A 56,526-nucleotide genomic window follows, 5' to 3' on the forward strand; every position below is an offset into this window, starting at 1 on the left:
GCTCCGCGTCGCCAAAGCTCAGTTGCATCGAAATCGTCCGCTTGGATCGTCGGTCAATTGTCGCAGATCAGGCTGCTTTGTTCAGAGCGTCCCTAATGCGCATCGTCGTGCACGGGGGTGGTCATGCGCGTTCTCCCATCAGTGGACGTGCGGCAAGGCTGCGCCCTGCGGCAAGCACTGCGAAAGCGATGCCGACGTCGCCGGCCAGGGTACCGAGCGCGCGCGGGTAGTCCGCCGACACGCGGGCCAGGAAGCCGCCGAGCGTGACCTGCGGATAACGGCCGGAAAGGGAATAGAAGCCTCCCTCGGACAGCAGGTAGGCCACGCTGCCGCTGAGCAACAACACACCGAGCAGACGCGGCAGATCCAGCCAAGCATCGCGTTGCAGCGGCGTGGCAGACAGCCGACCACCCAGCCACAGCACGGCATGGGCCAGCGCCAACGTCCAATACGCCGGCGACAGGCACCAGTCGCTGATGCTGCCGGAGGCCAGGCCAATCAGGTCCAGCGCCGATACCAACCCCAACAGCAAGGGCAGCATCCACACCGGGCGCAGCAATGCACCAGCGAGAAAGAACACCGCCATCGAGGCATCCGGCAATTGCAGCCAAGCGCCGACATGATGGAAGCGGCTTGCCGTCATCGCCAGCATCAGGGCGATGATCAGGTGGCGCTGGGCGGGGCGGGAGAGCGGGATCATCGGTAGTGTTCAAAGGATGGCAAACAACGTGCAGCAGGCGCAAACAGGATCACCGCGTCTGTGCGCGTAATGCGAAGCAACCCTGGCGTGCAATGCGCGGTGTCGCTTCCAGACACCTATGCGCTTCTCTGCGGCCGGTCGATACCGGCCGCGTGCCTGCGTTGAGGACCTGCGTCGTTTTCGCCGCGTCTCACTGCGCCGGTTGGTAGCGGAAGGTCAGCAGGTAATTACGCCCTGGCTGGGCGTAAAAGCGGGCGGTTTCGTACTGGCGGTCGAACACGTTGTTGGCGGTGAACTGCACCTTCCAGTCTGCGTTCACCGCATAGCTCACGCGCAGATCCAGCAAGCCGTAGCCAGCCAGTTGCTCGGTGTTGGCCAGGTCGTCGTAGCGCTTGCCCGACCCGAACAGGCTCGCGCCCACGCCGAACGCGCCGACGCTGCGGTCAGCATCGATCCGACCGCTCTGCCGTGCGCGGCGCGGCAACCAGTTGCCATGATTGACCTCGCCATCGGCCTGCGGCTGCAGCCAGGTCAAGGCGCTGCGCAGGATCCAGCCGGCCAGCTCGGTGTCGTAGCCCGCCTCCACACCACGAATGCGCGCCTTGTCGATATTGTTCGGCTGACCGAACGGATGGGTGGCATCCACCAGCGACGCGTCGTAGGCAATCAGATCGTCGATGCGGGTCTGGAAGGCGCGCAGCGTCCACACACCCCAGTCGTAGTTGCCGCGCAGACCCAGCTCGGCACTTTTGGAGGTTTCCGGCCCCAGCAGCGGATTGCCGAAATCGGGGTAGTACAACTCGTTGAAGGTGGGCGCCTTGAACGCAGTGCCGTAGCTGGCGGTCAGGCGCAGATGCTCGGCCACATCCCAGCCCCACAGCAGGCTGCCGGTGGTCTTGCCACCGAACTGGCTGTTGTCGTTGCGCCGCAGGCTGGCCTGCAGCGATTGGCTACCGAAGCTCTGCTGCCACTGCGCAAAGGCGGCGCGGTCGATCCGGCTGTCGGCATCGTAGCTGTCGCTGCTGGCGATGGCATCGCGCTGCCAGTCCAAGCCGACCGTAAGCAGGCCCGGCGCGGTGGTGATGTCGGCCTGCAACGCGCCCTGCTTGCGGCGGGTGTCGTAGGTGGACAGGTACGCGCCGTCATAATAGCTATCGCTCAGATCGGCGCTGCTACCCAGGCTGGCGGTGACTTTGAGCGCATCGCTGGGTGCATAGCGCACACGCCCGCCGACGGCCTGCTGCACGCCTTTGCCCAGGTTGCCGCCGAAGGCCGAGCCGTCGTATTCGTTACGGCTTTGCGCGCGCAGCGCGTGTACGTCGGCATCCCACTGGCGATTGAAGCGCCAGCCGCCCTGCACGCTCAACGAATCGTTACGATAACCGTCGCGATCCGGATCGTAGGCGCTGGAGCTGGTATCCAGGTACGCGTTGATGCCATCGGTTTCATCGTGCACGGCGTTGACCGAGTACCAGCCGCCGGCCTCGCTCAGATCGCCCTGGCTGCGCCCGGCAAGCCCGGCGCCATAACGGCGCGCATTGTCGCTGCCGGCCGCCACGCTGAGCGTGGGCACGAAGCTGCCTTGCGGGCGGCGGGTAAAGATCTGGATCACCCCACCCAGCGCTTCGGAGCCATACAAGCTGGAAAATGGCCCGCGCACGATTTCGATGCGCTCGATCTGCTCGATCGGCAGGTCCTGCAGCGCCGCGCCACCAGACGTGGCCGAGCCGATGCGCACGCCGTCGACCAGCACCACCACATGATCCGATTCGGTACCGCGCAGGAACAGCGAGGTCGCCTTGCCCGGGCCACCGTTGTTGGCCAGCGACACACCGGCTTCGCCACGCAACAGGTCCTGCAAGGAATTGACCTGGCGGCGTTCGATCTGCGCGCGGTCGATCACGGTGACCGGCGCCAGCGTCTGGTCCTGGGTCTGCGCGGTCCGCGAGGCGGTCACCACCATCTGATCCAGATCCATCGGGGCCTCGGCCTGGGCCAGGTTCAGCACGCACAACGACAGCCCCGCGGCCAGCACGGCGCGACGCGGCAAAACGGAAGAAACGGACATCGACTGCTGCTCCTGGAACCGCGCCTACCCGCGCGGGGACAATGGGGTCGGCAGGCAGCAACGGGCCAGGCGTCCGGCGCGCGAGCACCAGATGCACAGGGCCACGCCCACCGCGTGCCGGGTCAATCCCTTCAGGCCGGTCTCCGGGCTTGCGAGCGGAAGCCTGGTCGCTTCCCGAATCCGCGCCTTCCCATGCACAGCACAGTGGCAGTACCTGCGGACCCTTGTCTCGCCCACCGTTGCGGGGGCAGCTCCGGAATTGCGTCTCGCCAAGGCGATGCGCGCACCGGATTCCGGTTTAAACCACCGGCCAGCCGGCAGTCACCTCAGGGGCGCGCATGGTAGCAGGATTGGCGGCGGCGTCTCGGAGGTTCGCAGCAACCGGCCAGGCGCAGCGCGTCGCCACGCGTCTGAATCAAACCCCGCTGCATTGGCATGTTCAACATTTCCAGGTCATGGAAGCGACGTGCCGAGGCGGCAGCGTGGCCGGGATTGGCGGAGAGCGGCACAGGGATGTGTCGCGGCGGCGAGTCAGACAGGATGTCTGACCGAGCCGAAGAGCCAGTCCCGGCCGCGCTGCCGCCCCTGCCGAAGCCGCTACCGACAGACATCGGGCTTCGCCGCACCCTCACCCCTCTCCCGCAGGGAGAGGGGCTCACCGTTCTTGCTTATGAAGCTGGCTGAAAACCTCACGCCCCCTGCAGCGCCTGCTCCAGATCCGCCAGCAAATCATCGATATGCTCGATCCCGATCGACAACCGCACGGTGTCCTCGCTGACGCCGGCATGTTCCAGCTCGGCCGGCCCCAGCTGCCGATGCGTAGTGGACGCCGGATGCGTCGCCAGCGATTTGGCATCGCCGATATTCACCAGCCGGGTGAACAGCTGCAGCGCATCCAGAAACCGTGCACCGGCCGCGCGCCCGCCGGGCAACCCGAAGGTCAGCACGCCCGAGCCATGACCGCCCAGGTACTTCTGCGCCAATGCGTGCTCCGGATGATCCGGCAGCGCCGCGTAGTTGACCCAGGCAACACGCGCATGCTGCTGCAGGTAACGGGCGATCGCCAGCGTATTGGCGTTGATGCGCTCCATGCGCAGCGGCAAGGTTTCGATGCCTTGCAGGATCAGGAACGCATTGAACGGCGACAGCGCCGCACCGGTATTGCGCAGCGGCACCACCCGCGCACGACCGATGTAGGCGGCCTCGCCCAGGGCCTCGGTATAGACCACGCCGTGGTAGCTCACATCCGGTTCGTTGAGGCGCGGGAAGCGCGCCTTGTGCGCGGCCCACGGAAACCGCCCGCTGTCCACGATCGCACCGCCGATGCTGTTGCCGTGGCCACCCAGGTACTTGGTCAACGAATGCACCACGATATCGGCACCGAAGTCGATCGGCCGCAGTAGCGACGGCGTGGCCACGGTGTTGTCCACGATCAGCGGCACGCCGTGCGCATGCGCCACCTCCGCAACGGCCTGGATGTCGGTGATATTGCCGCGCGGGTTGCCGATCGACTCGACGAACACCGCCTTGGTGCGGTCATCGATCAGCCGCGCGAACGCCTGCGGATCGCGGTAGTCGGCAAAGCGCGTACTGATGCCGAACTGCGGCAGCGTATGCGCGAACAGATTATAGGTGCCGCCGTAGAGCGCACTGGACGACACGATGTTGTCGCCTACCTCGGCGATGGTCTGGATCGCATAGGTCACCGCCGCCTGCCCCGATGCCAGCGCCAGCGCCCCGATGCCGCCTTCCAGCGCCGCCACGCGCTGCTCCAGCACATCGTTGGTGGGGTTCATGATGCGGCTGTAGATATTGCCCTGCACCTTCAGGTCGAACAGATCCGCCCCATGCCGGGTATCGTCGAAGGCATAGGCCACGGTCTGGTAGATCGGCACCGCCACCGCGCGCGTGGTGGGATCGGGACGGTAGCCCCCATGCACGGCGACGGTTTCGGGTTTCCACTGTGGATCGGTCATGGCACGGCTCGCTCTGGCTGGACCGCCCGACGATACGCGGCTGCGGCACTGCCCCTCATAACGACGCGCCATGATGACATCGCCAACAGTCAGGTCCTGCATGGCGGACCCACTCGCAAGCGATGGCTGCTGAGGATACTGCCAGCGCAATGCGCCGATCAGCGCGCAGGCTTGTGGTAAACGTCCTGCAGCATCTTTTTGTACTGATCCATGGGCGGCAACCCCATGTGGCGGCGGCGCTCGTCCAGCCCTGCTTCGTCTTCGGTAGGCTGCAATGACATGCGGCCATCCGCATCGCTCTTGAATTGGGTGCCGTAACGCTGTGGCTTGCCTTGCGCAAGCAAGACGCGATCGGTGAGCAGCGCAACATCGTCAGGCGCCACCTCCTGCTTGGCCAGCGCCGCTTCCATCAACGCCAGGACCTGTGCCTGAAACGCCGGATCGGCGTCGGCATGCTGCACCAGGATCCATGCTGCATTGGCGCCATCTTCGCCCACCAGGCGCCGGCCCGGCCAACCCTGGGTCGCGACGACTTGCTTGAGCCATGCGGTGTTGTCGGCATCCACCGGCGCAACGGATGCCCAGTCGGCGGGCTTGCCCCCAGCGGCGATCGCCGCTTTACGCACTTGCTGATCCTTCTCTACCCGCGCGAGCAGCTCCTGGCGCAGTTGCAGATTCAGTGTTGCCTGCTGCTGCGCATTGACGCGCTCAGCTTTCGCCAGCAGCGCAGGCCACCGGTCCATCTTTCGCAGCCGATTCAGGCCGGGCCGGTCCTTGCTGCGCAGATCATCGACAGCGATCCGCCCACGCGGAATCTGGACATCGAGATACTGCAGGGCCTGGTCTGTCTTGCCCGCTGCGGCCAGGCATTCCGCACGCAGAAGTTCACCATTTTTTGGAAGTTCGCTGGACGCGTGCTGCAGTGCGTCCATCACCTCGGCACAACGCGCATAGTCCCCGGCGTCATAGGCATCGAGCGCGGCAAAGATATCCGGCGCGTCGCCTGCGTGAAGGCGACCGGCCATTCCCATGGCAACACCGATGCAGAGCGGAACAGACACAAGGCGCATCTGAAGTTCCTTGCCAGGTGAATCACTCGTTGGGGGCCAAACGCGGCAGCGTGGACGCACTGCGAACCCACCGCATGACACGGATGGGGCACCCCGCATCCTGCGGGAGGCCCCATCCTACGATCACCCCTTGCCGAACTCCAGATGCCCACCCTGCGCACGTACGCGCACGGTTTCGCCGCTGGCGTACTGACCCGACAGGATCTGCTGGGCCAGCGGGTTCTCTACCTGCGACTGGATGGCGCGCTTGAGCGGGCGCGCACCATACACCGGGTCGAAGCCGACATTGCCCAGGAGCTCAAGCGCCGCATCGTCCAGATCCAGCTTGAGGCCACGTTCTGACAGGCGCTTTTCCAGGCCCTGCAACTGGATGCGCGCGATCGACTTGATCTGCGCCTTGTCCAGCGGATGGAACACCACGATGTCGTCCAGCCGATTGATGAACTCCGGGCGGAAATGTGCCTGCACCACGCCCATCACCGCGGCCTTCATTTGCGTATAGGCCTCGGCGCTACCGTCGCCGGACAACTCCTGGATCTGGTGCGAGCCCAGGTTGGACGTCATCACGATGACGGTATTGCGGAAATCCACGGTGCGGCCCTGGCCGTCGGTGAGCCGTCCGTCGTCGAGCACCTGCAGCAGGATGTTGAACACATCGGCGTGCGCCTTTTCCACCTCGTCCAGCAGGATCAGCGAATACGGGCGGCGGCGCACCGCCTCGGTGAGGTAGCCGCCCTCTTCGTAGCCCACATAGCCCGGAGGCGCACCGATCAGGCGCGAGACCGAATGCTTCTCCATGAACTCGCTCATGTCGATGCGGATCATCGCTTCGGTGCTGTCGAACAGGAAGTCCGCCAGCGCCTTGCACAACTCGGTCTTGCCCACGCCGGTGGGACCTAAGAACAGGAACGAGCCGCTCGGGCGATTGGGGTCGGACAGGCCGGCGCGCGAACGACGCACCGCATCGGACACCACCTTGATCGCTTCTTCCTGGCCCACCACGCGGCGATGCAGCTCGTCTTCCATACGCAACAGCTTGTCGCGCTCGCCTTCGAGCATCTTGTTGACCGGAATACCGGTCCAGCGCGACACCACCTCGGCGATTTCCTCGGCGGTCACGCGGTCCTGCACCAGCTTGAAGTCGTGGTGCTCCACTTCATTGGCCAGCAGCATCTGCTTTTCCAGTTGTGGCAAGACGCCGTACTGGATCTCGCTCATCTTGGCGTAGTCCTGGCGCCGCTGCGCCGCTTCCAGCTCCAGCTTGGCGTGCTCGATCTGCTCCTTGATCTTGGTGGTGCCCTGCAACGCGGCCTTCTCCGACGTCCAGAGCTCGTTGAGGTCGTAGAACTCGCGCTCCAGTTTGTCGATATCGGTTTCCAGGTCGCCCAGTCGCTGGCGCGAGGCCTCGTCCTTTTCCTTCTTGAGCATCTCGCGCTGGATCTTGAGCTGGATCAGGCGGCGCTCCAGGCGGTCGAGTTCCTCCGGCTTGGAGTCGATCTCCATGCGGATACGCGATGCCGCTTCGTCCATCAGGTCGATGGCCTTGTCTGGCAGCTGGCGATCGGTGATGTAGCGATTGGAGAGGGTGGCGGCCGCGACGATCGCCGGGTCGGTGATCTCCACGCCGTGATGCACCGCGTAGCGTTCTTTCAGCCCACGCAGGATGGCGATGGTATCTTCCACCGTCGGCTCGCCTACGAACACCTTCTGGAAGCGGCGCTCCAGCGCGGCATCCTTTTCGATGTACTTGCGGTATTCGTCCAGCGTGGTGGCACCGATGCAATGCAGCTCGCCACGCGCCAGCGCCGGCTTGAGCATGTTGCCGGCGTCCATCGCGCCATCGGCCTTGCCCGCGCCCACCATGGTGTGCAGCTCATCGATGAACAAGATGATCTGGCCTTCGTTCTTGGACAGGTCGCTCAGCACAGCTTTGAGGCGTTCTTCGAATTCGCCGCGGAACTTGGCGCCGGCAATCAGCGCGCCCATGTCCAGCGACAGCACGCGCTTGCCGCGCAGCCCTTCGGGCACTTCGCCGTTGATGATGCGCTGGGCCAGGCCTTCGACAATGGCGGTCTTGCCCACGCCGGGTTCGCCGATCAGCACCGGGTTGTTCTTGGTGCGGCGCTGCAGGACCTGGATGGTGCGGCGGATTTCTTCATCGCGGCCGATCACCGGATCGAGCTTGCCGCTTTCGGCGCGCGCGGTCAGGTCAATGGTGTATTTTTCCAGCGCCTGGCGTTGTTCCTCGGCGTTTTCCGATTGCACGGTTTCGCCGCCGCGCAGCTTGTCGATCGCCGCGGCGATCTTCTTCTTGTCGCCACCGGCCGCACGCAACGCCACGCCCAGCGGGCTGGCATCGTCGGCGGCGGCCAGCACGAACCACTCGCTGGGAATGAAGGCATCGCCGTGCTGCTGGGCGAGCTTGTCGGCCTGGTTGAGCAGGCGGTTGAGATCGTTGCCGATCGACAGGTTGCCTTCCTGCCCGGACACCTTGGGCAGCGTATCCAACGCCTCGCCCAAGCGCTCGCGCAGCAGCGGCACGTTGACGCCGGCCTGCGACAGCAAGGGGCGCGTGCTGCCGCCGCTCTGGTCCAGCAACGCAGCCAGCACGTGCACCGGTTCGATGATGTTGTGGTCGCGTCCCACGGCCAGCGATTGTGCGTCGGCCAGTGCCTGCTGGAACCGCGAGGTGAGTTTGTCCATCCGCATGGGGAGTCCTCTGAACGAGTGGCCGGCAAGTCCGGCGATACCGAGCAGATGCGGTTGCCCGGCGGCGTTTCAAGGTGTGCTGCGACACGAAGGCGGTGGCACCAGACCTGCGGGGGGGAGGTGCTTCGCTTGGCGCCACGCGAGGCGTGCCAGCGGCCAGGTGGGCCAGACAATCCGCCGCAGCGGCAACTGCGCCCGCGCCGGGACGGTAGGCGTGGCGACGCTCTGCCCGGCATCGGCCTGCGTGGTGAACACCGATGCCGCTGCCCGCCCCACAGCGCCACCACGCTACCACGCAGTCACTGCCAGGAGCGCTACGCACGCCGCACCGAAGGGAGATAATGCGCGGATGGATACGCCCAAGCCCTGGTTCCTCTATCTGCTGCTGTGCCACAACGGCAGCTATTACGCCGGAATCACCAATGACCTGGAGCGGCGCTTCCAGGCGCACTTGCGTGGTACCGGTGCGCGTTATACGCGCGCCAACCCGCCGTTGCAGCTGTTGGCCAGCCACCGGTACCCGGATCGTGCCAGTGCCTCGCGCGCCGAGTGCACACTCAAGCGCCAGCCGCGCGCGCGCAAGTTGGAATGGCTGTTGACGCAGCCGCACGACATTGCCGGATCACAGGCTTGCAACACCTCGATCACGCCCGCCTAGCCACGCCTTTCCTACGCTGCAGCACCATCCCGACGCGGAGCAGCACATGCACTATCAGCTCTATTACTGGACCGGTCTGCAGGGCCGCGGCGAATTCGTGCGTCTGGCCCTGGAAGATGCCGGTGCCGCCTATACCGACGTGGCGCGCGTCGAGGGCGACGATGTCATAACCGCCTTTCTGCAAGGCAAGCAGCCGGGCGCGCAGCCGTTGGCCCCACCCTTCCTGCGGGCAGGCGATGTGGTGGTGGCGCAGGTGGCGGCGATCCTGCATTTTCTGGGTCCGTCGCTGCAGCTGGTCCCCGATGACGATGCGCTGCGCCTGCAGGCACTGCAATTGCAACTGACCATTACTGACCTGGTGGCCGAGGTACACGACACCCATCATCCGATCGCCGCCGGCCTGTACTACGAGGACCAAAAAGCCGAAGCCACCAGGCGCGCCGAGGATCTGCGTGACCACCGCCTGCCCAAGTTCCTCGGCTATTTCGAGCAGGTGGTGCAGCGGGCCGGCGGTACATCTGTACTAGCTGTGCACTCGTACGTGGACCTATCGCTGTTTCAGTTGGTCAGCGGTCTGGACTACATGTTCCCGAAACGAATGGCGACTCTGTCGAAGGACATTCCGGGATTGCGCGCCGTGCAGCGGCGTGTGGCAGCACGCCCCCGGATCGCCGCTTACCTCGCCTCCGAACGGCGCCTGGCGTTCAATACCAAGGGCATCTTCCGCCAGTATCCGGAGCTTGACGCTGGGTAAACCTGGCATTGCACACAGCAGCGTCCCGCCGCTGCGGCGCCGGCCGGAATGGCAGCCACTACCACGCACGGCTACTCGCACCCGCGGCTGCGTGACCGCAGGCGCATGGCTCCAAACCACGGCCGGACACCGACTCAGCGCGTCTGCAACAAGGCGGCACGAATGCGTTGTAGTTGCGCCTTCACTGCCGACGCCTGCTGCGGCCCTAGCCGCACGATGGCCTTCTGCCCTACCGACAATCCTTCCAGCGCCGGGTCCACGAAGCGATAGCGGCCACGCTCGTCGCGCACCACGGCAACCGGCTGCGTCGGATCCGGCGTGCGCAGCAGGTGGTCGATGACATCAATCACCCGGTCGTTGAAGTAACGGTCCGGCGCGCCCAGGTTGGCATAGGCTTGCTGAAACAAGGGATAGAAGCGCACATAGCTGTGCACCAATGCCTGCGCATCCACGCCGGTGAACGCTGCGACGTACGGTGTGTAGCGGCTGGCATTGGCGTGATCGATGACGGTGTGATCGGCCGCAGGGGTCACCTGCAGTTCGCCCGAGACCGGCTGCAGTACCGAGGCGCGGCGGCTGATACTGGGCTGGGTGAGGTTGTCGATCATCACCACCACACGTTCGATCAGGTGCGGCCGCAACACGATCGACAGTGCTGCGTCGTCGGGTATCAGATCCAGCAGCGCCTGCCATGCGGCGACGTCGCTCTGCGCCAAGGCAGGAATTGCAGCGTCGGCGGCATCGGCCGATGGCGCCTGCACCGGATGCCGCGGCGCGGCGGGGGTGGAAGGCGATGGAGTGACCGCGGCGGCGGCCGCGTTGGCGGTTTGGCTGATGGGCGCAGGCAGTGCACCGGGCGTCTGGCGTGGCCCGCTGAATAGCCACCAGGCAGCGCCGGCAATCAATGGCACGGCCAACAGCCACGGCCAGCGCGAGGGCTTGGGTTGCATCATGAAATTCCTTGCATCGACGACATCTGTGGGTATGACCCTCAGATGTTGCGGTGGTTCCATCGATCTGCCGCCGCAGCGCATGCATCGATCGCGTGCATGGTCACGCGAAGCGCAGACCGCTTTGCAAAGCCTCGCCAATTCCGCGAAACGCGCCCCATCCGAACGCGCCAGCCACGCGCCCCCAGGCAAGCACGGCAGTGCATCTGTCACCGCGCAGCGTCGGCAACGAACAGTAGCCGGCCACGCACAATGCAGGAGTCATTGCATCGGCTCCTTGCGTGCCGGCAGCAGCGACAACAGCAACAAGGTCACTGCCAGCGCCACGTAGGCGCCGACGAACTGCCAGCTGATGACGCGCGCCAGGCCTTGCAGCGACCACGGCAGATAGATGCCGCCACGCGGGTCCACCGAGTGGATCAACCCGAACAGGGTCAGCCCGGCCGCCACCAGCAGAAATACCGCAGCGCGCCGCAGCCGGCCGTCGATCATCGCCGCCACCGTGGCGATCCACAGCATTGCAGTGATGATGAAGCCGTTGCCCAGCGCAAAGATCACCGCCAGCTCCGGCAGGCCGTGGCCATCCACCTGCGTGGTCAGCGCCACCAACTGATCCTGCGCCATCCAGCCCGGCGCCTTGATGGTCAGCAGGTACGCCACCGATGGCAGGAACCCCAGCACCATGGCACCGGCGTGCTGCCGGGGCGTGGCCTGGAACGCCTGGGTAGTGATGTCGATGGACACATACACGATGATCGGCGCCAGCACCGCCAGTGGCAGCCACTGCACCAACCCGCTGATGATGCCCAGCATGCCGCCGATGCCGACGAACAGGCCGGTCAGCAGCGTGTAGCCCGAGCGCGCGCCCATGTGCTTGTAGGCGGGCTGGCCGATGTACGGCGTGGTCTGCGCCACACCGCCGCAGACGCCGGCCACCAATGTGGCGAAGGCTTCCACCAGCAAGATGTCGCGGGTGCGGTAATCGTCGCCGGCCGCGCGCGCGCTTTCGCTGACATTGATGCCGCCCACCACCATCAACAGGCCGAACGGCAGCAGCAACGGCAGATACGCCACCGTGGCCGGCAACCCCTCGATGAACCCAAGATTCGGCAGTGGCAGCACGATCTGCGGGGCCGTCCAGGCGGGCACGGTGAAGCCCGGTGCGCCCAGCCCGGCCAGGCCAAGCCCGTAATACAGCACTGTGCCGATCACGAAGGCCACCAGCACGCCCGGCAATTTGGTCGGCAAGCGGCCCTTGGCCAGCAGCACATACAGCAGCAGGCCCAAGGTGACGAAACCGGCCACCGGCGAGCGCAGCGTTTCCAGCAGTGGCAGCAGCCCCATCAGCACCAGCGCAATGCCGGCGATGGAGCCGAGCAGTGCGGCGCGGGGCAGCGCCCGGGTCACCGCCTCGCCCACGAACGACAGCACCAGCTTGAGCAGGCCCATCACCACCAGTGCGGCCATGCCGAGTTTCCAGGTGGCGATCGCCGCCGCCTGCGGGTCCAGCCCCTGCGCCTTGAAACCGGCAAACGCCGGGCCCAGCACCAGCAGCGCCATGCCGATGCTGGTGGGCGCATCCAGGCCCAATGGCATCGCGGTGACGTCCTGGCGCCCGGTGCGGGCGGCCAGCCGCCGCGCCATCAAGGTGTAGAGCAGGTTACCCACCAGCACTCCGAACGCGGTGCCGGGGAACATGCGCCCGAACACCACCTCGGCGGGGAACCCATAGATACCCACCAGCGCCATCGCAATGAAGCCGAGGATGGAGAGATTGTCGACCACCAGGCCGAAAAAGCCATTGAGATCGCCGGCGACGAACCAGCGCGGCGCGGCCGCAGGATGCGAAGAAGAAGCGGACATGGAAGGTTGCAAGACGTTGGGACAGACGATGGTAGCCGCTGCTTGGCACACGCGACAGCAAGGGGGGAGGCTACAGCAATCCCTGCCGCTCTGCCTCAGCGTGTACAAAGGGTGAGTATCGCTGCAGGAAGTTTGCAGTGATGTCGCGCTGGCAATATTCCTGAAAATGCCGTGCGCGCATTTCTCGATTAATCGAATTATCTAGACCAACACGTTCAATTGTCTTGACCACACGCGTCATATCTGCCGCATCGATGTCCGAACTCGGATACACCTGCCCAGTCACAAGTTCCAATCTGAACCATCCTGCTGGCAGCACAAACGGGTCAAGAACGTCTTCAAAATCGCACTTGCGCGCGTTGACAATAGCGCTTGCCAGGCGGAAGTTCATCCACTCGTAGGCCTGCCCAGGCAACTTCGACTTGGCCACAAAATGATCTGCAGTCACACCTCCCACGGCGCGCTCGATACGGACCGCCAAATAAGCGCAGGTCTGGTTGTACTCGCGGTAAAGGTCATCAAGGCACTCACGCCAGAAAGGACTGAGCGTCTGTCCCGCAGGCAATGGCACATTTGGATCAATGCGTTTGCGCCGCATTGACCTTATGCCTCGAGTCCGCACCTTGCGCTCGAAGTCACGCGGTTCAAGACGCGCGTCGACAGGAATCATGGCAACCATCCCTTTTTCTCGCCCACGAACCGCCAGCGCGCCCAGAAAGGATCAGTATCTCCAAGCACCTTCAGCAAATCATTGTGTATTGCTCTCGCGTCCGCCTTGCCAAATCGCTCGCTCCTCATTGCCAGCGCCGCTCGCTCAATCGCATCCTCGGCCTCAATCGAACGCGACGAGCGGAGGTCGAAGGCCTCGCTGGTCAACCAGTTACCAGCCTCACCACGCAAGACGAATGGACGTTGCTGGAGTACAACAGCCTGATGGTTGCCAGTCGCTTTAAAGTCCAAGTCAAACCATGCATCCTCGTTTGCATCGAAGACAGGCTCCACCGATGCCATGACGAGAGGAGAATGCGTGGCCGCAATCACCTGTACACCAGCATTGCTGGCGAGAGACCCCATCACTTCCAGCAGTGCGGCGACAATACGCCTTTGCCACTTGGGATGCAGATGGCACTCGATCTCATCAACCAGGAAGGTCACCTGACGCGTGGGCTCCCCCCCGATCAGCGCAGTAGCCTGCAAGTGCTCCTCCCAGGTCCAAACCAACAGATAGGCGAGGGCTAAGATGCGGCGAAGTCCTGCGGATGCGTGCAACACCGGCACGTCCTGTCCATAAGGCATTCGTATCGTCGGAATGTCACGTGCGTCGTCCAGGCTGATACGTGTCAGATGACCCGGTTCGATAAGGTCCGATGTTGTTGGCGACAAAGAAGAGAGCACCGCCTGAAGGCGATTGAAGGCATCTCCTCGCTCCTTTTGCCAGCTTGCCCAATCGGCAATCAGGCCGTTACACAACACCCGTCCATCAGAGTCCCTCAAACCATCCCAGATTTCCTGTGTGGAGAATACGTAGGCAGGAGGGCGGTCCTGCACATCCACATTCCCCTTCTTACGCCAATAGTTGCGCGCCGGATCCCATGCAGCAAAGCTGCCGTCAGCTTGGGCGTAAAGAACCAATCCAGGATTGACCGGGCGCCCAGCAGCTCCCGTCCAGGCCTGAGCCTTGCGGTCGAACCTGCTTTCGTAGGTGACGGACTTTGACTTACCGGTCACCGAAAAGATGATCGACGCTGACTTGTCAGTGTGAGGCTTGGCGGGTAATCCCATAGACAGACGGCGATTCAACTCCCCCGGCCATTTGCGCGTGAGCGACCACCATGCAATGTCCAGTAGGAAGCTCTTTCCCAGGCCGTTGTCACCGGTCAATAGATTCAAGCGACGGCCAAATGTCAGCTCCATCGAAGGAGCTGGGCCGACATTGCGCAGTGAGAGCTGTTCGATCATGGGGCGAGTTTACCGTTTCCGCCGAGTTTGCTCGCCCACCTCAGAGCCGAAGCCGAGGCGGTGGATCGAACTGCGGACCGCCGATTCAGAACGACACCTCCACCGCCTGCCGCGCCCACAACACCGACTGGTGCCCGGTGGCCTGCTTCCAGGCCAGCCGGATCGCCTCGATGTCGTTGCGCCGCTGCGGGGTGTCTTCATGCAGGATCACCAGCACCTTGGTGCCCAGCCTGTTCGGCTCCTTGGCGCCGCGAAACAGCCACTGGCCGTAGGCATCGAACACGGTCAACCCGTCCGGGAAGCGCGGGGTCACTTCCTTGTCCAGAAACGCGCGCCACTGTGCCTCGCCGATGGTGCGGGTCTGCGGGCGGTCGGCCGGGCCAGTTTCCTCGCCCACGCCGAAATACAACTCGCTACGCACCCAACCGTGCGCCGCAGCCGGCCGCGCCGCATCGCCCTGCAGGCTGGCGGTAGTCGAGGCGGGTGCGCCGACGGGCGTGGTCGCGCAGGCGTTCAGGGCCAGCATGGCGGCAAGCAGGCAGGACGGCAGCAACTTCATCGACTTCTCCACAACGGGTTAGGGGGCAGGCTCATGCGCTCCGGGCATCAGCTGATACTGGAATGCGCGCACTGTGCCATCTCGCACAGGCCTGAACAACGCGATAATATCTCTCCATCCGGATGAATGTGGACCATCCCATCCCTTCGCGCGCCGCCAGGCCGGATGCCACCACGCGGCGTATTGCAGTTGCAGGAGTAAAGAGCATGACCCGTCCCACCCTTTCGGTGATCGGCCTGGCCGTGGCCACGGTGTTGAGCGCCAACGCGCAGGCCCAGCAGGCCGATGCCGGTGCCACCACCCTGGACACCGTGATCGTCACCGGCACCCGCGCCAGTGACCGCACCGTGCTGGAATCGACCGTGCCGGTGGACGTGCTCACCGCCGAAGACATTCGCAAGGCCGGCGTGGTCAATGGCGAGCTGGGCAGCGCGCTGCAGGCGCTGCTGCCCTCGTTCAACTTCCCGCGCCAGTCCAACTCCGGCGGCGCCGACCATATCCGCGCCGCACAGCTGCGTGGGCTCTCGCCCGATCAGGTGCTGGTGCTGGTCAACGGCAAGCGCCGCCACACCTCGGCGCTGGTCAATACCGACAGCAAGATCGGCAAGGGCACCACGCCGGTGGACTTCAATTCCATCCCCATCAACGCGATCAAGCGCATCGAAGTGCTGCGCGACGGTGCCGGCGCGCAGTACGGCTCGGATGCGATTGCCGGCGTCATCAACGTGATTCTGGACGACAACCCTGGACGCGGCGAGCTGGAAGCCAGCTTCGGCGCCTACAACACCGACGTCAAGCCGATCGACCGCCGCGTGACCGACGGCCAGACCAGCTACGCCAGCGCCAAGGTCGGCTCGCTGCTGGGCGATGACGGCGGCTTCTTCAAGGTAGGCCTGGAACTGAAGAACCGCGAGGCGACCAACCGCGCCGGCTTCGACCAGATCCCGCCGTTCGAGGAACAGACCCCGGCCAATCTGGCCCTGGCCGGCCGGCGCAACTACGTGCTCGGCGATGGCGCCACCAAGGGGCTGAACGCCTGGCTCAACACCCAGGTACCCTTCAGCGCCACCGGCGAGTTCTATGGCTTTGCCACCTACAACCAGCGCGACACCGAAGGCGCCAACTACTTCCGCTACCCGGACAGCAGCGCCAACTGGCGCGAGCTCTACCCCAACGGCTATCGGCCGATTTCCGAAGGCGAGAACCGCGACCTGCAGATCGTGGCCGGCGCGCGCGGGCAATGGGGTCAGTGGGATTACGACGCCAGCGTCAACCATGGCCGCAACGACTTCACCTACCGGCTGCGCAATTCGCTCAACGCCTCGCTGGGGCCCACCAGCACCACGCGCTTCAAGACCGGCGATTTCGCCTTCGCGCAGACCGTGGGTAACCTTGATCTGACCCGCGTGTTCAATGCCGCCGGCGCCACCCACACCTTCGGCACCGGTGCTGAATTCCGCCGCGAGCAATACCGCACCCACGCCGGCGACCCGGCCAGCTATGCGGCCGGCCCGTTCACCGATCGCCCCACCGGCTCGCAGGCCGGCGGCGGGCTCACCCCGCAGGACGAAGCCGATCTGTCGCGCAACGTCGCCAGCGCCTATGCCAACGTGTCCAGCCAGTTCGGCGACAAATTCTCCACCGACCTGGCCGGCCGCTACGAGCATTACCAGGACTTCGGCAGCCAATGGACCGGCAAGCTGGCCGCACGCTACGCCTTCGCCCCGGCGTTCGCATTGCGTGGCGCCATCTCCAACAACGTGCGCGCGCCCTCGCTCAGCCAGATCGGTTACGAAGCCACCTCCACCGGCTATGACGCCGCCGGCCGGCTGACCCAGGGCCGCCTGCTGTCGGTCAACAACCCGATCGCGCGTGCGCTCGGCGCCACCGATCTGAAGCCGGAAAAGTCGGTCAACTACAGCCTGGGCTTCACCAGCCAGCTGGGCGATCACTTCGACCTGTCGCTGGATTTCTTCCAGATCGATATCGACGACCGCATTGCGTTGTCCGAAGACATCACCGGCGATGCGTTGACCGCTTTCGTGCAGCAGAACTTCGGCGTACCCGGTGTGCAGAGCGCCAGCTACTTCCTCAACGCCGCCGATACCCGCACCCGCGGCGCCGAGCTGGTGGCCAACTGGCGCCAGTACGCTTTCGGCGGCGACCTGCTGCTGACCGGCACCTACAGCTATGCCAAGACCGAGCTGGAAAACATCATCGCCACCCCGGCGCAGGTGCTGGCGCTCAACCCGGACTACGTGCTGTTCGGCGTGGAAGAAAGCAATACGCTCACCGATGCCGCACCGCGCACGCGCGCGGCGCTGGCCGCCAACTGGAGCAACCAGCACTGGAATCTGCAGACCCGCGTCAACCGCTATGGCAACGCCACCCGCGTGTTCGACTTTGGCGGCGGCTTCGTTCCCCGCCAGACCTATGGCGCCGAATGGCAGCTGGACCTGGAAGCCGAATACCACCTGGGCACGCAGTGGACGCTGGCCATTGGCGGGCAGAACATCCTGGACAACTATCCGGACCGTTCCATCGACGATATCGCCTACTTCGGCAACCTGCCCTACGACGTGCTCTCGCCGGTGGGCAGCAATGGCGCGTACTGGTATGGACGGGTGCGCTACAGCTTTTGAGCTGCAGCGCAGGACTGCATAGCGTGACGTCGGCCCTGCCGCTGGCAGGGCCGATGCATCGTCAGGCGCTGGCGAACTTCGCGTAATAGGACTCGATCAATGCCCGCGCCGCCTTGCCGATCTTCGCGTAATCGGCTTCGTTGAGGTTCGCCAGGGACACGCGGCCCGCAGGTCGTTTCCCGCCAAAACCACGTCCCGGTAGCAGCACGATACCGGAGTCGCGTGCCAGCTCGAACAGCAGTTCCTGCGGCTCAACCGCCTGCATCAGCCAATCGGCGAATGGCCGGCCGTAGACCTTTTCGCTGAGTTCGGCCAGATCGAGCAGGGTGTAGTAGCCCACGTCGTTGGGGTTTGGCTAGGGCGCGGCGCCGATCTCCCGGTACAGGGCATGCTCCCGGGCACGGATCAAGCGCTTCATCGCCCCTTTGTAGGCGTTTGGCGTATCCATCAGCGCAAACAGGGAGAACAGGACCATTTGCGCCTGCTGCGGTGTCGACAAACCCGCAGTGTGGTTCAGCGCCACGGTGCGGCTGTCGGCCACCAGACGGTCGATGAATTTCAGCTGGCGCGGTGTCGTGGTGATCGAGCTGTAACGCGCATCCAGCTCGGCCAGCGTGTCTTCGGGCAACGCGGCGATGGCGCGGTCCAGCACGTTGTCCCGATGCGTTGCAATGGCGCCCAGACGCCAACCGGTCGCACCGAAATACTTCGAATAGGAATACACCAGGATCGTGTTGTGGGGGGCCACTGCGAACAGCGAAGTGAAGTCGTCGGCGAAGGTGCCGTACACATCGTCGGTCAACAGAATCAGGTCCGGGCGCTCCTGAACGATCCTTGCGATCAGTTGCAGCGTCTCATCGCCAATGCGCACCGACGGCGGATTGCTGGGGTTGACCAAGAAGAAGGCCTTGACCTTGGGGTCGCGAAGTTTTTCGATTTCCGATGCCGGATACTGCCAGCCGAGCGCGGGGTCGGCCTCGATCAGCACCTTTTTCAATTGGTAATCGTTGAGTTCCGGAATCTCGATATATGGGGTAAAGATCGGCATACCGATCGCGATGCTGTCACCCGGTGCCAACAGCCGGTTTTCGCGCATCGTGTTGAAGATGTAGGTCATCGCGGCGGTGCCACCCTCGGTGGCGAAGATGTCGATCTCGCCCACGAATGGATACGTACCCACCATTTCCTGGCGCAGATACTGCGCGATGATGGGTTCGGCGCACTCGAGCATGCGATCCGGCATCGGGTAGTTGCAACCCAGGATCGCATCGCACATCTGGTAAAGGAAGGTTGCGCCGTCATGACCGAGTTGATCGCGCACGTACGACACCGCGCCCACGAGGAAGGCGATGCCCGCCACGCCAGCATTCTCGCGCGCGAAGATCTCAAAGCGGTCCTCGATGCCGGCCAGGCGTGGCAGGCCGCCCAGTCCTTCAGGCATGTAGGCGAACGAGCGCTGCGATTCGCGCATTGCGAACAGGCCCAGTTGCCAGAAACCGTGGCGTGGAACGGTGGCGAGGAAGTTGGGATTGCCGCGCCCGGCGTTGAGCATCAGGCGGTTCTTGTCGCGACTGGCCAATGCAATCAGTTCGTCCTTGAGTTCGAACGGGCTTAGCTTCGCGAATTCTGAAATCTTGGGATCCATGACTCCATCCTCCTTCTAGGATGTCAAACCAAACCGACGATCAAAGGCCCGAGCAACGTCAGGAACACGTTGGCGAGCGCATAAGTGATTGCGAATGGGACGGTTGGCACCGAGCTTGCGGTCTTGTCGAGCACGGCGCCGATCGCGGGATTGGCGCTGCGCGAGCCGCTGAGCGCGCCGGCGAACAGGGCGACATTGCGATAGCCCAGTACATAACGCCCGAAGAGCATCGACAGCAGCAGGGGCAACAAGGTGACGACGATGCCGAGCACGAAGATCTTGATGCCATGCTGCTGGATCGCGCCAAGCGCCTGCTTGCCGGAGTTCAGGCCAATCACCACGACGAACGCGGCCAGGCCGAAGTCCTGCAGCAACTGGCCTGCAGCGGGCGGCAGCGCACCGACGATCGGGCGCTTGGCGCGCAACCAGCCAAACAGCAGACCCGACAGCAGAACGCCACCACCGGCGCCCAGGGTGAGCGGAATGCCGCCGACGTCGGCGACCAGCAGGCCGACCAGCAAACCGACCACGATGCCCGCGCCCATATAGACGAAGTCGGTCTTGTCGTCGCCCGCCAGTGGATAGCCAGCCTCGCGCACGGCGCGCGCAGTATCCGAATCGGCACCATAGATCGTCACCACGTCGCCGTGCATCATCTGCGTCTGTGGCAGCACCGGCAACGGGCGCCCCATGCGCATCACCGACGCGACATACACGCCGTGGCGCATTACCGGATCGACCGCAGCCTTGATCTGCGCAATGGTCATGCGATTCATTCCCTGACGCGTGAACACTGCTTGGCGCGACCGCATCACCAATGGCGTCCCTGCGAACGCGGGCAGTTCCGGGCCAATCCGTTCCGCCGCGTCCACCACCTTCTCGCGGCGGCCGATTGCCACGACCACGTCGCCCGATTCCAGGCGCGGATTCTCGGCCGGATCGAGCAGGTCGCCGCCGCGAATCACCCGTTCGATGGTCAACGCGTCGTCGGCACCGTCCTCGATCTCCCGCACCCGCAGGCCGGCGGCGGCGTCAACCCGGTAGGCACGTCCGACCAAGGCCGGCAGCGCACTCTCCATCCCGGCACCGGTGACCGGCGCATCACCGCGCAGGCACTCCTCTTGCTGCTGCGCGGATTGGCGCAGGTCCTGTTTCATGAAGCGTGGCAGGATGTTGGCGCACACGATGATCGCGCCCAACGAACCGAACACGTAGGTCACCGCGTAGCCGATCGCCACGTTGGCCTGCAACGCCGCGATCTGATCGGACGGCAGCGGCAGGCGCGCGATCGCATCGCCGGCGATGCCGATGATCGCCGATTGCGTCAGCGCGCCACCGGCCAGGCCGGCGGCGAGGCCCTTGTCGAGTTGGAACCATTTCGCAAGTGCCAGCACCGTCGCCAGCGACACCACGGCGAGGAACCCGGCCAGCACGACTTCCTTGATGCTGGATCTGTTGAGCGAGCTGAAGAACTGCGGACCACTGTTGTAGCCAACCGCATAGATGAACAGCGCGAACATGATCGCCTTGACACCATCGTCGATCGAGATGCCGATCTGGCTCACGCATACCGCCACCAGTAGCGAGCCGGCGATACCGCCCAATTGGAACCGCCCGAACGTGATCCTGCCGATCGCGTAACCGATGGCAAGCGTCAGGAAGATTGCCGCCTCGGGCGAGCGGGTGAACACCTCATGGAGCCACATCATCGAAAACCTCCTTGGCACGGCAGAGTGAAACCCCAGCATCCCTGTCCCCAGACGGCAACAGGAACCAGGGCGCTGGACGCATCCTGGATAGGGCGCCGCCACACCGGCGGCGGTGCGATGCGTTCAGGGCATCGCGGGGACGCGTGCGTCCAAACGGGAATGGAAAAAGCGCTCATCGGACGAAGTCGTACTTGATGCTGCCCTGTATGCGGAACGCGTCGGCGTCGCGTCCGTCCTGCACCGTCTGCGTGCCATACAGCGCCTCGATGCCCCACGAAAAGGTCGGACTGGCCTGCAGGATCAGATTCGCCGCGCCGTACGTGCTGGCACGGAACGCATCGCGCGGGAGCTGCGGATGTGCCTCAAGAAGCAACCGCCCAAACACCAGATTGGATCGCCAGCCACCAGGCCAATGATAGGTGTAGCCGAGGTGGCCGGCCGATAGACCAAGCGGATGCACGCTGCCGTCGTCCGCAACCACCGCATCCAGGCGTCGGCCACCGATGTCGTTGATGTAGCGGGATACACCCTCGCCGTACACCAGGCTGGCAGTCAGCACATGCAGCCCGAAGTGTCGTTGGCCCGAAAGATGGAAACCGGTGGCGGTGGCAGCGTACTCACCCTGCGGCATGCGATAGGCGAGCCGGCGCGCGAGCAATGCGCCCTGCAGATGGCCCCAGCCGCCCTCCCTCCGCAACCCCGCAACGAGATCCGGCAGCGGCTGCTCTGCCGCGCCGCCGGCCGGCACGGCAAGATCGGACTCAGGATCCTCGATGGACAGCGAAGCCGTCACGGCGTCGCCCACCTTCCAGAACTGCCGCACCGCAGCGACCCGCCTGAGCGACTCGCTACCGGGTCCCGCGTCGTCGAGCGTTTCGGGGAACGCATCGGAGTCGGTGAACGCGCTGTAGCCATAACCGGCATAGGTGTTACCGACCTGCGCATGCGCCTGGCGCAAGCGAAACCCGATGACGCCTGCGCCACCATAGAAATCGTTCTCCAGATAGAACCGCAACGGCCCGAGGCTGGATGGCCGCCGCACCTCGAAACTGAAACGCGTGGCGCTGGCATCGAGGTTGCTGTTGCGTCCAGCGCCGGCATCGATCGGGAGGCTGGACGTCGCCCACCTGTCCGGATTACCGGCCGGATCGAAATCGTGCATCGCGTTGAGCTTGGCAAACCCGCCAAGCCTGATGCGGGTGTCGGTGCCAGGGATCGGAACGAAGCCGCGCAGCGCGGGATCGTTGGGAGGGGCAGCGGTGTTGGGGCGAGCGACGCCGGTCAGCTCGTCACCGAACGTCTCGCGCGGCGGAAGGACAGACGCGGCGACCGGCGCGGGTGCATCCGCAGACCGGGCGCCGACCAAGTGCGACGCACTGGCTTCGCCATCGGCATGGGTAGGTGCTTGCCTGGCATCCACCAACAGACGCAGTTGTGCGACCTCCTGTCGCAAATCCTCGACCTGCCGGCGCAGCAGCGCGACCTCCGGATTCGACGACGTCTGCGCCGCCACCGAACTGGTGGAGAGCGAGAACGCAATGAGCCACGCGTATCGACGCATCTGCCGCCCTCCCGTTGGTTGCCGGTTCGATACACGTATTTTGCTAACCTTAAGAAAGGTAACTTATTCAGGAGGCCCCTGCCGGAGCGAAAGCGGGCAGCGTGTCCCAGATCCGCTCCGACCTGCAGAATCATGCAGATACCGACAACCGCATCGGCATCCGGACGCGACCAGACCGGCTTCGCGCGCCTCCATGGTGCATTTCGCACCGCACTTCGCCTGCTCACCCGCCACTGCATAACCCGAATCTCACACCTGTTTGCGCACACTGCCGTGATGGCAGACGTGCATCCCCCCCTTTCGTCGCCGCCAATGCTGGACGATGCCTGCGCATTGTTCCTGGACGTGGACGGCACCCTGATCGACTTTGCCGACCGCCCCGAGGCGGTGCAGCTATTGCCTGAAGTGCGTGCGGCCATCGGCCGCCTCAGCGTGCGTTTCGAAGGCGCCATCGCCCTGGTCAGCGGGCGACCGCTGGCACAGCTCGACGCCTTGTTCGCTCCCCTGGTGCTCCCGGCCGCCGGCCTGCACGGCCATGAGCTGCGCGGCGACGCTGCGGCACGCGCAGCGATGCCGCAGGACACTTCCGCGTGGCTGCACGGCCTGCATCAACGCGCCGCCGCGCTCACTCACCGGCATCCCGGTGTGCTGGTCGAAGACAAGGGCGTCAGCGTGGCACTGCATTGGCGCGCGCAGCCGTTGGCCGGCCCCGACGTGCTCGCCTTCGCGCAGGACGAAATCGCCCGGCTCTCCGGTTACCGCCTGCAGCCAGGCGATCATGTCGTGGAGTTCGTGCCCGAAGGCAGCAACAAGGGCCTGGCAGTGGAACAGCTGATGCAACAAGGCGCCTTCGCCAGGCGCACGCCGGTGTTCGTGGGCGACGACCTCACCGACGAATTCGGTTTCGACGCCGCCAACCGGCTGGGCGGTTGGAGCGTGCTGGTCGGCGATCGTGCCCAGACCAGCGCGCGCTATCGCCTGCCAGGCACCGCCGCCGTGCATGCGTGGTTACAACAGAACGCGCGCGGCGCCTGAGCGCCGCCCTCCCCCCTTTCGTCATTGCATAGGATTGTTCGTACTTTCATGACCAAGCCAAACCTGGATCTGGGCGTCATCGGCAACTGCAGTTTCGGCGCATTGGTGGATCGGCAGGCACGCGTGGTGTGGAGCTGCCTGCCCGCCTTCGATGGCGACCCGGCCTTTTGTTCGCTGCTATCGCCCAAGACCGAAGGCGGCGATTTCGCCGTGGAGCTGGAAGATTTCGCCAGCAGCGAGCAGCACTATCTGCCCAATACCGCCGTCCTGCGCACCGTCTTGCGCGACAGCAAGGGCGGCGAAATCGAGGTGATCGACTTCGCACCGCGCTGGCGCAACAACGGCCGTTTCTATCGGCCGGTGAGCATCATCCGGCAGATCCGTCCGCTGGCCGGCAACCCACGCATCATCGTGCGCGCACGCCCGCTGGCCGACTGGGGCGGCCGCACGCCCGAGACCACCTGGGGCAGCAACCATATCCGCTGGGTGTTGCCGGAATTCACTCTGCGCCTGACCACCGACGTGCCAGTGCGGTTCGTGCGCGACGGCCTGCCGTTCGTGCTCAGCCACCCGGTCAGCCTGGTGCTGGGCGTGGACGAATCGCTGACCCGTTCGCTCACCGGCTATGTGCAGGAAGCCCAGGAGCGCACCGAAGAATACTGGCGCGAATGGGTGCGCTATCTGTCGATCCCGCTGGACTGGCAGGAAGCGGTGATCCGCAGCGCGATCACGCTGAAACTGTGCCAGTACGAAGACAGTGGCGCCATCATCGCCGCGATGACCACCTCGATTCCGGAAGCGCCCAACACCCCGCGCAACTGGGATTACCGCTACTGCTGGCTACGCGATGCCGCCTTCGTGGTGCGCGCACTCAATCGCCTGGGCGCCACCCGCACGATGGAGCAGTTCATCGGCTACATCTTCAATATCGCCACCACCGACGGCACCATGCAGCCGCTGTACGGCATCGGTTTCGAATCGCAGTTGGAAGAGCACGAAGTCGACACCATGGCCGGCTACTGCGGCATGGGCCCGGTGCGGCGCGGCAACCTGGCCTGGATCCAGCAGCAGCACGATGTCTACGGCAGCGTGGTGCTGGCTTCCACCCAGCTGTTCTTCGACCTGCGCCTGAAGGACCAGGGCGATGCAGACACCTTCCGCCGCCTGGAGCCGCTGGGCGAACGCGCCTACGCGCTACACAATGTGCCCGACGCCGGGCTGTGGGAATTCCGCGGCCGCGCCGAGGTGCACACTTACACCGCCGCGATGTGCTGGGCGGCCTGCGATCGCCTGTCCAAGATCGCCGACCGGCTGGTGTTGCCCGAGCGCAGCAGCTACTGGCGCGAGCGTGCCGACAGCATCCGCGAGCGCGTGTTGAACGAGGCCTGGAGCGAAGAGCACGGCCACTTCACCGACACGCTCGGCGGCCACCGCCTGGACGCCTCGCTGTTGCTGCTGGCCGACATCGGCATCGTGGCCAACGACGACAGCCGCTTCATACGCACGGTCGAAGCGGTGGGCCGCGTGCTCAAGCATGGCGATGCGCTGTACCGCTACATCGCGCCGGACGACTTCGGTGAGCCGGAAACCAGCTTCACCATCTGCACGTTCTGGTACATCGATGCGCTCGCCGCCATCGGTCGCAAGGACGAGGCGCGTGACCTATTCGAGCGCATCCTCTCGCGCCGCAATCACCTGGGCTTGCTGTCCGAAGACCTGGCCTTCGAAGACGGCGAGGCCTGGGGCAATTTCCCGCAGACCTATTCGCACGTCGGTCTGATTATCGCCGCGATGCGCTTGTCGCGAAGCTGGCAGGAGGCGTCATGAGTCGTTTGGTAGTGGTGTCCAATCGCGTCGCGGTGCCAGGCGAAAACCGCGCCGGCGGCCTGGCGGTGGGGTTGCTGGCCGCACTCAAGGAGCGAGGCGGCATGTGGTTCGGCTGGAGCGGCAAGACCGCGCGCGGCGACAGCGGCGGCCTGCACGAGCAGACCGAAGGCGACATCACCTTCGTCACCATGGACCTCAACAAGCGCGATATCGATTCATACTACAACGGCTTCGCCAATCGCACGCTGTGGCCGTTGCTGCACTTCCGCCTGGACCTGGTGGACTACGACCGCGCCAAGCGCGAAGGCTATCTGCGCGTCAACCGGCTGTTCGCCGAAAAGCTGGCGCCGCTGCTGAAAGACAGCGATACGGTGTGGATCCACGATTACCACATGATTCCACTCGGCGCGATGCTGCGCGAGCTGGGCGTGGGCTGCAAGATGGGGTTCTTCCTGCATGTGCCGATGCCCTCGGCCGATCTGGTGCAGGCCATGCCCGATCACGCGCGCCTGTTCAGCACCTTCTATGCCTACGACCTGGTCGGCTTCCAGACCCAGCGCGATGCCGAACGCTTCAAGGCGTACGTCCGCCTGTTTGGTGGCGGTCGCGTGCTGGACGGCGACCTGGTCGAAGGCCCGGGCGGGCGTCGCTTCACTGCCGCGTCATTCCCCATCGGCATCGACACCGACCTGATCGCCAACCAGGCCAAGGCGGCGGTCGGCAAGCAATCGGTGCGCGATCTGCGCGAAAGCCTGCGCGGGCGCCAGCTCGCCATCGGCGTGGATCGACTGGATTACTCCAAAGGCTTGCCGGAACGCTTCCAAGGCTTCGAGCGTTATTTGGAGCGCTATCCCGATCAATCCGGCAGCCTCACCTATCTGCAGATCGCCCCGGTCTCGCGTGGTGACGTCACCGAATACCGGCAGTTGCGCGGGCAGCTGGAGCAGATCGCCGGCCACATCAATGGCGGGCATGCAGAGCCGGATTGGACTCCGCTACGCTACGTCAACCAGAACTTCAGCCACGCCACCCTGACCGGTTTTTATCGGGCAGCGTCGGTGGGCCTGGTCACGCCGCTGCGCGATGGCATGAATCTGGTCGCCAAGGAATTCGTCGCCGCGCAGGACCCCAAGGATCCGGGTGTGCTGGTGCTGTCGTTGCTGGCCGGCGCCGCCGACGAAATGAAGGAAGCGCTACTGGTCAATCCGCACGATCTGGATGGTGTGGCCGATGCGATTGCAAGCGCGGCCAGCATGCCACTGGCAACCCGCATCGAGCGCTGGCACGCGATGATGGACCACCTGCGCAAGAACACCATCAATCACTGGCGCCAGCGGTATCTGCAGGCGCTGACCGACATCTGATCGCTGCTCCCACGGTAGGTCGTCGCTGATGGCCGCCGACGATGAGCTGGGTCCGGTCTGCCTGCCTATCGGCATTGCGTCCGGCGATGTCTTCGGCCTGGACCGCCGCCGCCCAGCCGGTGGTGCATACGCTGGACGTAGCGCCGGTGTTCGGCGGCAAGAGCAAGCCCCCCGCCACATGACGCAGGAGGGTCTGGCGCATGGCGTCCGCAAGGAGCCGTGGATGTCGCCGCTCAATGCCCCTTGCGTCGCGCCGCCGTAGAACTGCCCAGCCCCTCTCCGACTCACCGGGCATCGCCATGGCCGGCGCCCGGGCTGTGCCGTGGCAGATAACGATGTGGGTTGCCCTGCGCCCCACGCACACGGCGGTTGGAAATCACCTGAAATTTACATTCGCGCGTCGCCAGCCAAGGGCGGACGGTTGCGCCCGGCAGACCGCATGCCCGATTGAAACCGCTTCCAGATCAATCACTTCGAGTTTCTTGGGCCACTGCTTGTCGTGTTCCGACAAACGGAGGATTCACGCCATCATGATTCGGCCTCAGCCGCCGATATCCCATTGCAGCCCTGTCTCCTGTCGCACGTCGATCTCCCTTCCAGAACACCTAGCCGGACTCAGCCTATGTCGCCTTCATACGATGCCGCCCACGTTTCCCGCCCACCCGCGGGCGTCAAGGTGGCGCGTGCCGCCTGGACTGCATGGCTGCCCGCCGCCGCACAGATCGGGTTGCTGGCCCTGCTGGCGTTGTACGCCGCCACGCTGGTGCCTGGCGGAATCGCCGGCACCTTCGCCAGGTTGTTTCCCGCGCTACTGGTACTGGGCACGGCCAGCGTCGGCCTGTGCTGGTGGACGCATCGCCGTCGCAGCGTGCAGCTGCGGCAGGCCATGACGGCCGTCACTGCGATCGGCGAAGGCCGCTTCCAGCGCCTGGACCTGCGCCCTGCGGCCGGCGAACTCGGCCCACTGCTGCATGCGCTGCAGACGACCCAGGACCAGTTGGCCATCCGCATCGACGTGATGGAGCAAGGCCTGCGGCATGGCCAGTTCGTCATCAAGGCGCTGGACGACCTGGACACCATGATCCGCATCGCCGACGACGACGGCCAGGTACTGTTCGCCAACCGCAAATTGCTGGCGATGCTCAAGCTGATCGAGCCGGATGTGCAGAGCTTCCGCCCCAGCTTCCATGCCGAAGGCTTCGTCGGCGGCAGCATCGGCGACATCTATCCGGACAGCCAGGCCGCAATCGACCGCATGCGCGCATTGAATGCGTCCAAGGCGGTGCGCGCGCCGTTCTTCGGCCGCCAGATCGACTTCGTCTACAGCCCCATCATCGCCGCCGACGGCACCAAGCTGGGCACCATCGCGCAGTGGGTGGATGTCACCGCCCAGGTCAACACCGAGCAGGTGTTGATCCAGGTCATCGACGCCGCCTCGACCGGCGATTTCAGCCGGCGCATGCAGCTCGACGGCATGGACGGCGTGCTGCTGTCGCTGGCGCAGGGCATCAACCGCATCTACGACTCGGTGGAAACGCATCTGGCCGCATTGGCACGCGTGATCGGCGCGCTGGCCGAAGGCGACCTCACCCAGCGCGTGGACGGCGATGCGCACGGCATCTTCGCGCGGCTGCGCGACGACACCAACCAGACCGTGGCCCGCCTGACCGAAATCATCGGCGGCATCCAGGCCGCTTCGGACACCATTCGCCAGGCTGCGGTGGAAATCGCCGCGGGCAATACCGACCTGTCCGAGCGCACCGAACAGCAGGCCGCCAACCTGGAGGAAACCGCAAGCTCGATGGAAGAACTCACCTCCACCGTGAAGCAGAACGCCGACAGCGCGCTGCAGGCCAACCGCCTGGTGGTGGGCACCGGCGACATCGCCGAGAACGGTGGCCAGGTGATGGACCAAGTGGTCGCCACCATGGGCCAGATCAGCACCGCCTCGCACAAAATCGGCGAAATCATCGGCGTCATCGACGGCATCGCCTTCCAAACCAACATCCTGGCGCTCAATGCCGCCGTGGAAGCGGCGCGCGCCGGCGAACAGGGCCGCGGCTTTGCGGTGGTGGCCTCGGAAGTGCGCGCACTGGCGCGCCGCTCGGCCGATGCCGCCAAGGAGATCAAGACGCTGATCGCCGACTCCACCGACAAGGTGGAACTGGGCTCGGGCCTGGTGCACCGCGCCGGCGCGACCATGCGCGAGATCGTCGGCTCGGTGAAGCATGTCACCGACATCATGAGCGAGATCACCTCCGCCAGCGCCGAGCAATCCAGCGGCATCGAACAGGTCAACCGCACCGTGGCGCAGCTGGACGAAGTCACCCAGCGCAACGCCGCGCTGGTGGAAGAAGCCACCGCCGCCGCACGCAGCCTGGAAGAACAGGCCGTGGAGCTGGCCGATGCGGTGTCGATCTTCCGCCTGCAGTCCGACACCCGCCCAGGCACCAGCAACGTCGTACGCGCCAGCTTCCACAACGCAGCATAGGCCCGGAAAATCGCGCGATTTGTAGGAGCGCACCCGGGCGCGACGAAGCGTTATCGGTAAAGCCCATCGCGCCCGGGTGCGCTCCTACGGAGAAGCCGATCGGTGAGCAGGCTGTGGCAGGTCATCACCATCGCGCAGCCGTCATCCACGCCGTGGCGCAAACCGGTCGCACCTGCCGTATCCGCCACCCGTAGGAGCGCACCTGGGCGCGACGAAGCGTTATCGGTAAAGCCCATCGCGCCCGGGTGCGCTCCTACGGAGAAGCCGACCGGTGAGCCGGCTGTGGCAGGTCATCACCACCGCGCAGCCGTCATCCACGCCGTGGCGCAAACCGGTCGCACCTGCCGTATCCGCCACCCGTAGGAGCGCACCTGGGCGCGACGAAGCGTTATCGATAAAACCCGTCGCGCCCTGGTGCGCTCCTACGGACAGCCGATCGGTGTGCCGCTTCGGCATCCCATCGACCCTCAGGCCAGCTCAGCTGCGCCGCACGCCGTGCGTCAGTCCAGAAACCGGGCGTGTTGCTCGGGGGTGGGCAGCATGCAGTGGTCGCTGCGGCCGAACCAGCGATAGCGATTGCGTGCGAGCAGGCGATATCCGAGATCGCGCAGACCGCGCGGTATCACGCGCAACACTGCCGCCAGCCGCCACAGCCCGCCCAAGCCCGCCAGCACACGCACGATGGCATCGCTGTCGGTCCATGCGCCGCCATGGTCCACCAGCAGGAACGACAACGGGTCGTCCGGGTCCAGCCCATGCTGCTGCAACAACGCGCGCCCGGCCTGGCCCTGCATTGCGGCAAAGCGATAACGCCCCCGGCGATCGTGGCGCAGCAGGAATTTGACCCAACCATTGCACAGCAGGCACACCCCATCGAACACGATGGTGGCCGGCACGGTACGCGCAGCGACAGTGGACATCTCAGCGTGGCTCAAGCCATCCCTCGTAGCGAATGAACGGCCCCACCAGCGGCAGGTGCACGTCGACCAAAAATCCATAGCGGCCGGCATCGGCATGCTCGCGGCAACGCACCTGTTCGAACCAGCGCGCAGGCAGCGGAATCCAACCGAACGCCCACACGCGGGTTGCCTGCCAATACAGCGCCTGGGCATCGGCACGCAGCGCAAACTCGAACCGCACTGCGCCCAGGTGTTCGCGCAAGGCCGCTCCATCGCGCCACAGCCGCGAATTCATCGGCAGACCGGCAAAGCGCCGGTGCCAGCGCTCGCCCTGCGCATCGACCAGGAACTCCACCTCCACCGCCACCGTGCCGCTGCGCGGCAACCGGCTCAGCAGCGCCAGCAAGGGCACCAGCACATGCCGGCCGCGCCGGATCTGCGCCTGCCCGGCAAAGGTCTGCCGCTTCCGCACCGAATGCAGCGCGCGCACCGGCGCCGGCAATTGCGCGAACGCCGGCTGGCCCAGCACCTGCGCGAACAAGGGCGTGCTCAGGGCACGATCCACGCCAGCGTGGCCATGCGCCCGCTACGGCGGTCGCGGCGATGCGAGAAGAAGCGCACCGGGTCGGAAATGGTGCACAGGCCACCGCCGTGGATCGCATCGGCGCGCAGACCGGCACGTTGCAGGCGCAGCCGCGCCAGTGCGTACAGATCCACGCGCCAATGCCCGGGCCGCGTGGCGACGAATGCGTACTGCGCCTGCACGTCTTCATCCACGAAGGCGTCGAAGACGTCCTGGCCGATTTCATAGGCCTGCGGTCCTGCGGCCGGACCCAGCCAGGCCACCAGCTGCAATGCCGGGGTGCGCATGGCCGTCACGCTGCGCTCCAGCACGCCACCTGCCAGCCCGCGCCAGCCCGCATGCGCGACCGCGATCTCGCTGCCATCGACTGCAGCGAGCACGACCGGCAGGCAATCGGCGGTAAGGATCGCCAGTACCCGACCCGGCACGTCGGTCACGGCGGCGTCGGCGATGGGTTCATGCGTGCCGGGCACAAGATCGCTCACACCTTCCAACTGCGGGCCGTAATCTGCCGACCGCGCCATTAGCCGCACCACATCCACCCCATGCACCTGCTGCAGCCACTGCGGCGTGCCGGGCAAGCCCAGCGCTCGCACCAACAACGCGCGGTTGCGCTCCACCCGCTCCGGCGTATCGCCCTCCGGGCTGCTGCGGTTGCCGAGATTGAGCGTGTCGAACGGCGCCTGCGACACGCCCAGGCCATGTCGTAGCGTGGTCAGCGCCCGGATGCGCGGCGGCGCCGGCCAGTGGGCAGGCAGGATGAAGGTGGCGGCCACGCTCACCTCAGCGGCGCGCCAGTTCGGCCGCGCGTGCGCTGTCCTCGCGCAGCGCGGTCATCAGCCGCTGCAGATCGGCCGGCACCGGCGCGGTGGCACGCACCGGCTCGCCACTGACCGGATGCAGGAATTCCAGCGTCTCGGCATGCAGGGCCTGGCGCTTGAAGCTGCGCAGCTCATGCACCAGTGCGTCGGTGGCGCCCTTGGGCAACTTGAGTGCGCCGCCGTACAGCGGGTCGCCGACGATGGGCGATTTCAGATGTGCCATATGCACGCGGATCTGATGGGTGCGCCCGGTTTCCAGCCGGCATTCCAGCGCGGTATGCGCACGGAAACGCTCGCGTAGCCGGTAATGGGTCACCGCATCGCGGCCGTCGTCGCGCACCGCCATCTTCAGGCGATCGCGCGGGTTGCGGTCGATCGGGGCATTGGCGGTGCCGCCGGACACCAGCGCTCCGACCACCACCGCCAGATACTGGCGATGCACGTCGCGCGCGGACAGCTGTTCCACCAACGCGGTCTGCGCCTGCACAGTCCGGGCGACCACCATCACGCCGCTGGTGTCCTTGTCCAGGCGATGCACCACGCCGGCGCGCGGCACCGCCGACAGCGCCGGGTCGCGGAACAGCAGTGCGTTGACCAGGGTGCCGTCCGGATTACCCGCGCCCGGATGCACCACCAGGCCGGCCGGCTTGTCGATCACCAGCACCTGCTCGTCCTCGTACAACACGTTCAGCGGGATGTCCTGCGGCGCGGCATGGGTCTGGGTTTCCAGCACCACCTGCAGCTGCACGCTCTCACCGCCGCGCAAGGTGTCGCGCGGACGCGCCATATCGCCGTCCAGCAGCGCGTCGCCGGACTTGATCCACTCCGACAGCCGCGAGCGCGAAAATTCGGGAAACAGTTCGGCCAGCACCGCGTCGAAACGCCGCCCTGCGGCGCTGTCGGGCACGATGGCCTGACGGATGGACGGGTCGGTGGGGTCGGCGGAAGGGTCGGACATGGACACGGGCACTCAGGCAAAAACGGGAATTTTGGGGTCCGGGCGGCAGGAGTCAGTCGCCGGACAGGCCACTAGGCTATCATCGCCCTTTCGTTTTCCTGACGCGTCCTGCCCAGACCCATGATCCGACGGTCCACGTTTTCCGCGCCTGCGCGCCTGATTGCCCTCATGCTGGTCATGGCCTTCGTCGTCACCGGCTGCCACCGCGGCGCCAAGGACAAGAATCCCGACGAGGGCATGCCGGTGGAGCAACTCTACGGCAAGGGCCATGGGCTGATGGAGAAGGGCAACTGGGCCGGCGCCGAAGCCAGCTACAAGCGCCTGATCGCCCAGTACCCCTACGGCCCGTACACCGAGCAGGCGATGATCGAAACCGCCTACGCGCAGTACAAGGCCGGCAAGCACGAAGACACCGTGTCCAGTGTCGACCGCTTCATCCGCACCTACCCAACCCATCGCAATATCGCCTACCTGTACTACCTGCGCGGGCTGGCCAACAGCAACCGCGACACGGTGTTCCTGCGCCGGGTGTGGTCGCTGGATGCCAGCCGCCGCGACTTGTCCTCGCCGCAGCAGGCCTACAACGACTTCAATACCGTCACCGACCGCTACCCGAACAGCCGCTACGCCGCTGATGCGCGCCTGCGTATGATCGAACTGCGCGACATCTTCGCCCAGCACGAGCTGGACAATGCGCTGTACTACCTGCGCCGCAACGCCTGGGTGTCGGCGGCCGGCCGCGCCAACTACCTGCTGGAAACCTACCCGCAGAGCGCCTACCAGTACGATGCGGTCGCGGTGCTGGCCGAGGCCTACACCCATTTGGGCAACAAGACCCTGGCCGCGGACGCCCGCCGCGTGCTGGAGCTCAACAGCCCGCAGCATCCGTGGCTGGCCGGCCAGTGGCCGAAATACCCGTGGGCGGTTCGCAAGCTCAACCCGTTCGCCGGCGAAAAATCCGCCGCCAGCGGGCAGCGTAATGCGCAGATGAATCGCGACTGAGTTCTTCGCTCACCGCGCAACGCTGCAACAAGGGGCCGAGAGGCCCCTTTGTTTTTGGCCCGGTCTTGCCGCTATGGACCCTCACCGCGCACGCCCGCAGCCAGGTTGCCGGAGGACGCAGCGGACTGACCGGGTGTGTTGGTGCGCGCGGCACCGCGTCACGGGCAAGGTCGTGGATGCACTGGCATCCTGATCCAAATGCCCCCCGCTCAGCGAGACGAGCCTGGCAAACCTCACCAGCGGCGCGTTCCGGCGACAAGACAGGCCTATCGCTGCTGCCGTATGCCGATGGCAGCTGTAGCAGGCCAGGCTTACCGCAGCGGAACGTTACTGACCGCGATACCCGTTGGTGATCGGGTAGCGCCGTTCGCGGCCAAATGCGCGCCGCGACACCTTCGGCCCCGGCGCAGCCTGGTGACGCTTCCATTCGTTCAGCCGCACCAGCCGCAGCACGTGCTCCACCGTGTCTGCCGCGTACCCGGCAGCGACGATGTCGTCGCGCGACTGCTCCTGATCGACATAGCGGTACAGGATGCCGTCGAGCACGTCGTAGGGCGGCAGCGAATCCTGGTCGGTCTGGTTGTCGCGCAGCTCGGCCGATGGCGGGCGCGCAATCACCGCCGGTGGAATCACTGGCGCGCCCCCCACCGTATTGCGCCACTTGGCCAGGCCGAACACTTCAGTCTTGTACAGATCCTTGAGCGGCGCATAGCCACCGCACATGTCGCCATAGATGGTGGCGTAGCCCACCGCGTATTCGCTCTTGTTGCCGGTGGTCAGCAACAGCCCGCCGAACTTGTTGGACAGCGCCATCAGAATCACGCCGCGACTGCGCGACTGCAGGTTTTCCTCGGTGATGTCCGGCTGGGTGCCTTCGAACATCGGCCCCAGCGCGGCGAGCAACCCTTCGAACACCGGCGCGATCGCGACGGTTTCCAGCTTGACTCCCAGAGCGCGGCACTGCTCATCGGCCAGATCGTTGGACAGGTTCGCCGTGTAGCGCGACGGCAGCCGCACTGCGGTGACGTTCTCCGCGCCCAGCGCGTCTACCGCCATCGCCAGCACCAGCGCCGAGTCGATGCCGCCGGACAGCCCCAGCCACACCTTGCCGAAACCATTCTTGCGGCAATAGTCCTGCAGGCCGCGCACGACTGCACGCCAGGCCAGCGCATCCATGCTTTCGTCGCCATCGTCCACCCACACCACCGGGGTGAAACTGCGCGGGCCGGCGGCATAGTCCACCACCAGCCACTGATCCACGAACGCTGCAGCGGCCGGATGCACGGTGCCATTGCCATCAGCCACCACCGAGGCCCCATCGAACACCAGCGCGTCCTGGCCACCGACCACATTGAGATAGGCAATCGCCGCTCCGCTTTCACGGGTACGCTCGGCCAGCAGCGCATCGCGCTGCGCATGCTTGCCGCGCTCGTACGGCGAGGCATTGGGCACCAGCACCAGCTCGGCGCCGGCCTGTACGGTTTTCGCCAGCGGCTCGGCGAACCACAGGTCCTCACAGATCACCACCCCCACCTGCACCCCCTTGACCGTGACCACGCAGTTGTCGCCATCCGGATCCACGTCGAAATAGCGCCGCTCATCGAACACCGCGTAATTGGGCAGCTCGCGCTTGCGGTAGGTCGCCTCGACCTGGCCATCGCGCAGCACGCTGGCGGCGTTGTACACCACGCTGCCGGCGCTCTGCGGCCAGCCCACCACCGCCACGATGCCGCGCGTGGCCGCTGCAATGCGCATCAGCGCCTGTTCGCAATGGGCCAGAAACCCGGGGCGTAGCAGCAAGTCTTCCGGCGGATAGCCACTGATCGCCAGCTCGGGAAACAGCACGATGTCGGCGCCGAATTCGTCGCGTGCCGCCGCGATGTACTCGATGATGCGGTCGGTGTTCTGGGCGACGGCGCCGACCGGGAAATCGAACTGGGCCATGGCGATGCGGAGGGTCTGGGACATGTCAATGGCCTTGTGCGCGTGTTTTCCGAAGCACGGAAGCGGGAAGGGAGGAACGAGCCGCAAGCAGACCTCGCGCGATCCTCTCGCAGACGTCGTCGCCACTGGCAAGCACTGCATTATTCCAGAAGCGCAGCACCTGGAAGCCCTTGCGGTGCAGGAAGGCACCGCGCGTGGCGTCCGCACCGGGCAGTAGGTGCTGGCTCCCGTCGATTTCGACGATCAACGCCCGGGCGAGGCAGACGAAATCGACGATATAAGGTCCGATGGGAAACTGACGGCGGAACTTGAAGCCGAGCAGGCGTCGATCTCGCAACCGATACCACAGCGCGCGCTCAGCTGCGGTCATCTCACGACGCAGGTGCTTGGCGAATCCGGTCTTGGCGGCGTGGCGCATGGACATTCCCGGCAGGAGGATGGCCAAGGTTGCGGGTACCGCCCGGCTGGCGCTATCGGTGTTGATGGCGCTTTGGCATCGGGGATCGCCGCGTCGGAGGCGCCCTCACCCCTACCCCTCTCCCGCAAGCGGGAGAGGGGATGACACAGCAGGCGGGGCCGTGACCGTGGCACGACCCGTAGGTCACGCAGCAACGACCAGCCTGACATCTCTTGGGAACATGATCTCAGCAGCATCTCTGCTGTTGCTGTGGCTGTGGCTGTGGCTGCGGCTGCGGCTGCGGCTGTGGCTGCGGCTGCGGCTGCGGCTGCGGCTGTGGCTGCGGCTGCGGCTGCGGCTGTGGCTGTGGCTGTGGCTGCGGCTGCGGCTGCGGCTGCGGCTGCGGCTGCGGCTGTGGCTGTGGCTGCGGCTGCGGCTGCGGCTGTGGCTGTGGCTGTTACTGTTGCTGTGGGTGTAACTGTTGCTCCCTTCTCCCGCATGCGGGAGAAGGTGCCCGAAGGGCGGATGAGGGCAGCAAAAAGGCCGCCCGAAGGCGGCCTCGCTGGACGCTTGCACGCTTGCGCGTGCGGCGTTCTTACTTCACCAGCGCAGCAATCGCCGCACCCAGATCGCCCGGCGAACGGACAGTCTTGACGCCAGCAGCTTCCATCGCCGCGAACTTGCCTTCGGCCGTGCCCTTACCGCCCGAGGCGATCGCACCGGCGTGGCCCATGCGCTTGCCGGCCGGCGCAGACGCACCAGCGATGAAACCGACCACCGGCTTCTTCACGAACTGCTTGATGTACTCGGCACCGGCTTCCTCGGCGTCGCCGCCGATTTCGCCGACCATGATGATGCCTTCGGTCTGCGGGTCTTCGTTGAACAGCTTGAGGCAGTCGACGAAGTTCAGGCCGTTGATCGGGTCGCCACCGATGCCGATGCAGGTGCTCTGGCCCAGGCCCACTTCGGTGGTCTGCTTGACCGCTTCATAGGTCAGGGTGCCCGAACGCGACACGATGCCGATCTTGCCCGGCTTGTGGATGTGGCCCGGCATGATGCCGATCTTGCACTCGCCCGGGGTGATGACACCGGGGCAGTTCGGCCCGATCAGCACGGTGTCCGGATGCGAGCGGGTCAGCACGTTCTTGACGCGCAGCATGTCCAGCACCGGGATGCCTTCGGTGATGCACACGATGACCTTGATGCCGGCCGCCGCCGCTTCCAGGATCGCATCGGCCGCGTACGGCGGTGGCACGTAGATCACCGACGCGTTGGCACCGGTGCTCTGCACGGCGTCGGCCACGGTGTTGAACACCGGCAGGTCGATATGGGTGGTGCCGCCCTTGCCGGGGGTCACGCCGCCGACGACCTGGGTGCCGTACTCGATCATCTGAGTGGCGTGGAAGGTGCCCTGCTGGCCGGTGAAGCCCTGCACGATCACCTTGGTGTTCTTGTTAATCAAAACGGACATGGATAGTTCCTTCGGTGTCGTGAATCAGGCGGCGTTCTTGACAGCTTCGACGACCTTCTTGGCACCGTCGTTGATGTTGTCGGCCGGGATGATAGCCATGCCGCTGTCACGCAGCAGCTGCTTGCCTTCTTCCACATTGGTGCCTTCCAGGCGCACCACGACCGGAACCTTGACGCCCACTTCCTTGACCGCGGCGATGATGCCTTCGGCAATCATGTCGCAGCGGACGATGCCGCCGAAGATGTTGACGAAGATGCCTTCGACCTTGTCCGAGGACAGGATCAGCTTGAACGCTTCGATGACGCGCTGCTTGTTCGCACCGCCACCCACGTCCAGGAAGTTCGCCGGCTCGCCGCCATTGAGCTTGATGACGTCCATGGTGGCCATGGCCAGGCCGGCGCCGTTGACCATGCAGCCGATGTTGCCATCCATGGTGACGTAGTTGATGTCCAGCTCCGAAGCGGTCACTTCGGTCTCGTCTTCCTGCGTCTTGTCGCGCATGGCGATCAGCTGCTTCTGACGGAATGCGGCGTTGTCGTCGCTGTCGAACTTGCCGTCCAACGCATACAGGTTACCGTCGTCCAGGATCGCCAGCGGGTTGATTTCAACCAGCGCCAGGTCCTTTTCGTTGAACAGGCGGTACAGATTCACCATGATGCTGGCGAACTGGCCGGCCTGCTTGGCATTGAGGCCCAGCTTGAAACCGAAATCGCGGCCGTGGTAGCCCTGCACGCCTTCGACGAAATCGACGTTGAGCGAATGGATCAGCTCCGGCGTTTCGGCCGCAACCTGCTCGATCTCCACGCCGCCTTCGGACGAGGCGATGTAGGTGATGGTCTTGGTGCCGCGGTCGACCAGGATCGACAGGTACAGCTCCTTGACGATCTCACCGGCGGTGGTCACCAGCACCAGATTGATCGGCAACTCGACGCCAGCGGTCTGGTAGGTGGCCATCTTGGTGCCGAGCATCTTGGCCGCTGCGGCCTTCACGTCATCGGTGGTCTTGCAGAACTTGACGCCGCCAGCCTTGCCGCGGCCGCCCGCGTGGATCTGCGCCTTCACCATCCAGGGGCCCTTGCCCAGGGAATTGGCGACTTCAACCGCTTCGTCCGGGGTCGCTGCGACCTTGCCGGCCGGAACGGGGATGCCGTACTCGGCAAGCAGTTGTTTTGACTGGTATTCGTGGAAATTCATGCGTCACCGTGGGAAAAGGAAACGACCGCTGCGTGCGAGGCAGACCGCGGGGGGCGGCACGTCGGACCACGCGAGCGGGCCGCCTATTGTGGCCGACCACGCCGTGCGGCGCAAAATTCCGCCATATAGGCGGCCGACTCCCCGCGCTTGCGGCGCACCCGAGCCGTCTCCGGAGGCTGCCGGCACCCGTACAGCTGCCTATACTCGCGGCACGTTCCAGCAAGGGGTTCCGGCGTGGCATTCAGCGCATCGCTCATCGACCGGATCCGGTCGGCGCCACAGCGCGAGCTGTATTTCTTCTCGCTGTACCGGGTGCTGGTGGCCGGCCTGATCGCCGCCCTGGTCTTCAGCCCGCTGTCCGATGCCGTCCCCGAGCCGCGTTATCCGCGCCTGGCCGCGGCAGTAGCCATCGGCTACCTGTCCATGGCCATCCCGTTGTTGTTCTGGGGCCGCACCGAGCGCCGGCTGACCGCCACCGTGCTGTGCACGGTGCTGGCCGACATCCTGGCCGCCACCCTGGCCACCCACGCCCTGCCCGGTGCCAGCGCCGGCATCGCGATGATGCTGCTGTTCAACGTGGCTGCGGCTTCCATCCTGCTGCGGCTACGTTACGGCATGGGCATGGCGGTGGTGGCCAGCGCCGCGATCGTGCTCGAATACCTGTGGACCCTGCTGGAAGGCGGCGGCGCCAACCGCCCGCTGGCAGAGCTGGCGATGTTCGCCACCAGCTACGTGGCGGTGGCCTACATCTGCCATCAGATCGCCTCGCGCGCGCGCAGCAACCAGGCGCTGGCCGACCAACGCGGCGCGCAGGTCGCCAATCTGTACGAGATCAATGAGCTCATCATTCGCCGCCTGCGTACCGGCGTGCTGGTGATCGACGCGCACAACCGCATCAGCCTGGCCAACGAAGCGGCGCTGGCACTGCTGGGCGATGCCGATCAGCGCGTGGCCACCACCGACCTGTCGCTGGCCACGCTCACCCCGGAACTGGCGCGCCGGCTGCAACGCTGGCGCAGCGGCTGGCGCCAGGAAGAATCGCCTCTGCAACTGGGCGCCGACCGCCCCGAGGTGCAGCCGCGCTTCGTTCGCCTGCTGGCCGACAGCGACCTGGTCCTGGTGTTCCTGGACGATTCCAGCGTGGTGTCGCGGCGTGCCGAATCGCTCACACTCTCGGCCATGGGCCGGTTCTCGGCCAGCCTGGCCCATGAGATCCGCAACCCCTTGGCCGCAATCAACTACGCCTGCCAGCTACTGGAAGAATCCCCGGATATCGGCGAAGCCGACCAACGCCTGCTGCAGATCATCCACCAGCAGTGCCAGCGCACCAACGGCATCGTCGAAAGCGTACTCGGGCTGGCCCGCCGCGAGCGCGCCAATCCTGAAAACCTGGATCTGGCCGCCTTCGTGCGCCGCTTCGTGGTCGAGTACCGGCAGACGCTGTCGATGGAAACCGACATCCTGGAGGCCAGCATCCAGGGCAGCGCGGTGCACGCGCTGATCGACCCCAAGCACCTCTACCAGATCCTGACCGCGCTGGTGCACAACGCCCTCAAGTACGGCCGGGTCATGGACGAACCGGCGCGGGTGAAGCTGCGCGTCGAACACCAGGAGCGCATGGCCGTCATCGACGTGGTCGATCGGGGGCCTGGCATTCCGGAAACAGTCGCCGCCCAGCTGTTTCGCCCCTTCTACACCACCTCCGAACACGGCACCGGGCTTGGGCTGTACATCGCCCAGGAGCTGTGCCGCGCCAATCAGGCGCAACTGGACTACGTACCGGTTCCCGGCGGAGGCGCCTGCTTCCGCATCCTGCTGCAGGGGCCAAACGGATTGCTGGGTAAGTAAGCCAACCGGTTGCCGGCACGCTTGGTTGCGCTGCCGGCCGGCCCAACTGCCGGCATTCCCTCCCGGAACCTCGCCTTCAACGCGGCAGCGGGATGGCGCTGCAGCCCCAATCGCGCCGACAATTGTCGTCCGTCATCGCGCTGGGCTATCGTGGGGAATATGAACGAACCGAAAAGCGCCCTGGTCGTCGACGACGAACGCGACATCCGCGAACTGCTTGTTCTCACCCTGGGGCGGATGGGCCTGCGCATCAGCACCGCCGCCAATCTGGCCGAAGCGCGCGAACTGCTGGCCAGCAACCCCTACGACCTGTGCCTGACCGACATGCGCCTGCCCGACGGCAACGGCATCGAGCTGGTCACCGAGATCTCCAAGCATTACCCGCAGACACCGGTGGCGATGATTACCGCCTTCGGCAGCATGGACCTGGCGGTGGAAGCGCTCAAGGCCGGCGCCTTCGACTTCGTCAGCAAGCCCGTGGACATCAGCGTGCTGCGCGGCCTGGTCAAGCACGCGCTGGAATTGAACAACCGCGACCGCCCCGCCCCCCCGGCGCCGCCGCCGGAGCAGGCCAGCCGCCTGCTCGGCGCCTCCACCGCGATGGAGAGCCTGCGCGCCACCATCGCCAAGGTCGCACGCAGCCAGGCGCCGGTCTACATCGTCGGCGAATCGGGCGTGGGCAAGGAACTGGTGGCGCGCACCATCCACGAACAGGGCGCGCGCGCCGCCGGGCCGTTCATTCCGGTCAACTGCGGCGCCATTCCCGCCGAATTGATGGAAAGCGAATTCTTCGGCCACAAGAAAGGCAGCTTCACCGGCGCACATGCCGACAAGCCCGGCCTGTTCCAGGCCGCAAATGGCGGCACCCTGTTCCTGGACGAAGTAGCCGAGCTGCCGTTGCAGATGCAGGTCAAGCTGCTGCGTGCCATCCAGGAAAAGTCGGTACGCCCGGTCGGCGCCTCCAGCGAATCGCTGGTCGATGTGCGCATCCTTTCGGCCACGCACAAGGACCTGGGCAACCTGGTTTCCGACGGCCGCTTCCGGCACGACCTGTACTACCGCATCAACGTGATCGAACTGCGCGTGCCGCCGCTGCGCGAACGCGGCGGCGACCTGCCGCAACTGGCGGCCGCCATCATCGCGCGGCTCGCGCACAGCCACGGGCGGCCGATCCCGCTCTTGACGCCTTCGGCCCTGGACGCGCTGGACCAATACGGCTTCCCCGGCAACGTGCGCGAACTGGAAAACATCCTCGAACGCGCCCTGGCCCTGGCCGAAGACGACCAGATCAGCGCCACCGACCTGCGCCTGCCCGCTCACGGCGGCCGCCTGGCAACCGGCCCCGGCACGGCCATCATCGAACCGCGCGAAGCGGTGGTCGACATCGACCCCACCTCGGCCGCCCTGCCCTCCTACATCGAACAGCTCGAACGCGCCGCAATCCAGAAAGCGCTGGAAGAAAACCGCTGGAACAAGACCCGGACCGCCGCCCAACTGGGCATCACGTTTCGCGCGCTGCGTTACAAGCTGAAGAAGTTGGGGATGGAGTAGATGAGCCCGGATTGGGTATCAGGGATGCGAGATCGTAAAAGCGCTGCAGCTTCGATTGCTGTCGCTAGGCCGAAGCCAGGAACCTAGCAGCACACGCCCAGCCTACCTTTGCGCGCAACCTATCTCGCGCCCGGATTCACCACTTCCAGGAGCCAATAACAGAACGTAGCAAGCACTGTCAGTTGAGTATGGGCAGCGAACACAAACTCTCCGCCTTCTCTTCTCCCGCTTGCGGGAGAAGGTGCCCGAAGGGCGGATGAGGGCGCTTAGTCCTTGGTCACCCGGTTGATCTCCGCCACGCTGGTCACCCCATGTACGGCCTTCATCAAGGCCGACTGCCGCAGATCGCGACCACTGAGGCAGATAGCAGAACACCAAGCGGCAAACACACACCGACTAAACTCCCTTCTCCCGCCTGCGGGAGAAGGTGCCCGAAGGGCGGATGAGGGCGCTTAGTCCTTGGTCACCCGATTGCTCTCCGCCAGGCTGGTCACCCCATGCGCGGCCTTCATCAAGGCCGATTGCCGCAGATCGCGACCACTGAAGCAGATAGCAGAAACCAAGCCACAACACACGCCGACCAGACTCCCTTCTCCCGCTCGCGGGAGAAGGTGCCCGAAGGGCGGATGAGGGCGTTTAGTCCTTGGTCACCCGATTGATCTCCGCCAGGCTGGTCACCCCATGCGCGGCCTTCATCAAGGCCGACTGCCGCAAGTCGCGGATACCGATCTTCTGCGCCGCCTCGGCGATCTGCATCGCATTGCCGCCTTCCAGCACGATCGCACCGATCTCGTCGGTCATCGGCATGACCTGGTAGATACCCGTACGGCCCTTGTAGCCCTCGGTGCAGTCATCGCAACCGACCGCCTCATACAGCGTAATGCCCTGGTCGATCTGCTGTTGCGTAAACCCTTCGGCCAGCAACGCATGCTCTGGCAAGCTGGTCTTGCGCTTGCAGTTGTTGCACAACCGCCGCGCCAGGCGCTGCGCAATGACCAAGGTCACCGACGAGGTGATGTTGTACGGCGCAATCCCCATGTTCATCAAGCGCGCGATGGTCTGTGGCGCATCGTTGGTATGCAACGTGGACAGCACCATATGGCCGGTCTGCGCCGCCTTGATCGCAATCTCGGCCGTCTCCAGGTCGCGAATTTCGCCGACCATGATGATGTCAGGGTCCTGGCGCAGGAACGAGCGCAAGGCCGCCGCAAAGGTCATGCCGCGCTTGTTGTTCTGCTGCACCTGATTGACGCCAGGCAGGCGAATTTCAACCGGATCCTCGGCAGTAGAGATGTTGCGCGTCTCATCGTTGAGGATACCCAGCGCCGTATACAAGGACACCGTCTTGCCCGAACCGGTCGGCCCGGTCACCAGCACCATCCCGTAGGGCTTGTGGATCGCATCCAGGAACAGCTTCTGCTGGTCCGCCTCGTAACCTAGCTTCTCGATCCCCAGCTTGGCCGCACTGCCATCCAGGATACGTAGCACCACCTTCTCGCCGAACAGCGTCGGCAAGGTACTCACACGGAAGTCGATCTGTTTGGTCTTGGACAGATTAAGCTTGATGCGCCCATCCTGCGGCACCCGCTTCTCGGCGATATCCAGCTGCGACATCACCTTCAACCGCGCCGCAATCCGCTGGCTCAGCTTCACCGGCGCCTTGGCCACGTTCTTCAGCAGCCCATCGATGCGCAAGCGAACACGGTAGTCGTCTTCATAAGGCTCGAAATGGATATCGGAGGCTCCCCGCCGGATCGCATCCACCAACACCTTGTTGACGAATTTCACCACCGGCGTGTCATCACCCTTGGCATCGACCCCGGCATCCCCGCCGGCGCCCATGTCTTCGTCGCCGGCCGAGACGTCCAGGTCGCCCATCTCTTCGTCATCGCCCCCCAGCGATGAACCAAGCGATGCGTTGCTAGCTTGCCATTGCTCCAAGGTGCGACGGATCTGGTCCTCGTCCACCAGGATCGGCTCGACCACCAGGTTCGTATGAAACTTGATGTCATCAAGCGCCCTGGTCTGGGTCGGGTTGCTCACCCCCACGAACAACCGGTTCCCGCGCTTGAACAGCGGCAGCACCTGGTGCTTCTGGAGCAACTCCTCGCTGACCAGCTTGATCGCGTTCTGGCTGGCGTCGAACACCGATACGTCCATTAGCGGCATGCCGAACTCGACTGCGTTTGCCGCTGCTAGTTGAGACGCTGAAACCAGCTTTCTCTCGGAGAACCATTGTGGAAGCGGAATCTTCGCCGCCGCAGCTTGGTCCATGGCGGTACGGGCACTTGTTTCATCCAATGCTCCGTCTTGCACCAAGCGGCGTGCAATGCCTGTAATCCCTACTAAGTTCGCCGCGACTGCACTCATCACAATCCTCTCCACTCAGAGTAACAGAACTCTCTTATTTCCAAGGCTTTTCGCAAAAAAAATCCAAAAAAGCCAAGCCCGCATCTGCGGGCTTGGCAAGCTAGCTTCGCTGTAACAGCGGGTGACAATTCAGAATATTAGGCGCGGCATTCAGCAGGACGATACTTGGCAGCCAAGGTACCGCCCTTGCAATCCCAAGAAATACGATCGGTAGGAACGGTGCCGGAAGCCAGTGCCGCGCCGTTAGCCGTGGGAGCGAAAATGATCGTACCGTCACCGGCTTTGGCAGTGGTGGTCACAGTGATGTTACCAGTGGCGGCCGCAACGGCTACGCTGGCAACATTGGTGGTTGCCGTAGGAGCAGTCCAACCGCTATTCAGGGCAGAGCCGTTGGCGGCATTTTCGGCAACCACCGTCTTGGCGGCAGATGCGGCAACCATCGCTTCAGAGACACGGCCGCGAACGGTGTAGTCCTGATAGGCCGGCAGTGCGATGGCGGCAAGGATAGCGATGATCGCGACGACGATCATCAGTTCGATCAGAGTAAAGCCTTGTTGCTTCTTCATAAGTTGTATCCCCAAGAGGTTGTTGGAATTGGGGCAGGCTGAGAGTGTCTTAGAGCCGGCCCGCAGTTGTCTTGCGATTAGGATCATGCAGGTTGCGTGCCAACTTACCACTAGCCCCCAGGCGCATTTCCCGAAGGCAATGATTCCAGGTGTTTAGGAGAATGGAACAGCGAATTCCGATAACTGCGACCTTCCAGACAAAGTGACGCTTCTCGTCACTTTCAGTCCCATTTGATGCGCACTTTGAGGCGCACGCCCTTCTTTACATCCCAATGCCGAGCTTCCTCAAACGCGCTATCATGCCGCTAGCTCCGGCCTGGGGATGGCCGATGGGGAGAACTCGCAATGTCTGTCGCACGTAATGCCATAAAGAAGCAAACGGTGGACCGCAGCACCGGTCAACAGATACAGCTATTCCTCTGGGAAGGAACCGATAAGCGCGGAATCAAGATGAAAGGCGAGCAGACTGCGCGCAACATGAACATGTTGCGTGCGGAACTTCGCCGCCAAGGTATCAATCCTTCGGTAGTCAAGCTCAAGCCCAAGCCGCTGTTCGGCGCTGCAGGCAAGAAAATTACGCCAAAAGATATTGCATTTTTCAGCCGCCAGATGGCGACCATGATGAAATCGGGGGTGCCGATTGTAGGCTCACTCGAGATCATCGGTGAGGGTCACAAAAACCCACGTATGAAAAAGATGGTAGGCCAAGTAAAAACGGATATCGAGGGCGGATCCTCGCTCTACGAATCAATCAGCAAGCATCCCGTACAGTTTGATGAACTCTACCGAAATCTCGTGCGAGCAGGTGAAGGTGCAGGTGTTTTAGAGACAGTACTAGATACGGTGGCCACTTATAAAGAAAACATAGAAGCGCTAAAGGGCAAGATCAAAAAGGCCCTATTTTACCCAGCCATGGTGATCGCAGTTGCCCTTATTGTCAGCGCCATCCTGCTCATTTTTGTTGTTCCTCAATTTGAAGAGGTTTTTAAAGGCTTCGGCGCCGAGTTACCTGCCTTTACCCAAATGATCGTTGGAGCGTCACGTTTCATGGTGAGCTACTGGTGGATCATGCTTTTCGTTGTAGCAGGCACCATTGCTGGCTTCATCTTCGCCTATAAGCGCTCGCCGAGCATGCAACATGCCATGGACAGACTTATATTGAGAGTACCTGTTATTGGTCAGATCATGCATAACAGTTCGATTGCGCGCTTCGCGCGCACGACTGCTGTTACCTTCAAGGCTGGCGTCCCACTGGTGGAGGCGCTGGGCATTGTTGCTGGCGCCACTGGTAATCGCGTTTACGAAGATGCGGTGCTCCGCATGCGTGACGATGTATCCGTGGGATACCCTGTCAACATGGCGATGAAACAGGTAAACCTTTTCCCACACATGGTCATTCAAATGACTGCAATTGGCGAAGAAGCGGGCGCGCTAGATGCCATGCTCTTCAAGGTAGCGGAATACTTCGAGCAGGAGGTGAACAATGCCGTGGATGCACTCAGCAGTCTGCTCGAACCGATGATTATGGTCTTTATCGGCGTTGTTGTAGGAGGCATGGTCATCGGCATGTATCTTCCGATCTTCAAACTCGGCGCAGTGGTGGGTTAAGACTTAATGGCATTTCTCGACCAGCATCCCGGTCTCGGCTTTCCCGCCGCGGCCGGACTGGGGCTGCTGATCGGCAGCTTCCTGAATGTGGTGATCCTGCGCTTGCCCAAGCGCATGGAGTGGCAGTGGCGGCGCGATGCGCGCGAGATCCTGGAGCTGCCGGAGCTGTACGAGCCGCCGCCGCCGGGGATCGTGGTGGAGCCCTCGCACGACCCGGTCACCGGCGACAAGCTCAAGTGGTGGGAGAACATCCCGGTCCTGAGTTGGGTACTGCTGCGTGGCAAATCGCGCTACAGCGGCCAGCCGATCTCCATCCAGTACCCGTTGGTGGAGCTGCTCACGGCCTTCCTGTGCGTGGCCAGCGTGTGGCGCTTCGGCTTCGGTTGGCAGGGCTTCGGCGCGATCGTGCTGAGTTGCTTTCTGGTGGCGATGTCCGGCATCGACGTCCGTCACAAGCTGCTGCCGGATCAGCTGACCCTACCGCTGATGTGGCTGGGCTTGGTCGGCTCGATGGACAATCTCTACATGCCGGCCAAGCCTGCCCTGCTCGGCGCGGCAGTCGGTTATGTGTCGCTGTGGACGGTGTGGTGGCTGTTCAAACAGCTCACCGGCAAGGAAGGCATGGGCCATGGCGACTTCAAGCTGCTGGCGGCGCTCGGTGCCTGGTGCGGGCTGAAAGGCATCCTGCCCATCATCCTAATCTCCTCGCTGGTCGGCGCCATCCTCGGCTCCATCTGGCTGGTCGCCAAGGGCCGCGACCGCGCCACCCCGATCCCGTTCGGCCCCTACCTCGCCATCGCCGGCTGGGTGGTGTTCTTCTGGGGTAACGACCTGGTGGACGGCTACCTGCGCTTTGCAGGCCTGCGTTGAGCACGGCACGACGATGAGCGACTTCATCGTCGGCCTCACCGGTGGCATTGCTTCCGGCAAGAGCGCCCTTGCGGCCGAGTTCGAGAAGTTGGGCGTGCCGGTGATCGATGCCGATGTCGTGGCGCGGCAGGTCGTGGCGCCAGGACCGATTCTCGATGCCATCGTGGACCGCTTCGGGCCGAGCATCCTGTTGCCGGATGGCACGCTGGACCGACGGGCACTCCGCGAGATCGTATTTGCCGATCCAAGCCAACGCCAGGCATTGGAAACGGTGACCCACCCGGCCATCCGGACGGAGCTGCGACGCACTGCGCTGGCAGCCAAGGGTCCTTATGCAATTGTCGCCATTCCGCTTCTTACCGAAGCGGGGGGAAGAACAACCTATCCCTGGCTGGACCGCATCTTGGTGGTGGACGCGCCAGTGGAACTGCAGCGCGACCGATTGGTGCAGCGCGATGGCAGCGCGCCGGTGCTGGCCGATAAGATGATTGCCGCACAAGCGGAACGTTGTGAGCGACTTGCGCTGGCTGATGATGTAATTACCAACGATGGCGATAAAGCACACCTTGAGTACGAGGCCCGCGTGTTACATGCGGCGTACCTCCGCTATATACGCTGACATCGAACGGATCTTTGGGCTTCCGCTGCACCTGATAAGACCCTTTTCCGCGTTTTGTGCTGCGCTGTGCGACGCTCAACCGCCCCCAGTGTGCTCCTTTCCGCACTGACATCGCCAGCACGTGGGGACACCGTGGACCGCCCCATCTCCGGATGAGGTCTGCGTACAAAGCCCTCGCGCCCGGGTGCGCTCCTACGCAAGCTCGATTGGTTGGTTAGCGACGGAACGCTAGTGTTGCGATGACGCCGCGCTCTTGCCCCGGCCGTACGCTCACGCGCCAGCCGTACAGGTCGCACAAGCGGCTGACGATCGACAGGCCGATGCCGCCGCCCTGGGAATGGCCGGCGTGGGTGCCGCGATAGCCGCGCTGGAACAGTTTGGCGGCGTCTTCCTCGCTCAGGCCCGGGCCGGAGTCGATGACATCCACCGCGTCGCCGAGCACGCGTACGCGTACCTGGCCGTCCTGGGTGTATTTGACCGCATTGCCGATCAGGTTGCCGAGTGCCACCGACAGTGCGGACTCGGGCGCGTCGATGACCAGGTCACGCTCGCCTTCCAGCAGCAGCTCCAGCGGTTTACCGCCAAGTTGGGCGCGGTGCGAGTCGATCAACTGTTCGGCCACCTTGGTCACGTTGCTGCTGCCCTGCCCGCGTTCGTTGCGCGAGAGCAGCAGCAGCGAGCCGATCAGGTCGCTGCATTGTTGCTCGGCACGTTGGATGCGTTGCAGCCGTTGCAGCACCTTCTCGTCGAGATTGGGCTTGGTCAGCAGCAATTCGGTGGCACCGCGGATCACCGCCAACGGGGTGCGTAGTTCGTGGCTGACGTCGGCGTTGAATTCGCGGTCGCGCTGTACCACTTCGGTGAGCCGTGCAGAGTAGTCGTCCAGCGCTTCGGCCAGCTGGCCCACCTCATCGTCCGGGAAGTGCGCGGCCAGCGGCTTGGGCTCGCTGGTGCCGCCGCGGTAGGCACGCAGGCGCGCGGCCAGATCCGACACCGGACGCATCACCTTGGACGCCGACCACCGACCGATCAGCAGCGAGAAAAAACCAAACAACAACACCGCAACATACAACCAGGCTCTTAACCTATCCTGCGCAACACTGGCTCGCGTCGTATCGTAAGCGAGGAAAAACCAGGCATTTGGCGTTTTTCGCACCGCAACCTTGTACACGAGCGGTTTGTTGAATTCATCTGTTCCGCTGTAGCCCTGGATGCCTTCTTGCATCTTTCCCCACCCTGGGAAATCTCGCGCAAGCCGCGCCATCGCCTCCGGATCGTTAGGATTGACCGCACGCGCGTACATCTCTTCGACTTGAAGCGTAGGCTTCACATCCGGACTCGCCGCATATGACCGCGCCATCACTTCGATGTTGCGATTCATCACGTCCTCGATCATCTTGGTTTCGATGTATCGATTGGCCCAGACAGTCGCAAGCGCGAACAGGATCACCAGCCCAGTACCGAACAACAAGAACGACAGAATGATGCGGGTGCGTAGACGCCGCCTGTTTCGGCTTTTGCTGATTCGCCCCACTAATTCGGGCCTCATGGCGGGACCGGCGGAAGGCTGCCGATATTGCAGATAATCACAAAAATCAGAAAATTACACTCCGCAAAAATAGCGGTCCACTTGGACCGCCATTGCAAACCTATAGCGATCAAAATGGGTTGGAACAAGAGGGCGCTGAATGGCAACCAGTGTCAAAAGACCATGTTCCAAGCCACCCTAAATCGTAGCTAGTGGAAGTGCAAATAGTGCATGACGCCTTGGCAGCTGCTGCAGACCCTGCCCCAAGTGACAGCCCAGCCAACATGACAATAGCGAATAACTTTCTCATCACTCACTCTCCTCGTTGTTTAGACATGCTTGCTATCCACCTACAACCTATCGACGTAATATTTTGCGTCGATTTGCCAACTTTACATCAATCACTGAAATAACGGAGATCCTCTGGGGCCAGAACGGTATGCCCCAAGCAACACATGTCTCCGGAAGGACGACGCTCAGGCATCGGGCGAGGCGATGCGGTAGCCGATGCCGTGGCGGGTCTGGATCATCGGCACATCGAACGGCTTGTCGACCACCGCGCGCAGGCCATGGATGTGCACGCGCAACGAATCCGAATCCGGCAGCTCTTCGCCCCAGACGCGGGTTTCCAGTTCCTGGCGGGTGACCACGGCGGGCGAGGCTTCCATCAGCGCCTGCAGGATCTTCAGCGCGGTGGGGTTGAGCTGCAGCAACTTGCCGCGACGGCGCACTTCCAGCGTGTCCAGGTTGTATTCCAGATCTCCGGTTTCCAGCACGCGGGTGTGCACGCCTTTGCCGCGACGCGACAGGGCGTTCAGGCGCACCTCCACTTCCTGCAACGCGAACGGCTTGATGAGGTAGTCGTCGGCGCCGGAGTCGAAACCGGCCAGCTTGTTGTCCAGTGAATCGCGCGCGGTGAGCATCAGTACCGGGGTCTGCTTGCGCGCTTCGTTGCGTAGCTTGCGGCAGACTTCGATGCCGTCCATGCCCGGCAGGTTGAGGTCGAGCACGATGGCGTCGAACTCGTGCACCACCGCCAGGTGCAGGCCGGTCACGCCATCGGCGGCGAAATCCACCGTGTGGCCGCGGTCTTCGAGGTAGTCGCCCAGATTGGCGGCGATGTCGCTGTTGTCTTCGATTACTAGAATTCGCACTGGAACCTCGTTGTTGGGTCACATCCCCGACTGCGTCCGCACATGGCGGCGTTGCAACCGCGTCAATTTGTCTTTGTTACCGTCTTGTAGCCGGCGCCATCGGCGCCCGTCATGCATTGCGTGGTGGGAAAACACAGCCCAACGGCGCGACCGCGCTGACGGATCATCCGATCGTCTTCGCCTGCCTTGGTCAACGGCATGTTGGCCAATTGCCGGCCATTGAACACTGCCTCGCTTGACTCTGGCGTGAGTTGCATGGCGTCGCCGCTCCCCTGCGGCGCCAGCCGCAGGCGCTGCAGGACAAGCACGCCATTGCAGCGCGCTTCGGTGCCGGTTTGTGCCCAGCTAACGCCGGCGCGCTGGCCGCGCCGCATCCGCCCTGCCCGTAAAGCGGACGGCCGCCAGGCATCGAGTTGCATGGCCGCCGCACCGGCGGATGAAGCAATGCACGGCAGCAGAGGTCCTTTCATGGCATTGCCTGTCCGTCTATGACTCGATGATTGCTGAAATGTAAACCTGAACACGGCAACCAACAAGCCGTCACAAAAAGGCCCGGGCGCCACTGGGACACCCGGGCCAAACGTTCTTCCCGATCACCGTCACTGCCGAGAGCGGAGCTACGGTCGGCAGAGGCTAGCGGGGCAGAGATTATTTTTTAGTTAATTTTTCGATAAAATGCTGCCAGACCGATCAACGGCCAGCCTGCTCCAGATGCTCGATGATGTGGGTCGCCACATCAACGCCGCAGACGCCTTCAATCCCTTCGAGACCCGGGGTCGAATTGACCTCGAGCACCAGTGGGCCGCGCGCGGAGCGGATCAGGTCCACTCCCGCCACGGCCAGGCCGAGCGCGCGGGCCGAGCGAACCGCCACTTCCTGCTCCTGGGCGCTGGCCTCGGCCATGGCGGCGCTGCCACCCAGGTGCAGATTGGAGCGGAAGTCGCCTTCGGCGGCCTGGCGGCGCATGGCGGCGACGACGCGGTCGCCGACCACGAAACAGCGCAGGTCGGCCCCTTCCGCTTCGCCGATGAACTCCTGCACGATGAAGTTGGCATACAACCCGCGCAGCGCTTCCACCACCCCGCGCGAGGCGCTGGCCTTTTCGGTCAGGATCACCCCGGCGCCCTGCGCACCTTCGTTCAACTTCACTACGTGCGGCGGCGGGCCGAGCATCGACAACAAGTCCTGGGTGTCGTCAGGGTTGTCGCCAAACACCGTGATGGGCATGTCGATGCCCTGCGCCGCCAGCAATTGGTGCGCACGCAGCTTGTCGCGCGAGCGCAGGATCGCGTCGGAAGGATTGGGCGTATAGGTTCCCATGAACTCGAGTTGGCGCAATACGGCGCTGGCGTAGCGGGTGACCGAGGCGCCGATGCGCGGGATCACCGCATCGAACCCGGTGATCGGCTTGCCCTTGTAGTGCAGGCTGAAACCGTCGGCGGCGATGCGCATGTAACAGCGCAACGGATCCAGGATGCGCACCGTATGCCCACGCTTGCGGCCGGCTTCGATAAGCCGACGGGTCGAATACAGTTTGCTGTTGCGCGAAAGAATGGCGATCTTCATCGCGACAGGTGTACGGCGCGGCCTGGGCATGGTCGGAGTCTGGTGACGAGGTGACCCAAGCCCGTACGTGCGCCGGAACGGTCGCACATCCAGGGCAGCTGCCTGCGCGCGACGACCGGACTGCGATGCGACGGCCCCGAGAATATGGAAGCGATGAATGTAGAAGCAATGGCGCCCGGGCCTGTTGCAGCAACACGAACGCCGCGCATCCCCAGTGGGTTGGATGCTAGCAGGGCGTCTGCACCACGCTCAAGCACCGAGCCGTCAGAACTCGCACGCCAACGCATGCCTGCTGGCAGCGCGGCGGCCTGCTTGCCGCAGCGGAGCCGTCCTGCGCGCGGAAGGCCCGCACCTCATACCGTCACAACCGTTTATCCGCACATGCAACTCACACAACACCCTCACGCCGCACCCGGATTGCCGTAACGCGTCTTGCACGCTTGGAACCGCAATGCTTGAGCCCCTTCAATGCCGGCATGCCGGCTCACCCGAGACTCCTCCATGCGACGTCCAGCAAGCGCGGCTTACGCCACCCCCTCCCGCATCCGCCAGGGGCGTCCGTTTCCCCGCGGCGCCGTCTTCGACGGCAAGGGCACCAATTTCTGCCTATTTTCCGCACACGCCACGCGCGTAGAGCTGTGCCTGTTCGACGAACAGGGAAACGAAACACGCGTGGACCTGCCCGAATACACCAATGAAATCTGGCATGGCTATCTGCCCGATGCCAAACCGGGGCAGCGCTACGGCTACCGGGTGCATGGCCCGTACGCGCCGACCGAGGGGCATCGCTTCAATCACAACAAGCTGCTGCTGGACCCGTATGCGCGCGAGCTGGAAGGCGACCTGATCTGGGCCGACGAACTCTACGGCTACACGGTGGGCCACCCGGATGGCGATCTGAGTTTCGACGAGCGCGACAGTGCGCCGTTCATGCCCAAATGCGTCGTGGTCGAAGACACCTATGACTGGGAAGACGACGCGCGCCTGCTCACGCCCTGGAACGAGACGGTGGTGTACGAAACCCACGTGCGCGGCTACACCATGCGCAACCCGCAGGTGCCGGAAGCCGTGCGCGGCACCTGTGCCGGCCTGGCGCAGCCGCAGGTACTGCAATACATCAAGGACCTGGGCGTGACGGCAGTGGAATTGCTGCCGGTACACGCGTATCTGGACGACCAGCACCTGCTGGACAAGGGGCTACGCAATTATTGGGGCTACAACACCATCAGCTTCTTCGCGCTGAAGTCGCGTTATCTCTCCAGCGGCCACCGCGATGAGTTCCGCGACATGGTCAAGGCCATGCACAAGCAGGGGCTGGAGGTGATTCTGGACGTGGTCTACAACCACACCGCCGAAGGCAGCGAGCTGGGGCCGACGCTCTCGTTCAAGGGCATCGACAACGCGAGTTACTACCGCCTGGCCGAAGACAAGCGCTACTACATCAACGACACCGGCACCGGCAACACGCTCAATCTGAGCAATTCGCGGGTGATCCAGTTCGTCAACGATTCGCTGCGCTACTGGGCCGGCGAGATGCATGTGGATGGATTCCGCTTCGATCTGGCCACCATTCTTGGGCGCGAGCCGAGCGGGTTCGATCAACGCGGCGGCTTTTTGGACGCCTGTAATCAGGACCCGCTGCTATCGGAAGTCAAGCTGATTGCCGAACCCTGGGATTGCGGGCCTGGCGGCTACCAGGTGGGTCATTTCCCGCCGGGCTGGTCGGAATGGAACGACAAGTTCCGCGACAACGCGCGCGAGTTCTGGAAGGGCGAAGACGGCAAGCTGGCGGAATTTGCCACCCGTTTCACCGGCTCGGCCGATCTGTTCGATCGCCGCGGGCGCCGGCCCTGGGCGTCGGTGAACTTCATCACCGCCCACGATGGCTTCACCTTGCGCGACCTGGTGAGCTACAACGAAAAGCACAACATCGATAACGGCGAAGACAATCGCGACGGCTCATCCAACGACGGGTCGTGCAATTACGGCGCGGAAGGCGAGAGCGACGATGTCGAAATCATGCAGATTCGCGAAAGGCAGATGAAGAACCTGCTCGCCACGCTGTTCCTGTCTCAAGGCACGCCGATGCTACTGGCCGGCGACGAGCGTGCGCAGACACAGGGCGGCAACAACAACACCTATTGCCAGGACAACGAAATCACCTGGCTGAACTGGGAACACGATCCCACCGACGGGCGCCTGACCGACTTCGTCAAGGCACTGAGCCAGCTGCGCAAGCGCTATCCGATCCTGTCGCGCGGACGCTTCCTCAATGGCCAGTACAACGAGGACGCCGGAGTACGCGATCTCACCTGGCTCAATCCCGGCGGCAGCGAGATGGAAGATGCGCACTGGACCGACGCTGGCGCGCGCTCGGTGGGCCTGCTGCTGGAAGGCAAGGCGCAAACCTCCGGCGTCAAGGAGCTGGCCAACGACGCGACCTTGTTGATCGTCATCAACGCCTACCACGAGGGCGTGAGCTTCACCCTGCCCGCGACCGACGAGCCGGTGCACTGGCAGCTGGCGCTGTCGACCGACGAAGCATTGGACGTGGACATGATGCCGGCCGGCGCAGGCGAATTCCTTGCCCCACCGCGCAGCGTCTCGGTGCTCGAGTGCAAGAGCGATCAATAGCCTGAGGTGAGGATGGCTCGCCGTTGCCCCAGGGCGGCGGCGAGCCAATCGCGGCACAGCCCCACCGGGCACCGTCTTCGACGCGGTGCGGCGGCGGTTCAACACCCAATCGATCGGCTAGAAACGATCAGCCCGGATAGAGCGGAAAGCGCTTGTCCGGATGCTTGGCCTTCCATTCCTTGTAAGAACTGGTGCCTTCCCAGGCCTTGAAGGCGCGCGGCGTACGGCCACGCCCGGACCAGGTTTCGCCCGAATGTGGGAGCCAGTACTTGGCCAGCACCTCGCCCGTGGACGACAGCGGCCCCTTGGACTTGCCCGTCATGGCCAGCGAGGCGATCTGTGACTTCTGTTTTGTATTGAAGCGATTGGCGAACTGGGTCAGTATTTCCACGACCTGGTCGAACGCTTCCAGTGTTTGAGCGTACTTGAGCTGCGCTTCTTCCTGCTCGAGGTTGCGCAATTCTTCCAGCAATTTGGCTTTGGCAGCAGCGGGTGAATCAAGCGGAACCTGGCGCATTGACGAAACGGAGATCGGACGGGCGGCCAGTATTGCCGCTACGCCGCCCAGCGTAAAGCGCCGAGCCGCGACAGGGTCTGCTGACACTCAGCGATGACGCAGCAAGGCCTGCTCGCGGGCCATGGTCAGCACTGGTCCGATCCGCCCGGCCTGCACCAGCTCCCTGCAGTGCTTGCCCACGAACTCCACGCGTGGTGCAGTGAACCACTGCGCCACGCGATCCAGTTGGCCTGCATTGATCGACCAGGCATGGCACACCGCCTCGCCCAGCTCCTCCACCCCCACCAGCCCCATATCGCGGATCTGCTCGGGATCGAGCTTGAACATCTCGAGGACCTTTTCGGCATTGTCCGGTGTGCCGCAGCGCCCCAGCTGATCGTCCGGCCCGGCGCGATAGGCAAGCGAGGCAACCCGCGCAGACTCGGCGCGGCGCATGCCCTTGATCAGCGCTGAAACCAGCTGGGAGGAGGTCGTGTTCATGGCGCTCGCATCGGTGATGCCTGCACTATGGGCATCGGCGCCGAACGCCTCAATCGGGAAGTTCCTGACCGGGCGGAAGGAAATGACGAAGCTGCGGCGTAGTGGTTGTGGGCGCCACATCGTGGGGTAGCGCGTGCAGAGGTTGACGAACGCCCTGGCGCGAGCGAGCGCAGACCCGCAGTTCAATGGGAATAGAAAAAGCGGACAGATAGCCCGGCCGAGCGCGACAGCATCAGCGGCTTGGGCAAGATTGATACCTCAAGGTGCATCGCTCGGAATCATCAATCGGCCAGAATACCCAGCTAAGTCAGGCACTTAGAGGGTGTTTACATAATGATATAATAGTGCCATCTCATCACAGACAGTCATCGAAATGGGCCGCCCACTGAAGATTCAAGTCGAACAT

General features: G+C 64.2%; 46 protein-coding genes and 1 riboswitch. Of the genes, 16 read left to right on the forward strand and 30 right to left on the reverse strand.

Annotation, left to right across the window (positions count from 1 at the left end; all coding sequences use genetic code 11):
- Window positions 1-121: 121 nt before the first annotated feature.
- The 5 genes from XcuCFBP2542_RS14340 to clpB all read right to left on the reverse strand — a co-directional run bounded on the left by XcuCFBP2542_RS14340 (window position 122) and on the right by clpB (window position 8,523).
- Window positions 122-700 carry a hypothetical protein gene (locus tag XcuCFBP2542_RS14340; protein WP_167526929.1) on the reverse strand — a complete coding sequence of 193 codons (579 nt, stop codon included), beginning with the start codon at window positions 698-700 and terminating at the stop codon, window positions 122-124.
- A 190-nt stretch (window positions 701-890) separates the two neighbouring features.
- Window positions 891-2,768 carry a TonB-dependent vitamin B12 receptor gene (gene btuB, locus XcuCFBP2542_RS14345; RefSeq protein ID WP_104604232.1) on the reverse strand — a complete coding sequence of 626 codons (1,878 nt, stop codon included), beginning with the start codon at window positions 2,766-2,768 and terminating at the stop codon, window positions 891-893.
- A 117-nt stretch (window positions 2,769-2,885) separates the two neighbouring features.
- A riboswitch (cobalamin riboswitch) is annotated at window positions 2,886-3,112 on the reverse strand.
- Between the two features lie 345 nt (window positions 3,113-3,457).
- On the reverse strand, window positions 3,458-4,744 hold the full coding sequence (locus XcuCFBP2542_RS14350) for an O-acetylhomoserine aminocarboxypropyltransferase/cysteine synthase family protein (RefSeq protein ID WP_104604234.1): 1,287 nt from the start codon (window positions 4,742-4,744) through the stop codon (window positions 3,458-3,460).
- Window positions 4,745-4,902: 158 nt separating this feature from the next.
- A complete protein-coding gene (locus XcuCFBP2542_RS14355) occupies window positions 4,903-5,775 on the reverse strand; it encodes a DUF6624 domain-containing protein (protein WP_104604236.1) in 873 nt (290 codons plus the stop codon).
- 162 nt (window positions 5,776-5,937) lie between these two features.
- Window positions 5,938-8,523, reverse strand: coding sequence for an ATP-dependent chaperone ClpB (clpB, locus tag XcuCFBP2542_RS14360; RefSeq protein WP_104604238.1), 2,586 nt, complete (start codon window positions 8,521-8,523; stop codon window positions 5,938-5,940).
- Window positions 8,524-8,872: 349 nt separating this feature from the next.
- Between clpB and XcuCFBP2542_RS14365 the strand changes: the two genes are divergently transcribed.
- Both XcuCFBP2542_RS14365 and XcuCFBP2542_RS14370 read left to right on the forward strand, forming a co-directional pair.
- Complete coding sequence (locus XcuCFBP2542_RS14365) at window positions 8,873-9,181, forward strand: GIY-YIG nuclease family protein (protein WP_104604240.1); 309 nt, start codon at window positions 8,873-8,875, stop codon at window positions 9,179-9,181.
- Window positions 9,182-9,227: 46 nt separating this feature from the next.
- A complete protein-coding gene (locus tag XcuCFBP2542_RS14370; protein WP_104604242.1) occupies window positions 9,228-9,935 on the forward strand; it encodes a glutathione S-transferase in 708 nt (235 codons plus the stop codon).
- A gap of 134 nt (window positions 9,936-10,069) precedes the next feature.
- On the opposite strand, the gene XcuCFBP2542_RS14375 is transcribed toward XcuCFBP2542_RS14370, so the two are convergent.
- From XcuCFBP2542_RS14375 to XcuCFBP2542_RS14395, 5 genes are all read right to left on the reverse strand, one after another.
- Window positions 10,070-10,885 carry a DUF3014 domain-containing protein gene (locus XcuCFBP2542_RS14375; RefSeq protein ID WP_104604305.1) on the reverse strand — a complete coding sequence of 272 codons (816 nt, stop codon included), beginning with the start codon at window positions 10,883-10,885 and terminating at the stop codon, window positions 10,070-10,072.
- 261 nt (window positions 10,886-11,146) lie between these two features.
- Entirely contained in the window at window positions 11,147-12,748 is a 1,602-nt protein-coding gene (locus tag XcuCFBP2542_RS14380; protein ID WP_104604244.1) for a hypothetical protein, read from the reverse strand.
- 70 nt (window positions 12,749-12,818) lie between these two features.
- Window positions 12,819-13,418 (reverse strand): HNH endonuclease family protein, encoded by a 600-nt coding sequence (locus XcuCFBP2542_RS14385; RefSeq protein WP_104604246.1) that lies wholly within the window; start codon window positions 13,416-13,418, stop codon window positions 12,819-12,821.
- Window positions 13,415-14,707 (reverse strand): AAA family ATPase, encoded by a 1,293-nt coding sequence (locus XcuCFBP2542_RS14390; protein WP_104604248.1) that lies wholly within the window; start codon window positions 14,705-14,707, stop codon window positions 13,415-13,417. Before XcuCFBP2542_RS14390 ends, XcuCFBP2542_RS14385 begins: the two co-directional genes overlap by 4 nt.
- A gap of 85 nt (window positions 14,708-14,792) precedes the next feature.
- On the reverse strand, window positions 14,793-15,266 hold the full coding sequence (locus XcuCFBP2542_RS14395) for a DUF3574 domain-containing protein (RefSeq protein WP_170066995.1): 474 nt from the start codon (window positions 15,264-15,266) through the stop codon (window positions 14,793-14,795).
- A 206-nt stretch (window positions 15,267-15,472) separates the two neighbouring features.
- Between XcuCFBP2542_RS14395 and XcuCFBP2542_RS14400 the strand changes: the two genes are divergently transcribed.
- Entirely contained in the window at window positions 15,473-17,908 is a 2,436-nt protein-coding gene (locus XcuCFBP2542_RS14400) for a TonB-dependent receptor plug domain-containing protein (protein ID WP_104604250.1), read from the forward strand.
- 61 nt (window positions 17,909-17,969) lie between these two features.
- Here the strand turns inward: XcuCFBP2542_RS14400 and XcuCFBP2542_RS19820 are convergent, their stop codons facing one another.
- From XcuCFBP2542_RS19820 to XcuCFBP2542_RS14415, 4 genes are all read right to left on the reverse strand, one after another.
- Entirely contained in the window at window positions 17,970-18,248 is a 279-nt protein-coding gene (locus XcuCFBP2542_RS19820; RefSeq protein WP_211293011.1) for a hypothetical protein, read from the reverse strand.
- 15 nt (window positions 18,249-18,263) lie between these two features.
- Window positions 18,264-19,553: a bifunctional aspartate transaminase/aspartate 4-decarboxylase gene (locus XcuCFBP2542_RS14405; protein ID WP_211293012.1), complete on the reverse strand. Its 1,290-nt coding sequence runs from the start codon at window positions 19,551-19,553 to the stop codon at window positions 18,264-18,266.
- A gap of 23 nt (window positions 19,554-19,576) precedes the next feature.
- Window positions 19,577-21,364 (reverse strand): aspartate-alanine antiporter, encoded by a 1,788-nt coding sequence (aspT, locus tag XcuCFBP2542_RS14410; protein ID WP_211293013.1) that lies wholly within the window; start codon window positions 21,362-21,364, stop codon window positions 19,577-19,579.
- 70 nt (window positions 21,365-21,434) lie between these two features.
- Window positions 21,435-22,775 (reverse strand): DcaP family trimeric outer membrane transporter, encoded by a 1,341-nt coding sequence (locus XcuCFBP2542_RS14415; protein WP_158251452.1) that lies wholly within the window; start codon window positions 22,773-22,775, stop codon window positions 21,435-21,437.
- A 324-nt stretch (window positions 22,776-23,099) separates the two neighbouring features.
- On the opposite strand from XcuCFBP2542_RS14415, the gene otsB reads away from it, so the two are divergent.
- From otsB to XcuCFBP2542_RS14435, 5 genes are all read left to right on the forward strand, one after another.
- Window positions 23,100-23,858, forward strand: a complete 759-nt coding sequence (gene otsB / locus XcuCFBP2542_RS14420) for a trehalose-phosphatase (RefSeq protein ID WP_104604256.1) — start codon at window positions 23,100-23,102, stop codon at window positions 23,856-23,858.
- Between the two features lie 48 nt (window positions 23,859-23,906).
- Entirely contained in the window at window positions 23,907-25,685 is a 1,779-nt protein-coding gene (locus tag XcuCFBP2542_RS14425) for a glycoside hydrolase family 15 protein (protein WP_104604258.1), read from the forward strand.
- Window positions 25,682-27,049 carry an alpha,alpha-trehalose-phosphate synthase (UDP-forming) gene (otsA, locus tag XcuCFBP2542_RS14430; RefSeq protein WP_104604260.1) on the forward strand — a complete coding sequence of 456 codons (1,368 nt, stop codon included), beginning with the start codon at window positions 25,682-25,684 and terminating at the stop codon, window positions 27,047-27,049. Before XcuCFBP2542_RS14425 ends, otsA begins: the two co-directional genes overlap by 4 nt.
- A gap of 41 nt (window positions 27,050-27,090) precedes the next feature.
- Window positions 27,091-27,231 carry a hypothetical protein gene (locus tag XcuCFBP2542_RS19735; protein ID WP_170066994.1) on the forward strand — a complete coding sequence of 47 codons (141 nt, stop codon included), beginning with the start codon at window positions 27,091-27,093 and terminating at the stop codon, window positions 27,229-27,231.
- Window positions 27,232-27,671: 440 nt separating this feature from the next.
- Complete coding sequence (locus XcuCFBP2542_RS14435) at window positions 27,672-29,540, forward strand: methyl-accepting chemotaxis protein (RefSeq protein WP_104604262.1); 1,869 nt, start codon at window positions 27,672-27,674, stop codon at window positions 29,538-29,540.
- Between the two features lie 500 nt (window positions 29,541-30,040).
- On the opposite strand, the gene XcuCFBP2542_RS14440 is transcribed toward XcuCFBP2542_RS14435, so the two are convergent.
- Genes XcuCFBP2542_RS14440 through rluD form a run of 4 tightly spaced genes read right to left on the reverse strand, consistent with a single transcriptional unit; the run spans window position 30,041 to window position 32,801 of the window.
- Entirely contained in the window at window positions 30,041-30,460 is a 420-nt protein-coding gene (locus XcuCFBP2542_RS14440) for a thiol-disulfide oxidoreductase DCC family protein (protein ID WP_104604264.1), read from the reverse strand.
- 1 nt (window position 30,461) lies between these two features.
- The gene (locus tag XcuCFBP2542_RS14445) at window positions 30,462-30,968 is read right to left on the reverse strand and encodes a DUF4166 domain-containing protein (protein ID WP_104604309.1); all 507 of its coding nucleotides are present in this window, start codon (window positions 30,966-30,968) and stop codon (window positions 30,462-30,464) included.
- A 20-nt stretch (window positions 30,969-30,988) separates the two neighbouring features.
- Window positions 30,989-31,804, reverse strand: coding sequence for a peptidoglycan editing factor PgeF (gene pgeF / locus XcuCFBP2542_RS14450; protein ID WP_104604266.1), 816 nt, complete (start codon window positions 31,802-31,804; stop codon window positions 30,989-30,991).
- Between the two features lies 1 nt (window position 31,805).
- Window positions 31,806-32,801 carry a 23S rRNA pseudouridine(1911/1915/1917) synthase RluD gene (gene rluD, locus XcuCFBP2542_RS14455; protein ID WP_104604268.1) on the reverse strand — a complete coding sequence of 332 codons (996 nt, stop codon included), beginning with the start codon at window positions 32,799-32,801 and terminating at the stop codon, window positions 31,806-31,808.
- Between the two features lie 120 nt (window positions 32,802-32,921).
- Here rluD and XcuCFBP2542_RS14460 point away from each other — a divergent pair, with 120 nt between their 5' ends.
- On the forward strand, window positions 32,922-33,803 hold the full coding sequence (locus tag XcuCFBP2542_RS14460) for an outer membrane protein assembly factor BamD (RefSeq protein WP_104604270.1): 882 nt from the start codon (window positions 32,922-32,924) through the stop codon (window positions 33,801-33,803).
- Between the two features lie 327 nt (window positions 33,804-34,130).
- Here the strand turns inward: XcuCFBP2542_RS14460 and XcuCFBP2542_RS14465 are convergent, their stop codons facing one another.
- Both XcuCFBP2542_RS14465 and XcuCFBP2542_RS14470 read right to left on the reverse strand, forming a co-directional pair.
- A complete protein-coding gene (locus tag XcuCFBP2542_RS14465; protein WP_104604272.1) occupies window positions 34,131-35,771 on the reverse strand; it encodes an NAD+ synthase in 1,641 nt (546 codons plus the stop codon).
- Window position 35,772: 1 nt separating this feature from the next.
- On the reverse strand, window positions 35,773-36,165 hold the full coding sequence (locus XcuCFBP2542_RS14470) for an endonuclease domain-containing protein (protein WP_167526931.1): 393 nt from the start codon (window positions 36,163-36,165) through the stop codon (window positions 35,773-35,775).
- Between the two features lie 220 nt (window positions 36,166-36,385).
- Here XcuCFBP2542_RS14470 and XcuCFBP2542_RS19610 point away from each other — a divergent pair, with 220 nt between their 5' ends.
- Window positions 36,386-36,622 (forward strand): hypothetical protein, encoded by a 237-nt coding sequence (locus XcuCFBP2542_RS19610; protein ID WP_158251453.1) that lies wholly within the window; start codon window positions 36,386-36,388, stop codon window positions 36,620-36,622.
- 117 nt (window positions 36,623-36,739) lie between these two features.
- Here the strand turns inward: XcuCFBP2542_RS19610 and sucD are convergent, their stop codons facing one another.
- Window positions 36,740-37,615, reverse strand: coding sequence for a succinate--CoA ligase subunit alpha (gene sucD / locus XcuCFBP2542_RS14480; RefSeq protein WP_104604276.1), 876 nt, complete (start codon window positions 37,613-37,615; stop codon window positions 36,740-36,742).
- A gap of 24 nt (window positions 37,616-37,639) precedes the next feature.
- Window positions 37,640-38,809 carry an ADP-forming succinate--CoA ligase subunit beta gene (gene sucC, locus XcuCFBP2542_RS14485; RefSeq protein WP_104604278.1) on the reverse strand — a complete coding sequence of 390 codons (1,170 nt, stop codon included), beginning with the start codon at window positions 38,807-38,809 and terminating at the stop codon, window positions 37,640-37,642.
- Window positions 38,810-39,043: 234 nt separating this feature from the next.
- Between sucC and XcuCFBP2542_RS14490 the strand changes: the two genes are divergently transcribed.
- Both XcuCFBP2542_RS14490 and XcuCFBP2542_RS14495 read left to right on the forward strand, forming a co-directional pair.
- Complete coding sequence (locus XcuCFBP2542_RS14490) at window positions 39,044-40,657, forward strand: sensor histidine kinase (protein ID WP_104604280.1); 1,614 nt, start codon at window positions 39,044-39,046, stop codon at window positions 40,655-40,657.
- 159 nt (window positions 40,658-40,816) lie between these two features.
- The gene (locus tag XcuCFBP2542_RS14495) at window positions 40,817-42,208 is read left to right on the forward strand and encodes a sigma-54-dependent transcriptional regulator (protein ID WP_170066996.1); all 1,392 of its coding nucleotides are present in this window, start codon (window positions 40,817-40,819) and stop codon (window positions 42,206-42,208) included.
- Between the two features lie 636 nt (window positions 42,209-42,844).
- On the opposite strand, the gene pilB is transcribed toward XcuCFBP2542_RS14495, so the two are convergent.
- Window positions 42,845-44,578, reverse strand: a complete 1,734-nt coding sequence (gene pilB / locus XcuCFBP2542_RS14500; protein WP_104604283.1) for a type IV-A pilus assembly ATPase PilB — start codon at window positions 44,576-44,578, stop codon at window positions 42,845-42,847.
- Between the two features lie 137 nt (window positions 44,579-44,715).
- Window positions 44,716-45,144, reverse strand: coding sequence for a pilin (locus XcuCFBP2542_RS14505; protein WP_104604285.1), 429 nt, complete (start codon window positions 45,142-45,144; stop codon window positions 44,716-44,718).
- Window positions 45,145-45,489: 345 nt separating this feature from the next.
- Here XcuCFBP2542_RS14505 and XcuCFBP2542_RS14510 point away from each other — a divergent pair, with 345 nt between their 5' ends.
- From XcuCFBP2542_RS14510 to coaE, 3 genes are read left to right on the forward strand one after another with little or no spacing between them, the layout of a single operon-like run.
- A complete protein-coding gene (locus XcuCFBP2542_RS14510) occupies window positions 45,490-46,752 on the forward strand; it encodes a type II secretion system F family protein (protein ID WP_104604287.1) in 1,263 nt (420 codons plus the stop codon).
- Window positions 46,753-46,758: 6 nt separating this feature from the next.
- Window positions 46,759-47,622 (forward strand): prepilin peptidase, encoded by an 864-nt coding sequence (locus tag XcuCFBP2542_RS14515; RefSeq protein WP_104604289.1) that lies wholly within the window; start codon window positions 46,759-46,761, stop codon window positions 47,620-47,622.
- A 13-nt stretch (window positions 47,623-47,635) separates the two neighbouring features.
- Window positions 47,636-48,241: a dephospho-CoA kinase gene (coaE, locus tag XcuCFBP2542_RS14520; protein ID WP_104604291.1), complete on the forward strand. Its 606-nt coding sequence runs from the start codon at window positions 47,636-47,638 to the stop codon at window positions 48,239-48,241.
- A gap of 214 nt (window positions 48,242-48,455) precedes the next feature.
- On the opposite strand, the gene XcuCFBP2542_RS14525 is transcribed toward coaE, so the two are convergent.
- From XcuCFBP2542_RS14525 to rimK, 4 genes are all read right to left on the reverse strand, one after another.
- Window positions 48,456-49,790, reverse strand: a complete 1,335-nt coding sequence (locus tag XcuCFBP2542_RS14525) for a sensor histidine kinase (protein WP_104604293.1) — start codon at window positions 49,788-49,790, stop codon at window positions 48,456-48,458.
- Window positions 49,791-50,245: 455 nt separating this feature from the next.
- On the reverse strand, window positions 50,246-50,923 hold the full coding sequence (locus XcuCFBP2542_RS14530) for a response regulator transcription factor (protein WP_003490678.1): 678 nt from the start codon (window positions 50,921-50,923) through the stop codon (window positions 50,246-50,248).
- A gap of 62 nt (window positions 50,924-50,985) precedes the next feature.
- Complete coding sequence (locus tag XcuCFBP2542_RS14535) at window positions 50,986-51,342, reverse strand: hypothetical protein (RefSeq protein WP_146090337.1); 357 nt, start codon at window positions 51,340-51,342, stop codon at window positions 50,986-50,988.
- A 271-nt stretch (window positions 51,343-51,613) separates the two neighbouring features.
- The gene (gene rimK, locus XcuCFBP2542_RS14540; RefSeq protein ID WP_483887896.1) at window positions 51,614-52,489 is read right to left on the reverse strand and encodes a 30S ribosomal protein S6--L-glutamate ligase; all 876 of its coding nucleotides are present in this window, start codon (window positions 52,487-52,489) and stop codon (window positions 51,614-51,616) included.
- A gap of 501 nt (window positions 52,490-52,990) precedes the next feature.
- Here rimK and glgX point away from each other — a divergent pair.
- A complete protein-coding gene (gene glgX, locus XcuCFBP2542_RS14545; RefSeq protein WP_104604299.1) occupies window positions 52,991-55,123 on the forward strand; it encodes a glycogen debranching protein GlgX in 2,133 nt (710 codons plus the stop codon).
- Window positions 55,124-55,250: 127 nt separating this feature from the next.
- On the opposite strand, the gene XcuCFBP2542_RS14550 is transcribed toward glgX, so the two are convergent.
- Window positions 55,251-55,640: an H-NS histone family protein gene (locus XcuCFBP2542_RS14550; protein WP_104604301.1), complete on the reverse strand. Its 390-nt coding sequence runs from the start codon at window positions 55,638-55,640 to the stop codon at window positions 55,251-55,253.
- An 87-nt stretch (window positions 55,641-55,727) separates the two neighbouring features.
- Window positions 55,728-56,120 (reverse strand): hypothetical protein, encoded by a 393-nt coding sequence (locus tag XcuCFBP2542_RS14555; RefSeq protein WP_104604311.1) that lies wholly within the window; start codon window positions 56,118-56,120, stop codon window positions 55,728-55,730.
- Between the last annotated feature and the right edge of the window lie 406 nt (window positions 56,121-56,526).

Origin of the sequence: Xanthomonas cucurbitae (assembly GCF_002939885.1) — a bacterium.
Lineage (GTDB): Bacteria > Pseudomonadota > Gammaproteobacteria > Xanthomonadales > Xanthomonadaceae > Xanthomonas > Xanthomonas cucurbitae.

Excerpts from the sequence above, each read along its gene's own strand:
- XcuCFBP2542_RS14340 (WP_167526929.1), bottom strand. The coding sequence starts at position 700 with ATGATCCCGCTCTCCCGCCCCGCCCAGCGCCACCTGATCATCGCCCTG.
- btuB (WP_104604232.1), bottom strand. The coding sequence starts at position 2,768 with ATGTCCGTTTCTTCCGTTTTGCCGCGTCGCGCCGTGCTGGCCGCGGGG.
- XcuCFBP2542_RS14350 (WP_104604234.1), bottom strand. The coding sequence starts at position 4,744 with ATGACCGATCCACAGTGGAAACCCGAAACCGTCGCCGTGCATGGGGGC.
- XcuCFBP2542_RS14355 (WP_104604236.1), bottom strand. The coding sequence starts at position 5,775 with ATGGGAATGGCCGGTCGCCTTCACGCAGGCGACGCGCCGGATATCTTT.
- clpB (WP_104604238.1), bottom strand. The coding sequence starts at position 8,523 with ATGCGGATGGACAAACTCACCTCGCGGTTCCAGCAGGCACTGGCCGAC.
- XcuCFBP2542_RS14365 (WP_104604240.1), top strand. The coding sequence starts at position 8,873 with ATGGATACGCCCAAGCCCTGGTTCCTCTATCTGCTGCTGTGCCACAAC.
- XcuCFBP2542_RS14370 (WP_104604242.1), top strand. The coding sequence starts at position 9,228 with ATGCACTATCAGCTCTATTACTGGACCGGTCTGCAGGGCCGCGGCGAA.
- XcuCFBP2542_RS14375 (WP_104604305.1), bottom strand. The coding sequence starts at position 10,885 with ATGCAACCCAAGCCCTCGCGCTGGCCGTGGCTGTTGGCCGTGCCATTG.
- XcuCFBP2542_RS14380 (WP_104604244.1), bottom strand. The coding sequence starts at position 12,748 with ATGTCCGCTTCTTCTTCGCATCCTGCGGCCGCGCCGCGCTGGTTCGTC.
- XcuCFBP2542_RS14385 (WP_104604246.1), bottom strand. The coding sequence starts at position 13,418 with ATGATTCCTGTCGACGCGCGTCTTGAACCGCGTGACTTCGAGCGCAAG.
- XcuCFBP2542_RS14390 (WP_104604248.1), bottom strand. The coding sequence starts at position 14,707 with ATGATCGAACAGCTCTCACTGCGCAATGTCGGCCCAGCTCCTTCGATG.
- XcuCFBP2542_RS14395 (WP_170066995.1), bottom strand. The coding sequence starts at position 15,266 with ATGAAGTTGCTGCCGTCCTGCCTGCTTGCCGCCATGCTGGCCCTGAAC.
- XcuCFBP2542_RS14400 (WP_104604250.1), top strand. The coding sequence starts at position 15,473 with ATGACCCGTCCCACCCTTTCGGTGATCGGCCTGGCCGTGGCCACGGTG.
- XcuCFBP2542_RS14405 (WP_211293012.1), bottom strand. The coding sequence starts at position 19,553 with ATGGATCCCAAGATTTCAGAATTCGCGAAGCTAAGCCCGTTCGAACTC.
- otsB (WP_104604256.1), top strand. The coding sequence starts at position 23,100 with ATGGCAGACGTGCATCCCCCCCTTTCGTCGCCGCCAATGCTGGACGAT.
- XcuCFBP2542_RS14425 (WP_104604258.1), top strand. The coding sequence starts at position 23,907 with ATGACCAAGCCAAACCTGGATCTGGGCGTCATCGGCAACTGCAGTTTC.
- otsA (WP_104604260.1), top strand. The coding sequence starts at position 25,682 with ATGAGTCGTTTGGTAGTGGTGTCCAATCGCGTCGCGGTGCCAGGCGAA.
- XcuCFBP2542_RS19735 (WP_170066994.1), top strand. The coding sequence starts at position 27,091 with ATGAGCTGGGTCCGGTCTGCCTGCCTATCGGCATTGCGTCCGGCGATG.
- XcuCFBP2542_RS14435 (WP_104604262.1), top strand. The coding sequence starts at position 27,672 with ATGTCGCCTTCATACGATGCCGCCCACGTTTCCCGCCCACCCGCGGGC.
- XcuCFBP2542_RS14440 (WP_104604264.1), bottom strand. The coding sequence starts at position 30,460 with ATGTCCACTGTCGCTGCGCGTACCGTGCCGGCCACCATCGTGTTCGAT.
- rluD (WP_104604268.1), bottom strand. The coding sequence starts at position 32,801 with ATGTCCGACCCTTCCGCCGACCCCACCGACCCGTCCATCCGTCAGGCC.
- XcuCFBP2542_RS14460 (WP_104604270.1), top strand. The coding sequence starts at position 32,922 with ATGATCCGACGGTCCACGTTTTCCGCGCCTGCGCGCCTGATTGCCCTC.
- XcuCFBP2542_RS14465 (WP_104604272.1), bottom strand. The coding sequence starts at position 35,771 with ATGTCCCAGACCCTCCGCATCGCCATGGCCCAGTTCGATTTCCCGGTC.
- XcuCFBP2542_RS14470 (WP_167526931.1), bottom strand. The coding sequence starts at position 36,165 with ATGCGCCACGCCGCCAAGACCGGATTCGCCAAGCACCTGCGTCGTGAG.
- XcuCFBP2542_RS19610 (WP_158251453.1), top strand. The coding sequence starts at position 36,386 with ATGATCTCAGCAGCATCTCTGCTGTTGCTGTGGCTGTGGCTGTGGCTG.
- sucD (WP_104604276.1), bottom strand. The coding sequence starts at position 37,615 with ATGTCCGTTTTGATTAACAAGAACACCAAGGTGATCGTGCAGGGCTTC.
- sucC (WP_104604278.1), bottom strand. The coding sequence starts at position 38,809 with ATGAATTTCCACGAATACCAGTCAAAACAACTGCTTGCCGAGTACGGC.
- XcuCFBP2542_RS14495 (WP_170066996.1), top strand. The coding sequence starts at position 40,817 with ATGAACGAACCGAAAAGCGCCCTGGTCGTCGACGACGAACGCGACATC.
- pilB (WP_104604283.1), bottom strand. The coding sequence starts at position 44,578 with ATGAGTGCAGTCGCGGCGAACTTAGTAGGGATTACAGGCATTGCACGC.
- XcuCFBP2542_RS14505 (WP_104604285.1), bottom strand. The coding sequence starts at position 45,144 with ATGAAGAAGCAACAAGGCTTTACTCTGATCGAACTGATGATCGTCGTC.
- XcuCFBP2542_RS14510 (WP_104604287.1), top strand. The coding sequence starts at position 45,490 with ATGTCTGTCGCACGTAATGCCATAAAGAAGCAAACGGTGGACCGCAGC.
- XcuCFBP2542_RS14515 (WP_104604289.1), top strand. The coding sequence starts at position 46,759 with ATGGCATTTCTCGACCAGCATCCCGGTCTCGGCTTTCCCGCCGCGGCC.
- coaE (WP_104604291.1), top strand. The coding sequence starts at position 47,636 with ATGAGCGACTTCATCGTCGGCCTCACCGGTGGCATTGCTTCCGGCAAG.
- XcuCFBP2542_RS14525 (WP_104604293.1), bottom strand. The coding sequence starts at position 49,790 with ATGAGGCCCGAATTAGTGGGGCGAATCAGCAAAAGCCGAAACAGGCGG.
- XcuCFBP2542_RS14535 (WP_146090337.1), bottom strand. The coding sequence starts at position 51,342 with ATGCAACTCGATGCCTGGCGGCCGTCCGCTTTACGGGCAGGGCGGATG.
- rimK (WP_483887896.1), bottom strand. The coding sequence starts at position 52,489 with ATGAAGATCGCCATTCTTTCGCGCAACAGCAAACTGTATTCGACCCGT.
- glgX (WP_104604299.1), top strand. The coding sequence starts at position 52,991 with ATGCGACGTCCAGCAAGCGCGGCTTACGCCACCCCCTCCCGCATCCGC.
- XcuCFBP2542_RS14550 (WP_104604301.1), bottom strand. The coding sequence starts at position 55,640 with ATGCGCCAGGTTCCGCTTGATTCACCCGCTGCTGCCAAAGCCAAATTG.
- XcuCFBP2542_RS14555 (WP_104604311.1), bottom strand. The coding sequence starts at position 56,120 with ATGAACACGACCTCCTCCCAGCTGGTTTCAGCGCTGATCAAGGGCATG.